The organism is Escherichia sp. TW09308 (assembly GCF_000208565.1).
Lineage (GTDB): Bacteria > Pseudomonadota > Gammaproteobacteria > Enterobacterales > Enterobacteriaceae > Escherichia > Escherichia marmotae.
Genome location: NZ_AEME01000001.1, coordinates 745,613 through 803,283 on the forward strand (window position 1 = coordinate 745,613; position 57,671 = coordinate 803,283).

At 45.9% G+C, this 57,671-nt stretch carries 55 protein-coding genes (2 of these 55 running past the window's edge); 32 read left to right on the plus strand and 23 right to left on the minus strand.

Going from position 1 to position 57,671, the window contains the following annotated elements:
* On the minus strand, positions 1-397 hold the 5' portion of the coding sequence (gene dut, locus ESM_RS0103735) for a dUTP diphosphatase (RefSeq protein WP_000976070.1). Its footprint begins 62 nt before the window's first position; the window shows 397 of its 459 coding nt (coding positions 1-397); the start codon lies at positions 395-397; its stop codon lies beyond the left edge, outside the window.
* Positions 375-1,595 (minus strand): bifunctional phosphopantothenoylcysteine decarboxylase/phosphopantothenate--cysteine ligase CoaBC, encoded by a 1,221-nt coding sequence (gene coaBC / locus ESM_RS0103740; RefSeq protein ID WP_000050132.1) that lies wholly within the window; start codon positions 1,593-1,595, stop codon positions 375-377. Before coaBC ends, dut begins: the two co-directional genes overlap by 23 nt.
* Positions 1,596-1,766: 171 nt before the next feature.
* Between coaBC and radC the strand changes: the two genes are divergently transcribed.
* The 4 genes from radC (at position 1,767) to mutM (ending at position 3,982) form a co-directional block, all read left to right on the plus strand.
* Positions 1,767-2,435, plus strand: a complete 669-nt coding sequence (gene radC / locus ESM_RS0103745) for a RadC family protein (RefSeq protein ID WP_001517452.1) — start codon at positions 1,767-1,769, stop codon at positions 2,433-2,435.
* 216 nt (positions 2,436-2,651) lie between these two features.
* The gene (gene rpmB, locus ESM_RS0103750) at positions 2,652-2,888 is read left to right on the plus strand and encodes a 50S ribosomal protein L28 (protein ID WP_000091955.1); all 237 of its coding nucleotides are present in this window, start codon (positions 2,652-2,654) and stop codon (positions 2,886-2,888) included.
* Between the two features lie 20 nt (positions 2,889-2,908).
* Positions 2,909-3,076, plus strand: a complete 168-nt coding sequence (gene rpmG, locus ESM_RS0103755; protein ID WP_001051798.1) for a 50S ribosomal protein L33 — start codon at positions 2,909-2,911, stop codon at positions 3,074-3,076.
* Between the two features lie 96 nt (positions 3,077-3,172).
* Entirely contained in the window at positions 3,173-3,982 is an 810-nt protein-coding gene (mutM, locus tag ESM_RS0103760; RefSeq protein ID WP_001114550.1) for a bifunctional DNA-formamidopyrimidine glycosylase/DNA-(apurinic or apyrimidinic site) lyase, read from the plus strand.
* A 38-nt stretch (positions 3,983-4,020) separates the two neighbouring features.
* On the opposite strand, the gene coaD is transcribed toward mutM, so the two are convergent.
* A complete protein-coding gene (gene coaD / locus ESM_RS0103765; RefSeq protein WP_001171877.1) occupies positions 4,021-4,500 on the minus strand; it encodes a pantetheine-phosphate adenylyltransferase in 480 nt (159 codons plus the stop codon).
* A 7-nt stretch (positions 4,501-4,507) separates the two neighbouring features.
* The gene (gene waaA, locus ESM_RS0103770; RefSeq protein WP_000891578.1) at positions 4,508-5,785 is read right to left on the minus strand and encodes a lipid IV(A) 3-deoxy-D-manno-octulosonic acid transferase; all 1,278 of its coding nucleotides are present in this window, start codon (positions 5,783-5,785) and stop codon (positions 4,508-4,510) included.
* Positions 5,786-6,191: 406 nt separating this feature from the next.
* Here waaA and rfaQ point away from each other — a divergent pair, with 406 nt between their 5' ends.
* From rfaQ to ESM_RS0103825, 10 genes are all read left to right on the plus strand, one after another.
* Positions 6,192-7,262: a lipopolysaccharide core heptosyltransferase RfaQ gene (gene rfaQ, locus ESM_RS0103780; RefSeq protein ID WP_001517455.1), complete on the plus strand. Its 1,071-nt coding sequence runs from the start codon at positions 6,192-6,194 to the stop codon at positions 7,260-7,262.
* Entirely contained in the window at positions 7,259-8,383 is a 1,125-nt protein-coding gene (gene rfaG, locus ESM_RS0103785; RefSeq protein ID WP_000634289.1) for a lipopolysaccharide glucosyltransferase I, read from the plus strand. Before rfaQ ends, rfaG begins: the two co-directional genes overlap by 4 nt.
* Entirely contained in the window at positions 8,376-9,173 is a 798-nt protein-coding gene (gene rfaP, locus ESM_RS0103790; RefSeq protein ID WP_000229841.1) for a lipopolysaccharide core heptose(I) kinase RfaP, read from the plus strand. The genes rfaG and rfaP overlap by 8 nt, the downstream gene beginning before the upstream one ends.
* Before the next feature lie 35 nt (positions 9,174-9,208).
* A complete protein-coding gene (gene rfaS / locus ESM_RS0103795) occupies positions 9,209-10,144 on the plus strand; it encodes an LPS core biosynthesis protein RfaS (RefSeq protein WP_000158230.1) in 936 nt (311 codons plus the stop codon).
* A 43-nt stretch (positions 10,145-10,187) separates the two neighbouring features.
* On the plus strand, positions 10,188-11,267 hold the full coding sequence (waaB, locus tag ESM_RS0103800) for a lipopolysaccharide 1,6-galactosyltransferase (protein WP_000683956.1): 1,080 nt from the start codon (positions 10,188-10,190) through the stop codon (positions 11,265-11,267).
* Complete coding sequence (gene waaO / locus ESM_RS0103805) at positions 11,267-12,286, plus strand: lipopolysaccharide 3-alpha-galactosyltransferase (RefSeq protein ID WP_001188021.1); 1,020 nt, start codon at positions 11,267-11,269, stop codon at positions 12,284-12,286. The genes waaB and waaO overlap by 1 nt, the downstream gene beginning before the upstream one ends.
* 39 nt (positions 12,287-12,325) lie before the next feature.
* Entirely contained in the window at positions 12,326-13,342 is a 1,017-nt protein-coding gene (rfaJ, locus tag ESM_RS0103810; RefSeq protein ID WP_000376837.1) for a lipopolysaccharide 1,2-glucosyltransferase RfaJ, read from the plus strand.
* Between the two features lie 17 nt (positions 13,343-13,359).
* Entirely contained in the window at positions 13,360-14,058 is a 699-nt protein-coding gene (rfaY, locus tag ESM_RS0103815) for a lipopolysaccharide core heptose(II) kinase RfaY (protein ID WP_000615163.1), read from the plus strand.
* Positions 14,059-14,132: 74 nt separating this feature from the next.
* Entirely contained in the window at positions 14,133-14,984 is an 852-nt protein-coding gene (gene waaZ, locus ESM_RS0103820) for a 3-deoxy-D-manno-oct-2-ulosonate III transferase WaaZ (RefSeq protein WP_000790282.1), read from the plus strand.
* Positions 14,985-15,016: 32 nt separating this feature from the next.
* Positions 15,017-16,090, plus strand: coding sequence for a glycosyltransferase family 9 protein (locus tag ESM_RS0103825; RefSeq protein WP_001236429.1), 1,074 nt, complete (start codon positions 15,017-15,019; stop codon positions 16,088-16,090).
* 25 nt (positions 16,091-16,115) lie between these two features.
* On the opposite strand, the gene ESM_RS0103830 is transcribed toward ESM_RS0103825, so the two are convergent.
* From ESM_RS0103830 to rfaD, 4 genes are read right to left on the minus strand one after another with little or no spacing between them, the layout of a single operon-like run.
* Positions 16,116-17,381 carry an O-antigen ligase family protein gene (locus tag ESM_RS0103830; protein WP_001141924.1) on the minus strand — a complete coding sequence of 422 codons (1,266 nt, stop codon included), beginning with the start codon at positions 17,379-17,381 and terminating at the stop codon, positions 16,116-16,118.
* Positions 17,382-17,390: 9 nt separating this feature from the next.
* The gene (gene rfaC, locus ESM_RS0103835) at positions 17,391-18,350 is read right to left on the minus strand and encodes a lipopolysaccharide heptosyltransferase RfaC (RefSeq protein ID WP_001264628.1); all 960 of its coding nucleotides are present in this window, start codon (positions 18,348-18,350) and stop codon (positions 17,391-17,393) included.
* A gap of 3 nt (positions 18,351-18,353) precedes the next feature.
* Positions 18,354-19,400 (minus strand): ADP-heptose--LPS heptosyltransferase RfaF, encoded by a 1,047-nt coding sequence (rfaF, locus tag ESM_RS0103840; RefSeq protein WP_000699256.1) that lies wholly within the window; start codon positions 19,398-19,400, stop codon positions 18,354-18,356.
* A 9-nt stretch (positions 19,401-19,409) separates the two neighbouring features.
* A complete protein-coding gene (gene rfaD / locus ESM_RS0103845) occupies positions 19,410-20,342 on the minus strand; it encodes an ADP-glyceromanno-heptose 6-epimerase (RefSeq protein ID WP_000587764.1) in 933 nt (310 codons plus the stop codon).
* Positions 20,343-20,555: 213 nt separating this feature from the next.
* Between rfaD and kbl the strand changes: the two genes are divergently transcribed.
* From kbl to waaH, 3 genes are all read left to right on the plus strand, one after another.
* Entirely contained in the window at positions 20,556-21,752 is a 1,197-nt protein-coding gene (gene kbl, locus ESM_RS0103850; RefSeq protein ID WP_001213851.1) for a glycine C-acetyltransferase, read from the plus strand.
* Positions 21,753-21,761: 9 nt separating this feature from the next.
* Positions 21,762-22,787: an L-threonine 3-dehydrogenase gene (gene tdh, locus ESM_RS0103855; protein WP_000645981.1), complete on the plus strand. Its 1,026-nt coding sequence runs from the start codon at positions 21,762-21,764 to the stop codon at positions 22,785-22,787.
* 236 nt (positions 22,788-23,023) lie between these two features.
* On the plus strand, positions 23,024-24,058 hold the full coding sequence (gene waaH, locus ESM_RS0103860; protein ID WP_000982071.1) for a UDP-glucuronate:LPS(HepIII) glycosyltransferase: 1,035 nt from the start codon (positions 23,024-23,026) through the stop codon (positions 24,056-24,058).
* On the opposite strand, the gene ESM_RS0103865 is transcribed toward waaH, so the two are convergent.
* The 3 genes from ESM_RS0103865 to gpmM are packed head-to-tail and all read right to left on the minus strand — an operon-like array spanning position 24,045 to position 27,845.
* The gene (locus tag ESM_RS0103865) at positions 24,045-25,004 is read right to left on the minus strand and encodes a divergent polysaccharide deacetylase family protein (protein WP_000483843.1); all 960 of its coding nucleotides are present in this window, start codon (positions 25,002-25,004) and stop codon (positions 24,045-24,047) included. The genes waaH and ESM_RS0103865 overlap by 14 nt on opposite strands.
* Before the next feature lie 3 nt (positions 25,005-25,007).
* Positions 25,008-26,267 carry a murein hydrolase activator EnvC gene (envC, locus tag ESM_RS0103870; protein ID WP_001517464.1) on the minus strand — a complete coding sequence of 420 codons (1,260 nt, stop codon included), beginning with the start codon at positions 26,265-26,267 and terminating at the stop codon, positions 25,008-25,010.
* 33 nt (positions 26,268-26,300) lie between these two features.
* Entirely contained in the window at positions 26,301-27,845 is a 1,545-nt protein-coding gene (gene gpmM, locus ESM_RS0103875) for a 2,3-bisphosphoglycerate-independent phosphoglycerate mutase (RefSeq protein WP_000116564.1), read from the minus strand.
* A gap of 244 nt (positions 27,846-28,089) precedes the next feature.
* Between gpmM and ESM_RS0103880 the strand changes: the two genes are divergently transcribed.
* The 5 genes from ESM_RS0103880 to cysE all read left to right on the plus strand — a co-directional run bounded on the left by ESM_RS0103880 (position 28,090) and on the right by cysE (position 31,362).
* Positions 28,090-28,521: a rhodanese-like domain-containing protein gene (locus ESM_RS0103880; RefSeq protein ID WP_010376431.1), complete on the plus strand. Its 432-nt coding sequence runs from the start codon at positions 28,090-28,092 to the stop codon at positions 28,519-28,521.
* A 139-nt stretch (positions 28,522-28,660) separates the two neighbouring features.
* Positions 28,661-28,912 carry a glutaredoxin 3 gene (grxC, locus tag ESM_RS0103885; protein ID WP_000024387.1) on the plus strand — a complete coding sequence of 84 codons (252 nt, stop codon included), beginning with the start codon at positions 28,661-28,663 and terminating at the stop codon, positions 28,910-28,912.
* Between the two features lie 62 nt (positions 28,913-28,974).
* Positions 28,975-29,442: a protein-export chaperone SecB gene (secB, locus tag ESM_RS0103890; protein WP_000003377.1), complete on the plus strand. Its 468-nt coding sequence runs from the start codon at positions 28,975-28,977 to the stop codon at positions 29,440-29,442.
* The gene (gpsA, locus tag ESM_RS0103895; RefSeq protein ID WP_001076204.1) at positions 29,442-30,461 is read left to right on the plus strand and encodes an NAD(P)H-dependent glycerol-3-phosphate dehydrogenase; all 1,020 of its coding nucleotides are present in this window, start codon (positions 29,442-29,444) and stop codon (positions 30,459-30,461) included. Before secB ends, gpsA begins: the two co-directional genes overlap by 1 nt.
* 79 nt (positions 30,462-30,540) lie before the next feature.
* Positions 30,541-31,362, plus strand: coding sequence for a serine O-acetyltransferase (gene cysE / locus ESM_RS0103900; RefSeq protein ID WP_001277564.1), 822 nt, complete (start codon positions 30,541-30,543; stop codon positions 31,360-31,362).
* A 55-nt stretch (positions 31,363-31,417) separates the two neighbouring features.
* On the opposite strand, the gene trmL is transcribed toward cysE, so the two are convergent.
* From trmL to ESM_RS0103935, 7 genes are all read right to left on the minus strand, one after another.
* Positions 31,418-31,891: a tRNA (uridine(34)/cytosine(34)/5-carboxymethylaminomethyluridine(34)-2'-O)-methyltransferase TrmL gene (gene trmL, locus ESM_RS0103905; protein ID WP_000932355.1), complete on the minus strand. Its 474-nt coding sequence runs from the start codon at positions 31,889-31,891 to the stop codon at positions 31,418-31,420.
* A gap of 47 nt (positions 31,892-31,938) precedes the next feature.
* The gene (lldD, locus tag ESM_RS0103910; RefSeq protein WP_000586943.1) at positions 31,939-33,129 is read right to left on the minus strand and encodes a quinone-dependent L-lactate dehydrogenase; all 1,191 of its coding nucleotides are present in this window, start codon (positions 33,127-33,129) and stop codon (positions 31,939-31,941) included.
* Positions 33,126-33,902 (minus strand): transcriptional regulator LldR, encoded by a 777-nt coding sequence (gene lldR, locus ESM_RS0103915; RefSeq protein ID WP_001517469.1) that lies wholly within the window; start codon positions 33,900-33,902, stop codon positions 33,126-33,128. The genes lldD and lldR overlap by 4 nt, the downstream gene beginning before the upstream one ends.
* Positions 33,902-35,557 (minus strand): L-lactate permease, encoded by a 1,656-nt coding sequence (lldP, locus tag ESM_RS0103920; protein ID WP_001055313.1) that lies wholly within the window; start codon positions 35,555-35,557, stop codon positions 33,902-33,904. Before lldP ends, lldR begins: the two co-directional genes overlap by 1 nt.
* A gap of 408 nt (positions 35,558-35,965) precedes the next feature.
* The gene (locus ESM_RS0103925; protein WP_001033284.1) at positions 35,966-40,315 is read right to left on the minus strand and encodes a YadA-like family protein; all 4,350 of its coding nucleotides are present in this window, start codon (positions 40,313-40,315) and stop codon (positions 35,966-35,968) included.
* A 43-nt stretch (positions 40,316-40,358) separates the two neighbouring features.
* Positions 40,359-41,042 (minus strand): DUF3251 domain-containing protein, encoded by a 684-nt coding sequence (locus ESM_RS0103930; RefSeq protein WP_001022263.1) that lies wholly within the window; start codon positions 41,040-41,042, stop codon positions 40,359-40,361.
* 543 nt (positions 41,043-41,585) lie between these two features.
* Positions 41,586-41,948, minus strand: coding sequence for a YibL family ribosome-associated protein (locus ESM_RS0103935; RefSeq protein ID WP_000665670.1), 363 nt, complete (start codon positions 41,946-41,948; stop codon positions 41,586-41,588).
* A 267-nt stretch (positions 41,949-42,215) separates the two neighbouring features.
* Here ESM_RS0103935 and yibT point away from each other — a divergent pair, with 267 nt between their 5' ends.
* On the plus strand, positions 42,216-42,428 hold the full coding sequence (gene yibT, locus ESM_RS0103940; protein WP_010376448.1) for a protein YibT: 213 nt from the start codon (positions 42,216-42,218) through the stop codon (positions 42,426-42,428).
* A gap of 11 nt (positions 42,429-42,439) precedes the next feature.
* Here the strand turns inward: yibT and mtlR are convergent, their stop codons facing one another.
* The 3 genes from mtlR to mtlA all read right to left on the minus strand — a co-directional run bounded on the left by mtlR (position 42,440) and on the right by mtlA (position 46,324).
* Positions 42,440-43,027, minus strand: a complete 588-nt coding sequence (mtlR, locus tag ESM_RS0103945; RefSeq protein ID WP_000228285.1) for a mannitol operon repressor MtlR — start codon at positions 43,025-43,027, stop codon at positions 42,440-42,442.
* Positions 43,027-44,175, minus strand: coding sequence for a mannitol-1-phosphate 5-dehydrogenase (gene mtlD / locus ESM_RS0103950; protein ID WP_000645402.1), 1,149 nt, complete (start codon positions 44,173-44,175; stop codon positions 43,027-43,029). The genes mtlR and mtlD overlap by 1 nt, the downstream gene beginning before the upstream one ends.
* Positions 44,176-44,410: 235 nt before the next feature.
* Positions 44,411-46,324 (minus strand): PTS mannitol transporter subunit IICBA, encoded by a 1,914-nt coding sequence (gene mtlA / locus ESM_RS0103955; protein ID WP_000093278.1) that lies wholly within the window; start codon positions 46,322-46,324, stop codon positions 44,411-44,413.
* 535 nt (positions 46,325-46,859) lie between these two features.
* Between mtlA and ESM_RS0103960 the strand changes: the two genes are divergently transcribed.
* Together ESM_RS0103960 and ESM_RS0103965 are read left to right on the plus strand one after the other, a co-directional pair.
* A complete protein-coding gene (locus ESM_RS0103960) occupies positions 46,860-47,222 on the plus strand; it encodes a DUF3302 domain-containing protein (protein ID WP_000479615.1) in 363 nt (120 codons plus the stop codon).
* Positions 47,223-47,224: 2 nt separating this feature from the next.
* A complete protein-coding gene (locus ESM_RS0103965) occupies positions 47,225-48,361 on the plus strand; it encodes an HlyD family secretion protein (RefSeq protein WP_000364961.1) in 1,137 nt (378 codons plus the stop codon).
* A 153-nt stretch (positions 48,362-48,514) separates the two neighbouring features.
* On the opposite strand, the gene ESM_RS0103970 is transcribed toward ESM_RS0103965, so the two are convergent.
* Both ESM_RS0103970 and ESM_RS1000000129360 read right to left on the minus strand, forming a co-directional pair.
* Positions 48,515-49,345 carry a helix-turn-helix domain-containing protein gene (locus ESM_RS0103970; protein ID WP_001088753.1) on the minus strand — a complete coding sequence of 277 codons (831 nt, stop codon included), beginning with the start codon at positions 49,343-49,345 and terminating at the stop codon, positions 48,515-48,517.
* Between the two features lie 197 nt (positions 49,346-49,542).
* Positions 49,543-50,049, minus strand: a complete 507-nt coding sequence (locus ESM_RS1000000129360) for a sigma factor-like helix-turn-helix DNA-binding protein (RefSeq protein WP_000335896.1) — start codon at positions 50,047-50,049, stop codon at positions 49,543-49,545.
* Between the two features lie 726 nt (positions 50,050-50,775).
* Here ESM_RS1000000129360 and ESM_RS0103980 point away from each other — a divergent pair.
* The 7 genes from ESM_RS0103980 to ESM_RS0104005 all read left to right on the plus strand — a co-directional run.
* The gene (locus ESM_RS0103980) at positions 50,776-51,309 is read left to right on the plus strand and encodes a fimbrial protein (protein WP_000737576.1); all 534 of its coding nucleotides are present in this window, start codon (positions 50,776-50,778) and stop codon (positions 51,307-51,309) included.
* Between the two features lie 71 nt (positions 51,310-51,380).
* Entirely contained in the window at positions 51,381-53,738 is a 2,358-nt protein-coding gene (pefC, locus tag ESM_RS0103985; RefSeq protein WP_000711476.1) for a PefC/AfrB family outer membrane usher protein, read from the plus strand.
* Positions 53,739-53,763: 25 nt separating this feature from the next.
* Entirely contained in the window at positions 53,764-54,426 is a 663-nt protein-coding gene (locus ESM_RS0103990) for a fimbrial chaperone (protein WP_085947957.1), read from the plus strand.
* A gap of 29 nt (positions 54,427-54,455) precedes the next feature.
* A complete protein-coding gene (locus tag ESM_RS0103995; RefSeq protein ID WP_001189352.1) occupies positions 54,456-55,427 on the plus strand; it encodes a fimbrial protein in 972 nt (323 codons plus the stop codon).
* A gap of 12 nt (positions 55,428-55,439) precedes the next feature.
* Complete coding sequence (locus ESM_RS0104000; protein WP_001233593.1) at positions 55,440-55,961, plus strand: fimbrial protein; 522 nt, start codon at positions 55,440-55,442, stop codon at positions 55,959-55,961.
* Positions 55,954-56,472 carry a fimbrial protein gene (locus tag ESM_RS1000000126240; protein WP_071985536.1) on the plus strand — a complete coding sequence of 173 codons (519 nt, stop codon included), beginning with the start codon at positions 55,954-55,956 and terminating at the stop codon, positions 56,470-56,472. The genes ESM_RS0104000 and ESM_RS1000000126240 overlap by 8 nt, the downstream gene beginning before the upstream one ends.
* A 201-nt stretch (positions 56,473-56,673) precedes the next feature.
* Positions 56,674-57,671: the beginning of a S6 family peptidase gene (locus tag ESM_RS0104005; protein WP_001009466.1), read on the plus strand. 2,536 nt of this gene lie beyond the right edge of the window; only the first 998 of its 3,534 coding nucleotides appear in the window; it begins with the start codon at positions 56,674-56,676; its stop codon lies off the right edge, out of view.

Below are 57,671 nucleotides of genomic sequence, written 5' to 3' on the forward strand. Positions count from 1 at the left end.
CCAGATTAAATTCAGCCTGTACCACCGGAACAAAAATCATCTGTGCGATACGTTCACCAGGTTGAATGGTGAAGCTGTCCTGACCACGGTTCCATACAGAGATCATCAATTGGCCCTGATAGTCGGAATCGATCAATCCCACCAGGTTGCCGAGCACGATACCGTGCTTATGGCCCAGCCCGGAGCGCGGCAGCATCATCGCCGCCAGTGAAGGATCGGCAATATGAATCGCCAGTCCGGTCGGCACAAGTGTCGTGTCGCCCGGTGCCAATTCTACGGCGTCGTCGAGACAAGCGCGCAGGTCAAGTCCGGCAGAACCAGAAGTGGCATAAGTCGGGAGTGGAAATTCCTTCCCAACGCGCGGGTCCAGAATCTTAACGTCGATTTTCTTCATCATAACGGGTCACAATCTCGTCGAGTAATAATTGGCCAAGGAGCTCTTTTCGCTCAAGCGGTAAGATTTTATCGCCATCTTGCCAGAAAAGGTGTAATGCGTTTTTGTCGCTATTAAAGCCTTGAGTTGGCTGGGAAACATCGTTCGCGCAGATCAGATCAAGGTTTTTACGGATACGTTTTTGTCGGGCGTATTCTTCCACATTATTTGTTTCGGCCGCAAATCCAACAACATAAGGCCGATGGTCTTTTAATGCGGCAACACCGGCGACGATATCGGGGTTTTTAACCATTTTTATTGTTAATTCATCGCCCGGCGTGGCCTGCTTTTTGATTTTTTCGCGGGCAACGGTAGCTGCGCGATAATCCGCAACGGCAGCGCAACCGATAAATATATTTTGCTGCTGTACAGAAGCCTTCACGGCCGCTTCCATCTCCAGTGCGGTTATCACGTCAATACGTTTCACAAACGGTGGCGTCGGTAGCGAAACCGGGCCAGAAACCAGCGTGACGTTTGCTCCTCTACGTGCTGCTGCTGCGGCAATGGCGAATCCCATCTTGCCGGAGCTGTGATTAGAGATGTAACGCACCGGATCGAGTGGTTCACGTGTCGGACCCGCGGTAATCATAATATTCAGATGTTTCAGGTCGTTGACGGGGGAGAAATGGGCCACCGCCATATCAACAATGGTTAACGGATCGAGCATTCGCCCTGGGCCGATATCACCACAGGCCTGGCTGCCGCTATCTGGCCCCCAGATCAACAAACCTCGCGAGGCAAGTACCTCTAAATTATGCTGAGTGGCTGCAGCCCGATACATCTGCTGGTTCATTGCTGGCAGCACAGCAACAGGCGCAGGCGTCGCAAGGCAAATCGTTGATACCAGATCATTCGCCATACCGGCAGCAACGCGGGCAATCAAATCCGCTGTCGCTGGAGCAAGAATCACTAAGTCAGCCCATTTTCCCAGCTCAATATGGCCCATTGCCGCTTCGGCAGCCGGGTCCAGTAGACTGTCGGAAACGGGATAACCAGAGACTGCCTGCAAGCTAAGTGGAGTGATAAAGGCTTTTGCCGCTTCGGTCATGGCTACACGGACGTCGGCTCCGCGATCGCGCAAACGACGCACCAGTTCAGGGGTTTTATAGGCAGCAATACCGCCGCTGACGCCGAGAACGATTTTTTTACCGGCCAGGCTCATGATGATTTTTCCTGTTGGGTGACACCAGAAGTTGGCGATTTTATCACAATACTTTTGTTGTCGTGCTTTCACCTGAGAATCACTTTGCGAGGCGCTTTCCAGGATTGAAAACTGACCGTCGATTTAACCAAACGACTATGACAGGATGCGCCCTCCACAAAGGAGGTGAAGGTGAAAAGCAATGCTGACTTGTTGATGCCACGTGAAAAAATGCTGAAGTTGGGTATTAGCGCGTTAACGGATATTGAACTGCTGGCGCTGTTTCTGCGTACAGGAACGCACGGAAAAGATGTGCTAACCCTGGCAAAAGAGATGCTGGAGAATTTCGGCTCTCTTTACGGCTTGTTATCCTCTGAATATGAACAAGTTAGAGGCGTTCATGGAATAGGTGTGGCGAAATTCGCCCAGTTAAAGGGGATTGCCGAACTGGCCCGGCGTTACTACAACGTGCGGATACGCGAAGAAAGCCCGTTACTTAGCCCGGAGATGACGCGCGAGTTTTTACAAAGCCAGCTTACGGGCGAAGAGCGCGAGATCTTTATGGTGATCTTTCTCGACACTCAACACCGGGTACTTACTCACAGCCGATTGTTTTCCGGCACACTAAACCATGTGGAAGTCCATCCGCGTGAGATTGTTCGGGAAGCGATAAAAATAAACGCGGCGGCACTGATCCTTGCCCATAATCACCCTTCGGGTTGTGCTGAACCCAGTAAAGCGGATAAACTCATCACCGAACGGATAATAAAAAGTTGTCAGTTCATGGATTTACGCGTGCTCGACCATATCGTGATTGGGCGTGGAGAGTATGTTTCTTTTGCCGAACGCGGCTGGATTTAACCCGCTATGCGCGATCCTTCGGGATCTTTGTCTGTTCGGGACTTGAGCACATCGCTGAGTCAGCGTATACTACGCCACCTTTGAGAATCTCGGGTTTGGCATTTGGGCCTGGCAATCGAGAGTTCACATAGAACTGCGATGACCGGGCTGTAAAGCCTGACGAGGCGCCAATACCCCATACGAAGCTCGAGCTAATTTGATTTTTGGAGAATAGACATGTCCCGAGTCTGCCAAGTTACTGGCAAGCGTCCGGTGACCGGTAACAACCGTTCCCACGCACTGAACGCGACTAAACGCCGTTTCCTGCCTAACCTGCACTCTCACCGTTTCTGGGTTGAGAGCGAGAAGCGTTTTGTCACCCTGCGCGTATCTGCTAAAGGTATGCGTGTAATCGATAAAAAAGGCATCGATACAGTTCTGGCTGAACTGCGTGCCCGTGGCGAAAAGTACTAAGTACTTAGAGGAAATAAATCATGGCTAAAGGTATTCGTGAGAAAATCAAGCTGGTTTCTTCTGCTGGTACTGGTCACTTCTATACCACTACGAAGAACAAACGTACTAAGCCGGAAAAACTGGAACTGAAAAAATTCGATCCAGTTGTACGCCAGCACGTGATCTACAAAGAAGCGAAAATCAAATAATTCTCGCTTTGATGTAATAAAAACCTCGCTCCGGCGGGGTTTTTTGTTATCTGCTTGCCCCCATATTGACTGCATCTGTTCATTCCAGGAGATGCTATGCCTGAATTACCAGAAGTTGAAACCAGCCGCCGCGGCATTGAACCGCATCTCGTTGGCGCGACCATTCTTCATGCGGTGGTCCGCAACGGGCGTTTGCGCTGGCCAGTCTCGGAAGAAATCTACCGTCTAAGTGACCAGCCGGTGCTTAGTGTGCAGCGCCGCGCTAAATATCTGCTGCTGGAATTGCCGGAAGGCTGGATCATCATTCATCTGGGTATGTCTGGCAGTCTGCGCATACTTACGGAAGAACGTCCTCCTGAAAAGCATGATCATGTTGATTTGGTGATGAGCAACGGCAAAGTGCTGCGATATACCGATCCTCGTCGCTTTGGTGCCTGGTTGTGGACCAAAGAGCTGGAAGGACACAATGTGTTGGCACATCTTGGACCGGAGCCGCTTAGCGATGATTTCAACGGCGAATACCTGCATCAGAAATGCGCGAAGAAAAAGACAGCGATTAAACCCTGGCTGATGGATAACAAGCTGGTGGTGGGCGTGGGGAATATCTATGCCAGCGAGTCACTGTTTGCTGCGGGGATCCATCCGGATCGGCTGGCGTCATCGCTGTCGCTGGCGGAGTGCGAACTGCTGGCACGGGTGATTAAAGCAGTGTTACTGCGTTCTATTGAGCAGGGCGGCACGACGCTGAAAGATTTTCTGCAAAGCGACGGAAAACCAGGTTATTTCGCGCAGGAATTACAGGTTTACGGGCGTAAAGGCGAACCGTGTCGGGTTTGTGGTACGCCGATTGTGGCGACTAAACATGCGCAGCGGGCGACGTTTTATTGCCGGCAGTGCCAGAAGTAATTCATGCGAGCCGGATGGCATTCCATCCGGCATAAAAGCTACGCTAACTTCGCCATCAGCGCCTGATGGACATTCTTCGGCAGGAAATGGGTGACATCACCCTGATGGCGCGCAACTTCTTTCACCAACGATGAAGAAATAAACGACCACTCTTTCGAAGGCATCAAGAAGACGCTTTCCAGCTCCGGCATTAAGTGGCGATTCATATGCGCCAGTTGCATTTCATATTCAAAATCTGCTACCGCACGCAGGCCACGAATCAGTACCGTGGCTTGTTGATTACGGGCGAAGTTCGCCATCAAATCACTAAAACCGACCACTTCAACGTTATCCAGATGTGCGGTTGCCTGCTGAGCCAGCGCCACACGCTCTCCCAGGGTAAACATTGGTTTTTTACTGGGGCTGGCGGCAATCGCCAGAATAACGTGATCGAACATCTGAGTAGCGCGCGTCACGATATCGATATGACCATTGGTAATGGGATCGAAAGTCCCCGGATAAATCGCCCGTTTTTGCATAACAACCTCAATGCGTTTTCGGTGGCAGGTAAGGTTCCAGCAGTTGAAGCAGACGCTGCAGCGCGCCCTGGTTTTGATACAGCACTTCAACGGCATGACGGCCATAGAAACTACGGTAATCGGCGTCAGTGAGCAAAGAGGAAACCTCTTTTGCCAGTGACGCGGCATCGGTGACGGTAATCAGCCCGCTTGCCTGCTCCAGCCGTGCGCAAATGTCTTTAAAGTTAAAAGTATGCGGCCCCATCAGTACCGGAATAGCGTGTGCGGCGGCTTCCAGCGGATTATGCCCACCGCGTTCGACCAATGAACCGCCAACAAAAGCGAGATCGGCAATGCCATACAGCAGCATCAGCTCGCCCATCGTATCGCCAATTACCACTTGTGTACTGGCGGAAGGGATTTCTCCGGAAGAGCGTGTGATATAGCTTAGCCCAGCCTGGCGGACAAGGTTAATCGCATCCGGGAAGCGTTCCGGATGACGTGGAACAAGAATAAGCAATAGATTAGGGAACTGCTGCAACAGCGCCTGATGTGCGGCAATCACCACACTCTCTTCGCCATCGTGAGTGCTGGTGGCAATCCATACCGGACGATGAGGTGCCCACTGGCGGCGCAGTGTTACTGCTTTAGCGGCTAGCTGCGGAGTTACCGAGATATCGAATTTCAGGCTACCAGTAACAGTCACCTGATTATTTTTTGCGCCCAGCGCCACAAAACGCGCGCCATCTTCTTCGTTTTGCGCGGCGATTAGTGTAATACGACGCAACAAGCGACGAACAAATTTGCCCAGTTTGGCGTACCCCGCCGCAGAGCGTGCAGAAAGTCGCGCGTTGGCGATAACCAGCGGGATCTTGCGCTTATGTAGTGCCGCAATCAGGTTAGGCCACAGCTCCGTTTCCATAATCAACACCAGTTTAGGATCGACTTTATTAAGAAAACGGTTGAGCGCATCGGGTAGATCGTAAGGCAGATAGACGTGCTGAACATCTTTACCGAAAGCAGATTGCACGCGTTCCGAGCCGGTCGGCGTCATAGTCGTGACGGTAATTGGCAAATCAGGATAGCGATGACGCAGTGCGCGAACCAACGGGATCGCCGCCAGGGTTTCACCGACGGAGACGGAGTGCAGCATGATGCCGCCTTGTTTCAGCGGATGGCGGTAAAAACCGTAACGTTCACCCCAGCGTTTTCGATAGGCCGGAGCCTTACGTCCGCGCACCCAAAGCCGTATCCAGATCAACGGCTGAATAAGGTAGAGAAGGGCGGTGTAAAGCAATTCAAGCATAATAAATAGCTGACTTATGGATGTGCTGGGGATTCTATGTATTTAGCTGGGGCTTTACCATTACTTTTCCCGTTTTTGACTTAAATAGCTTCTGTTTGGCCTGAACTGCCGCTACATCTCCAGTTTTTTTGTATTTTTATGCGATTTATTGAAACTCGACCCTATTTTCAACTCTACATCGGCTATACCGGTATTATCTGCGCGCTTTTTCTTATCTATATGATTTTTATGATTAAAACATATTTTGTGTATAAAAATCATTCGGGTCGGATTGCTGCGAAAGAAATGCTACACTAGCACGTCAAAGTAAGTGCGTTATCAGTATTCAGGTAGCTGTTGAGCCTGGGGCGGTAGCGTGCTTTTTTTCTGCTTAACTTAACCAGACAATCATACAAAAGAGTCGCTAGTGGAAAAGCCATTTCGAAAAATCCTGGTCATAAAGATGCGATATCATGGAGATATGTTATTAACTACTCCTGTCATCAGTACGCTCAAGCAGAATTATCCTGATGCAAAAATCGATATGCTGCTTTATCAGGACACCATCCCTATTTTGTCTGAAAACCCGGAAATTAATGCGCTCTACGGTATAAGCAATAAAAGTGCAGGAACATTCGATAAAATTAAAAATGTGCTTTCATTGATAAAAACTCTGCGTGCGAATAATTACGACCTGGTCATTAATCTTACGGATCAGTGGATGGTGGCACTGTTGGTACGTTGTTTACCCGCACAGGTGAAAATATCGCAACTTTATGGTCATCGGCAGCATAGCATCTGGAAAAAAAGCTTTACACACTTAGCGCCAATACACGGCACACATATTGTTGAGCGTAATTTATCGGTCCTTGAGCCATTAGGTATTACCGATTTCTACACTGATACAACAATGAGTTACGCCGAAGATTGCTGGAAGAAGATGCGCCAGGAATTAGATGCTCTGGGCGTGAAAGAGCATTATGTTGTTATCCAGCCGACTGCTCGTCAGATATTTAAGTGCTGGGATAACGATAAATTTTCTAAGGTTATCGATGCGTTGCAACAGCGAGGGTATCAGGTTGTGCTGACCTGCGGGCCTTCGGCAGATGATCTCGCCTGTATCGATGAAATAGTGCAAGGCTGCCAAACAAAACCTGTCGCTGGCCTTGCGGGTAAAACACGGTTTACTGAACTGGGTGCTTTAATTGATCATGCCGTACTCTTTATTGGTGTGGATTCTGCACCAGGACATATTGCAGCGGCAGTGAAAACGCCAATAATTAGTTTATTTGGTGCAACTGATCACATATTCTGGCGTCCCTGGACTGAGAATATTATTCAATTCTGGGCGGGGAATTATCAGCAAATGCCGAGCCGACATGAACTTGACCGCAATAAAAAATATCTTTCTGTTATCCCCGCGGAAGATGTTATCGCCGCTACGGAAAAGCTGCTGCCAGAAGATGCCCCTTCAGTTGACAGGAATGCACAATTATGATCGTGGCGTTTTGTTTATATAAATATTTTCCTTTTGGTGGGCTTCAACGTGATTTTATGCGTATTGCATCAACCGTTGCCGCACGAGGCCACCATGTTCGGGTCTATACGCAGTCGTGGGAAGGCGAGTGCCCAAAAACATTTGAGCTTATTCATGTGCCAGTTAAGTCCCATACCAACCATGGACGCAATGCAGAATATTATGCCTGGGTACAAAATCATCTCAAAGCGCATCCCGCTGATCGCGTTGTTGGGTTTAATAAGATGCCTGGGTTGGATGTTTATTTTGCCGCTGATGTTTGTTACGCCGAGAAAGTTGCGCAAGAAAAAGGTTTTTTATATCGTCTAACATCACGTTATCGTCATTATGCCGCATTTGAGCGAGCGACTTTCGAGCATGGTAAATCGACGAAACTCATGATGCTGACTGATAAGCAAATCACCGATTTCCAGAAGCATTATCAAACTGAACCTGAACGTTTTAAAATTCTTCCCCCCGGCATCTATCCGGACAGAAAATACAGCGAGCAAATCCCAAATAGCCGTGAAATTTATCGCCAGAAAAATGGCATAAAAGAGCAACAAAACTTATTGCTACAAGTTGGATCAGATTTTGTTCGTAAAGGTGTGGATCGCTCAATTGAAGCTTTGGCAGCGTTACCGGAATCATTACGCCACAATACGCTTTTGTTTGTTGTTGGCCAGGATAAACCGCGAAAATTCGAAGTGCTGGCAGAAAAACTCGGCGTGCGGAGCAACGTGCATTTCTTTTCCGGTCGCAATGATGTGTCAGAATTAATGGCTGCAGCCGATTTATTATTGCATCCCGCTTATCAGGAAGCTGCTGGTATCGTTCTCCTTGAAGCGATCACTGCTGGATTACCTGTTTTGACAACAGCGGTATGCGGTTACGCGCATTATATTGCCGATGCCAATTGTGGAACGGTTATCGCTGAACCTTTCTCCCAGGAACAATTAAATGAAGTTTTACGTAAATCATTAACACAATCTTCATTGCGAATGGCCTGGGCGGAGAATGCTCGCCATTATGCCGATACTCAGGATTTGTATAGCTTGCCAGAGAAAGCCGCGGATATCATTACAGGTGGTTTAGATGGTTGAATTAAAAGAGCCGCTTGCCACACTTTGGCGTGGTAAAGATGCTTTTGCCGAAGTTAATGAACTGAATGGCGAGGTCTTCCGCGAACTGGAGACACGTCGCACATTACGCTTTGAACTGTCCGGGAAAAGCTATTTTCTTAAATGGCACAAGGGGACAACATTAAAAGAGATTATAAAAAATCTGCTCTCATTGCGGATGCCCGTTTTGGGCGCAGACAGAGAGTGGCATGCTATTCATCGCCTGAGTGATGTCGGTGTTGATACGATGAATGGCATTGGGTTTGGTGAAAAAGGTTTAAATCCATTAACCCGTACATCATTTATTATTACCGAAGATCTCACTCCCACGATTAGCCTTGAAGATTATTGTGCAGATTGGGCAGTCAACCCACCTGATGTGCGTATTAAACGTATGTTGATCACGCGAGTGGCAACCATGGTGCGTAAAATGCACGCAGCAGGGATAAATCACCGTGACTGTTACATTTGCCACTTTTTGCTTCATTTGCCATTTACTGGCCGGGAAGATGAATTAAAAATTTCGGTTATCGATCTACATCGGGCGCAGATACGCTCAAAAGTACCGCGCCGTTGGCGCGATAAAGACTTGATTGGCTTATATTTCTCATCAATGAATATTGGTCTGACGCAGAGAGATATATGGCGATTTATGAAGGTTTATTTTGGAATGCCTTTACGTACAATATTCTCTCTTGAACGAAATTTATTAAACATGGCAAGCATTAAGGCCGAACGTATTAAAGAGCGAACACAACGAAAAGGTTTATAAAATATTTATCAGTATGTACTGGAACTAACTTTATTATGACTATTTATTTTATAAACTGGGTTGCAGATTATGAATTAAAAATGATCCAGTACCTGAAAAGAAAGCACAAGATAAAAAATATAACAACACCAAAGAAATATAACTGGATTAACAAGAAGATCTTGAAAATAGGGATGGATAATGCATGGCTGGGACGATTATTCATAAAACATTACCTCAGTGATGTTAAAAAAGATGATATCATTATCTTTAATGACAGTGTGATTAATAAAGGTATCAACAAACAAATCTTAAAAAATATCAACTGTCATAAAGTTCTACTTCTAAGAAATACTGTTAGTGACGATTTTATTTCTGATAATGCTAATTATTTCGATGTTATATATGATTTTGAGCATAGATTTATAGGGAATAAAAAGATCAAAGCAATAGATCAGTTTTTTCCTGTAGGGATGGAAGATATTTCAAAATATAGTTTATCTGAAAATAATAACAGCCAGCCTATATGTTTTTTTCTTGGTCGTGATAAAGGGCGTCTTCAAATAATTAATGAATTAGCCGACAGACTAACAACATTAGGATGTAAGGTGGATTTTAATGTTGTTAAAGATAAAACATCGTCTCTGAATTCAAAGTATTTGCTTGAAAAGCAAATACCGTATGAAGAGAATATTAGAAAAACATTAAACGCTAATATAATTGTTGATATAACTAAAGAAAACCAATCTGGTTGGACACTTCGTATACTTGAAGCACTATTTTTTAATAAAAAATTAATTACTAATAATACAAATATACTGGGTTCAGAAATTTATAGTGAGTCTCGTTTTTTTATAATAGGTCATGATGATTGGGATAAATTAGAGTATTTTATTAACTCATCTGTTAAACCAATGGATTATGATAATTTATATAAATTCAGTCCTGATAAAATGATGTCAACAATTGTTGCTGATTTTATAGGCAAATAAAACTATTAAAACAGTGAGTTTTACTCAATTAATGAGAGTTTCTATGAAAATAGCATTTATCGGAGAAGCGGTTTCTGGATTTGGTGGCATGGAAACGGTTATCCGCGATGTCATTAATACCTTCAGGCAACAACACATCCAAAGTGAAATGTTTTTCTTTTGTCGCAATGACAAAATGGATAAGGGATGGTTGGAAGGTATTGAATACTCGTGTTCATTTTCCAATATTCGGTTAGGTTTTTTGCGTCGAACGAAACATATTCATGCTTTAAGCAAATGGCTTCAGGATTATCAGCCAGATGTTGTTATTTGTATTGACGTTATCTCGTGTTTGTATGCGGCCAAAGCACGTAAAAAATCAGGAATTGATGTGCCAGTATTTTCATGGCCACATTTTTCTTTAGATCACAAAAAACATGCTGAATATGTCACCTGTGCCGACTATCATTTAGCAATCAGCTCTGGCATTAAACAGCAAATGATTAATCGGGGTGTACCAGAATCGACGATAAATGTTATTTTTAATCCAGTCGAAGCTAAAGACACAGTCATTCCTGCGCCTGAGGAAGGCGAAACGGCAACGTTCATTTATGTTGGGCGTATGAAATTCGAGGGACAGAAGCGGGTTAAAGACCTCCTTAATGGCTTATCACAAGCTCAAGGTAACTGGAAACTCCATGTATTGGGTGATGGCTCCGATTTTGAAAAATGCCAGGCTTATAGTAGAGAATTAAATATTGATGATCGAATTGTCTGGTATGGTTGGCAACAACATCCTTGGGAATTAGTCCAGCAAGATATTAAAAAAGTGAGTGCGTTATTACTCACGTCATCTTTTGAAGGTTTCCCAATGACTTTACTTGAAGCTTTATCATGGGGAATTCCTTGTATCAGTGCCGATTGTGTCTCCGGACCTGCTGACATTATTCAATCTGATGTTAATGGTCATCTGTATCAACCGGGAGATATTACTAGTTTTGTAACTCTTCTGAATAAATATATAGCAGGTGAAATTCATATCGAACATGGAAAAATTCCTTCATCGATAGATAAGTTTTATAAACCGAAGTATTACGACAGATTACATAAGATAATTATTTCTGCTATTTCCCGGAGGAAATAATGCAGCAGGTGTTTTTCCAGGAAACTGAGTTTCTTAATTCAGTTATTGATTATAATCATAAAGTAGAAACAGAAAATCTTTGTCTGGACATCACTTATGGAACTGACAAAAATTTTCTTTTTGGTTGCGGAATATCGATTGCTTCTATATTAAAATATAATGAAGGAAGTCGATTGTGTTTCCATATTTTTACTGATTATTTTGGTGATGATGATCGTAAGTATTTTGATGCCCTGGCGTTACAGTATAAAACCAGAATTAAAATATATCTGATTAATGGTGATCGACTTCGATCATTGCCAAGTACCAAGAACTGGACTTATGCAATATATTTTCGATTTATTATTGCGGATTACTTTATTAATAAGGTGCCTAAAGTCCTTTATCTGGATGCAGATATCATTTGCCAGGGGGCTATTGAGCCACTAATCAATTTCTCGTTTCCAGACTATAAAGTCGCAATGGTTGTTACGGAAGGCCAGGCTGACTGGTGGGAAAAACGCGCACATTCGTTAGGTGTTGCGGGGATTGCTAAAGGTTACTTTAACTCCGGTTTTTTATTTATCAATACAGAACAATGGGCAGTCGAGCAGGTTTCTGCGCGAGCCATTGCAATGTTAAATGAACCAGAAATAATCAAAAAAATAACACATCCTGATCAGGATGTATTAAATATGCTGCTGGCAGACAAACTTATTTTTGCTGATATTAAATATAACACCCAGTTTAGCCTAAATTATCAACTCAAAGAAAGTTTTAAAAACCCAGTAAACGAAAATACTATTTTTATCCATTATATCGGTCCAACCAAGCCCTGGCATGACTGGGCCTGGGATTATCCTGTATCACAAGCCTTTATGGAGGCAAAAAATGCTTCGCCATGGAAGAATACGGCGTTGCTGAAACCTAACAATAGCAATCAATTAAGGTATAGCGCAAAACATATGCTTAAAAAGCATAGATATCTAAAAGGATTTAGCAATTATCTTTTGTATTTTATTAAAAAGATAATGCATTAAAACTGGGAAACTATAAAATAATGATATAAGGGTAGCATTGTGGACTCATTTCCTGCCATAGAGATAGATAAAGTTAAAGCCTGGGATTTTCGGCTAGCTGATATAAATACTTCTGAATGTTTAAATGTTGCCTATGGTGTCGATGCTAATTATCTTGATGGTGTAGGTGTTTCTATCACATCAATTGTTCTAAATAATCGACATATTAATCTTGATTTTTATATTATTGCTGATATCTACAATGATGACTTTTTTCAAAAAGTCGCAAAACTTGCAGAACAATACCAATTAAGAATCACGTTATATAGAATTAATACTGATAAGCTTCAGTGCTTGCCTTGTACACAGGTCTGGTCAAGAGCAATGTACTTTCGTTTATTTGCATTTCAATTGTTGGGTTTAACGCTTGATCGTTTGCTTTATCTTGATGCGGATGTTGTTTGTAAAGGTGATATTAGCCCGCTATTGCATCTGGATTTAAACGGAGCGGTGGCTGCTGTTGTTAAAGATGTTGAGCCAATGCAGGAAAAGGCAGTATCAAGGTTGTCTGATCCTGAACTACTGGGGCAGTACTTTAATTCTGGTGTCGTTTATTTAGACTTAAAAAAATGGGTTGACGCAAAACTAACAGAAAAAGCGTTGTCTATTCTTATGAGCAAAGATAATATTTATAAATATCCTGACCAGGATGTTATGAATGTCTTACTGAAGGGAATGACAATATTTTTACCTCGTGAGTACAATACAATTTATACAATTAAAAGTGAATTAAAAGATAAAACACATCAAAACTATAAAAAGTTGATTACAGAAAGTACTCTTCTTATTCATTATACAGGTGCTACTAAACCGTGGCACAAATGGGCAATATATCCATCGGTGAAATACTATAAAATAGCGTTAGAAAATTCCCCCTGGAAAGATGACTCTCCGCGAGATGCAAAATCAATTATTGAATTTAAAAAAAGATATAAACATCTGTTAGTGCAACATCATTATATCTCAGGAATCATAGCAGGAGTCTGTTATCTTTGCCGAAAATATTACCGTAAATAACATTTAACTGGTTTATCATGATTCAGAAGAACAAGATCAAAGACTTAGTTGTTTTTACCGATGAAAGCAATTCAAAGTATCTCAATGTATTAAATGACTTCTTGTCTTATAATATAAATATCATCAAAGTTTTTCGTTCTATTGATGATACGAAAGTCATGCTTATTGATACCGATTACGGTAAATTAATACTTAAGGTCTTTTCTCCGAAAGTTAAGCGTAACGAACGTTTCTTTAAGTCGCTGTTAAAAGGTGATTATTACGAACGTCTTTTTGAGCAAACTCAAAAAGTACGAAATGAAGGGTTAAATACCCTCAATGATTTTTATTTGTTGGCTGAGCGAAAAACCTTACGATTCGTCCATACTTATATCATGATTATCGAGTACATTGATGGTGTAGAGTTGTGTGATATACCCGATATTGATGATGTGCTAAAAAATAAAATTCAGCAATCAATTAATTCATTGCATCAACATGGTATGGTTTCTGGTGATCCTCATCGTGGTAACTTCATTATAAAAAATGGTGAGGTTAGAATTATTGATCTTTCAGGAAAACGCGCTTCAGCACAGCGTAAAGCGAAAGATCGTATTGATTTAGAGCGTCATTACGGTATTAAAAATGAGATTAAAGATCTAGGTTATTATCTTTTAGTATATCGTAAAAAAATGCGCAATTTTATGCGGCGTTTGAAAGGGAAACCAGCACGCTAAAATAGAAATATCCAACAATTACGTGTCTTCACCAGGACAGTTTTAAGCGGAGTTATTTATTTCACAGGTTTATCATGAAGAATATTAGATACATTGACAAAAAAGATGTTGAAAACCTGATAGAAAATAAGACATCTGATGATGTTATTATTTTTCTGTCTGGTCCCACATCGCAAAAGACGCCTTTGTCGATATTACGGGCAAAGGATATTATTGCTGTCAATGGTTCAGCGCAATATCTGTTAAGTCATAATATTGTTCCCTTTATATATGTACTTACAGATGTTCGCTTTTTACATCAGCGTCGTGATGATTTTTATAAATTTAGCCAGAGAAGTCGTTATACCATAGTAAACATTGACGTTTATGAACACGCTTCCGAAGAAGATAAACTTTATATCCTCCAGAACTGCCTTGTATTACGGTCTTTTTACCGCCGGGAAAAAGGTGGTTTTATAAAGAAGATCAAATTTAATATTTTGAGTCAGATTCACAAAGAACTGCTGATCTCTGTACCTTGGTCTAAAAGAGGTCGTCTGGTCGGATTTTGCAAGGACATCAGTCTTGGTTATTGCTCATGTCATACTATTGCCTTTGCTGCAATTCAAATAGCATATTCACTGAAGTATGCACGGATTATTTGTTCTGGTCTGGATTTAACTGGTAGCTGCTCGAGATTCTATGATGAAAATAATAATCCCATGCCCTCGGAATTGAGTAGGGATTTATTCAAAATATTACCATTCTTCCGTTTTATGCGTGATAATGTAGAAGATATTAATATTTATAATTTATCTGATGATACAGCTATTTCTTACGATGTAATTCCATTCATTAAACTTCAAGAAATCAGTACCGAAGAATCAAAAGATGAGACAAGAATAAAAATACAATATGAAGTCTCAACTGATTCTTATGCTAATTAAACATCATGAAACTAAAATAATATGGTATAAAAATGCGCCTAGGAACTTTTCATAAAAAGAAAAGATTTTATATAAACAAAATCAAGATTAATTTCCTTTCTTTTATATTTCGTAGGGAAATTAATAATCAAGTTACAGAACCTGCGCAAGTTAAATCATGTCTTATAATTCATGATAATAATAAACTCGGTGATCTAATTGTATTAAGTTCGATTTATCGTGAACTTTACAGTAAAGGGGTTAAAATAACCATTCTCACAAATAGAAAGGGTGGGGAGTTTCTCTCTAATAATAAAAATATATTTGATTTCTGTATTAAAGAATCAACTGGCTTCCTTAAAATGCTTAGTCTATGTAAGCATCTGCGGGATTTACAGTTCGATATTGTATTAGACCCCTTTGAAACTATGCCTTCATTTAAGCATAGTTTAATATTATCAAGTTTAAAAGATTCTTACATTTTGGGTTTTGATCAATGGTATAAGCGTTACTATTCATTTTACCATCCCCACGATGAATGTTTAAAAGAACACATGAGTACACGAGCAACAGAAATACTGAAGCATATTTATGGTGAGGGTGAATTTTCCACCGACTACGACTTGCATTTACCTGTAGATGTTGAAAATAAAATAAAAGATTTTATTGGGAATACAAAAATAGTCATCATTAACCCATTAGGTGCAAAAAAAATATGCCGACTTACTCCTGAACAAATAAAATTTATATATCAAGAAGTGAAGATATGGTTTAAAAATTATCGAGTGATATTTACCGGGTTACCGCAAGATTTATTGACAATACCAATATCTGAAATTGAAACACTACCTTTCAACGAATTTATTTATACTGTTGCGTTGACCAGGTATAGTGATTTTGTCATTTCTGTTGATACAGCTCTTGTTCATATCGCTGCGGCTTATCATAAACCAACGCTTGCATTTTATCCTAATTCACGTGCTCCGGAATATCCCTCACATTTAATTTGGGCTCCGAATAATCATCAATCTATACAAATAGTATCCCCAACATTTACGGTAAAAGATATCGATACTGAAACTTTAACTGATTCAGTAAAGAGATTAAGTTGTATAGATAAGAAGTGAGTTTTAACTCACTTCTTAAACTTGTCTATTCTTGATTAATAGTATTGTTGCGATTATTAATAACGAGTAAGAGAACTATGGCGGATATAACGATAATTGGAATGCTGCGTGCCCATATGATCACATCACTGAGTCCAACCCCCATAATACCAAGCGTTAATATCAACAAACCCAATGCGCGTTTTTTATATGCTGTATAAAATAGTGAGAAATAGAAGAATATAGTGGAAAAAATTCCCATCATACCTTTCAGTGAAGCAGCTTCAATTATCTCATTATGCAGATGTACGTTAGAAAAATCCAATGCCCCTCTCAGTCTGCTGTGTTCTGCGACTAACAAATTCATACTTTCAGCGCGCGACTCTGCAGATCTAAATGAAAAAGGTGATTCTTTGAATATATCTAAACCAATTTCATACATTGCTAGTCTTGCACCTAAGGAAGTCACGCTATTAGCATTGGTGTAACTGTTTAAATCATTTAACGCTTCATTATAACGATATTGAATTGGTTTATTAAATATAATTACAACACTAGCCAATATGGTAATTAGTAGAATGATAGCGGTGCTGAATTTTTTTGGTGATTTGTTATAATAAGCTATTAATGCAACAGTACAAATCACAGGGAAGAGCAGTAGGGTTGCTCTGGTTTGTGTTAGTGCCAGAACATAAAGCACCGCGCAACTATTTAATAAAAATAAAAAAGGATGATTTTTTTTAGTATAAAGAATTGCAACACCACTAACTATGCCTATTAACATAGTTGAATATGCCGCTCCTGTTGCCGTTCCTATACCAAAAGAAATGCGATCATGTTCATAAATGCTATTAATATAAAATGCATATGCGGCAATTATAAATGACAGAGAATACATAACATATAATGCAATTTCTTTTTTTTGTTTTAGTTTGCTGGTAAGGGCTAAAAAAACAATAAAAGAACCAAATAAAAATATTTTGGCAGTATTTAAGTAATTATGGTAAGTAGCACGAAATGGTGAGTTATCTACTTTAAATAAAGAATACCAAATTAAATCAAGCAATCCTATAAAAAATATAGAAAGGGGAAGAATAAGTTTTTTTATATTATAATTTCCTTGTCTACCACGTAAAATTAGTGATAATAAGCAAACTACAGCAGTGATATTATATATCTTTATGCTGAAAGTGTTATCGACGAATGCAATTATCAACGAAAAAAAACTTAATATATAAGTCATTATCTCTAAAATCGTAGATGATTTTAGAGCATAAGGTTTCCATGATTGGAGTTTAATGAAGGTTGGCATGTTTTACCTTTATAATGATGATAATTTTTCCAAAACTGCGTGACCGTTGAGATTAATTAAGCTTTTCCCCGGGGCCCTACAAACCACCTGATTCTTCCCATATCCGCCAATTAATCCCGGATCGGTCGGTCCATAAACAGTGATATTGGGTTTATCCAGAGCCGCAGTTAAATGGCTTAACCCCGTATCTACCGAAACCACGAATTTCGCCCCGGCCAGCACTCGGGCAACTCCTTCCAGACTCATCTTCGGCAATACGTCGACATAATCAAATCCCTCCGCCAGCCTTTTCGCCCGAGCTTCTTCATGCGGTGCGCCCCAAGGGAGTTTAATGCGGATCCCCGAATCTGCCAGCAAGCCGATTAATTCTCGCCAGTGCTCTTCCGGCCAGTGTTTATCATCACGGGTCGTGGCATGCAGAAATACAGCATATTCACCAGCATCCGGTAGTGGATTTGTCAGGAAATGCTGCGCAATAGCATAATCGCCCTGGGTTTGTGGTTTGCTATACCCCAGGCTTTTAGCGAACAACTCACGGGTTCGTTCTACGGCGTGCTGCTGTTTCGCAATATGGTGCTTGCGATTATAAAACAGGCTTGCCAGTGGTTCGCGAGCAGTTTGCCAGTCCATTCCATGCTTAACGCCATGCGCCAGACGTGTCACCAGCGCGGCACTTTTTACCAGTCCTTGCGCATCAATAATCGCGTCATAGTTTTCCGCCCGTAGCGCTTCACGAAACGCTTTCCGCTCTGCTTTAACAGGCGCTGAAAACCACGCTTTACGCCAGCGACGTATCGCTACCGGAATAACCCGCTCAACGGCGGCGTGCCAGGAAGGAATTTGTGCAAAACCTTCTTCCACCACCCAGTCAAACGTAATCCCCGGGATTGCCTGCTGTGCATCGGTGAGCGCGGGCAGCGTGTGGAGAACATCGCCCATCGACGATGTTTTGACGATCAGTACCCGCATCCGTCAGGCTTCCTCTTGTAACAACAGCGTGTTGAGTTCTTCCAGCACGAGTTGTGGCGTAATGTCGACCAGGCTCTGGTGATAACCCTCTGCGGCGTCGCCTTTACGCACTTTGTGATAACCCGTAATCAGGCGGATCACCCGCGCTTTATGGGAAAGCGGCGGTGTGAAGTCCGGGCTGCTCGGGCCATACAGTGCAACCAGTGGACGATTAAGCGCCGCTGCAACGTGCATCAGCCCTGAATCATTAGTGACAATGGCTTTACAAGCCGCAATCAGGATAACCGCTTGATCAAGCTGCGTTTCCCCTGCCAGATTACGACACCACGACTGCTGCTCGGTATTCAATGCCGCAAGGATCTCATTACCCGCTTCATGATCTTTAGCCGAGCCAAACAGAACCACCTGATAACCTTCATCAATGAGCTGTTTCGCCAGTTCCGCGTAGTGGTAGTGCGGCCAGCGTTTTGCCGGACCAAACTCTGCACCAGGGCAAAAGCCAATCATCGGGCGTTCCGATGAGAGGGAAAATTGATTACAGGTATACGATTTTTCACCTTCGCTCACCTGTAGCTGCGGCCATAGCAGTGGCTGCGGCAGATCTTGTGCTGTGCGCATAATGCCTTTGTCGTAGGCCAGCGCGACATAGCGTTCCACCATCAGTGGCCAGGCTTCTTTATCAAGTACGCGAACATCGTTGAGTAAACCATAGCGCATTTCACCACGCCAGCCGGTGCGATGAGGAATACCTGCGAAGAAAGGCACTAATGCTGATTTAAAGGAGTTGGGTAAGACGTAGGCGCGGTCGTAACGTTTTTCGCGCAGGCTATGCCCCAGCTTGCGGCGTTCGCTAATCTCCAGCGCCCCATGACCGAGGGGCATGGGAATGGCTTCGTTGACTTCCGGCATCCGCGACAATAACGGACGGCACCAGGCAGGTGCCATCACGTCGATTATCGCCTGGGGATAGCGCGCCTGGAGCGTACGATAGAGACTTTGCGACATCATCATGTCGCCAACCCAAGACGGGCCGATCACCAGTATTTTCATTCAAAGCTCTTATGCGTCGCGATTCAACCAGGCCATATATTCCGTTACGCCTTCGGCAACGGTTTTGAATGGTTTGTCATAACCCGCAGCACGCAGGTTAGTGAGATCTGCCTGGGTGAATGCCTGATAACGGCCTTTCAGTTTATCCGGGAACGGAATGTATTCGATCTGGCCTTTCTTGTGATAAGCCAGCGTCGCATCCGCCACGGCCTGGAAAGATTCTGCACGACCGGTGCCGAGGTTAAAGATGCCGGAAACGCCATTTTCCAGGAACCACAGGTTCACATCAGCCACGTCGCCCACGTAGACGAAGTCGCGTTTAAAGTTTTCGCTACCTTCGAACAGTTTCGGTGATTCACCGTTGTTAAGCTGAGTGTTGAGATGGAAAGCGACGCTCGCCATGCTGCCTTTATGGCCTTCACGCGGCCCGTAAACGTTGAAGTAACGGAAACCGACAATCTGCGAGTTCGCTTCTGGCAGGATTTGACGAACATATTCATCAAACAGGAATTTTGAGTAACCGTAGACGTTCAGTGGTTTTTCGTATTCGCGGGATTCGATAAAGTCGGAGGTGCGTCCGCCATAGGTGGCTGCGGAAGATGCATACAGGAATGGGATTTCGCGTTCCAGACAGTAGTGCAGCAGCTCTTTGGAGTATTGATAGTTGTTATCCATCATATACTTGCCATCCCACTCGGTGGTGGAAGAGCACGCGCCTTCATGGAAAATCGCTTCGACATCACCGAACTCTTCGCCAGCCATAATCTGGATCAGGAAGTCTTCCTTATCCATATAGTCTGCGATATTCAGATCCACCAGGTTCACAAACTTGGTGCCGTCTTTCAGGTTGTCCACCACCAGAATATCGGTGATGCCTTTATCATTCAGGGCCTTAACGATGTTGCTGCCGATAAAGCCCGCGCCGCCGGTAACGATGATCATAACTGTAACCTTCGAATTATGGAGTCAGAGACAATCTCAGACACGAATACTTCTATCATATCACTACACGGCGTTGGCTTCAGCCATTCACCGAAAGTGAGAATGATGGGCGTTATTTATTCTAAATTTTACAGAAGTGTTAACGCGTCATCTCGTCGCGACCTGTAAGTTTGGGTAATATGTGCGGGAATTTGTCCTGTCTGGAGAGTCGCAATGCGTGGAGAATTTTATCAGCAGTTAACTAACGACCTGGAAACCGCAAGGGCGGAAGGGTTGTTTAAAGAAGAGCGCATTATCACGTCTGCGCAACAAGCGGACATCACTGTGGCTGATGGAAGCCACGTCATTAACTTTTGTGCCAATAACTATCTCGGGTTGGCGAACCATCCTGAGCTGATTGCGGCGGCAAAGGCGGGAATGGATTCTCACGGTTTCGGGATGGCTTCAGTACGTTTTATTTGCGGTACTCAGGATAGCCATAAAGAGCTTGAGCAGAAACTGGCAGCATTCCTGGGTATGGAAGATGCGATTCTCTACTCATCCTGTTTTGACGCCAACGGTGGCCTGTTTGAAACGCTGCTGGGCGCAGAAGACGCCATTATCTCTGACGCGCTGAATCACGCTTCGATCATTGACGGTGTGCGTCTGTGCAAAGCCAAACGCTATCGCTACGCCAATAACGATATGCAGGAGCTGGAAGCGCGGCTGAAAGAAGCGCGTGAATCCGGGGCGCGCCATGTGTTAATCGCCACCGATGGTGTGTTCTCTATGGATGGCGTAATTGCCAACCTGAAAGGAGTTTGCGATCTCGCGGATAAATACGACGCTTTGGTGATGGTCGATGACTCTCATGCTGTCGGTTTTGTCGGTGAAAACGGCCGCGGTTCTCATGAATACTGCGACGTGATGGGCCGTGTCGATATCATCACCGGCACGCTGGGTAAAGCGCTGGGCGGTGCTTCCGGCGGTTACACCGCGGCGCGCAAAGAAGTGGTTGAGTGGCTGCGCCAGCGTTCTCGTCCGTACTTATTCTCCAACTCGCTGGCACCGGCCATTGTCGCCGCTTCCATTAAAGTGCTGGAGATGGTCGAAGCGGGCAGTGAACTGCGTGACCGCCTGTGGGCGAACGCGCGTCAGTTCCGTGAGCAGATGTCAGCCGCTGGCTTTACCCTGGCGGGTGCCGATCACGCCATTATTCCGGTCATGCTTGGTGATGCTGTAGTGGCACAGAAATTTGCTCGTGAGCTGCAAAAAGAGGGCATTTACGTTACCGGTTTCTTCTATCCGGTCGTACCGAAAGGTCAGGCACGTATTCGTACCCAGATGTCTGCGGCGCATACTCCTGAGCAAATTACGCGTGCGGTCGAAGCGTTCACGCGTATTGGTAAACAACTGGGCGTTATCGCCTGAGGATGTGAGATGAAAGCGTTATCCAAACTGAAAGCGGAAGAGGGCATCTGGATGACCGACGTTCCTGAACCGGAACTCGGACATAACGACCTGCTGATTAAAATCCGTAAAACAGCCATCTGCGGGACTGACGTTCACATCTACAACTGGGATGAGTGGTCGCAAAAAACCATTCCGGTGCCAATGGTCGTAGGCCATGAATATGTTGGTGAAGTGGTTGGTATTGGCCAGGAAGTGAAAGGCTTCAAAATTGGCGATCGCGTTTCCGGTGAAGGCCATATTACTTGCGGTCATTGCCGTAATTGCCGTGGTGGTCGTACTCATCTGTGCCGCAACACGATCGGCGTCGGCGTTAATCGTCCGGGTTGCTTCGCTGAATATCTGGTGATCCCGGCATTCAACGCCTTCAAAATTCCCGACAATATCTCCGACGACTTAGCTGCGATTTTCGATCCGTTCGGTAATGCGGTACACACGGCGCTGTCGTTCGATCTGGTTGGCGAGGATGTGCTGGTTTCTGGTGCGGGGCCAATTGGTATTATGGCGGCGGCGGTAGCAAAACACGTCGGCGCACGCAACGTGGTGATCACCGACGTTAACGAATACCGTCTGGAGTTGGCGCGCAAAATGGGCATCACTCGCGCGGTTAACGTTGCCAAAGAAAACCTCAATGATGTAATGGCAGAACTCGGCATGACCGAAGGGTTTGATGTTGGTCTGGAGATGTCCGGTGCGCCAGCGGCGTTCCGCACCATGCTGGACACCATGAATCACGGCGGTCGTATTGCGATGCTGGGTATCCCGCCGTCTGACATGTCTATCGACTGGACAAAAGTGATCTTTAAGGGCTTGTTCATTAAAGGCATTTACGGCCGTGAGATGTTCGAAACCTGGTATAAAATGGCGGCGCTGATTCAGTCTGGTCTGGATCTCTCGCCAATCATTACCCATCGTTTCTCCATCGATGATTTCCAGAAAGGCTTTGACGCCATGCGTTCTGGCCAGTCCGGGAAAGTTATCCTGAGCTGGGATTAACACAAAAAAGGGCTGGCATTCCAGCCCTTTTTCCTGAGGATAATCCGTTAAATATGTAAAATCTTGTCAGTACAATAAAGAATAAGTAATTGCGCTGTTCTCTTATATAGTTGTTCTCATTATCTCTCTAACCTGAAGTTACTCTCTCCCGTAAAAATAATATCTCACAGGCTTAATAGTTTCTTAATGCAAAGCCTGTACAAAGGAACGGTAATTTCAGAGGTCGTCGGTAACTTATGATGAACAGCACCAATAAACTTAGTGTTATTATCCCGTTATATAATGCGGGCGATGATTTTCGCACGTGTATGGAATCTTTAATTGCGCAAACCTGGACTGCTCTGGAAATTATTATTATTAACGATGGTTCAACGGATAATTCTGTTGAAATAGCAAAGCATTACGCGGAAAACTATCCGCACGTTCGCTTGTTGCATCAGGCGAATGCTGGCGCATCGGTAGCGCGTAATCGTGGGATTGAGGCGGCGACGGGCAAATATGTCGCTTTTGTCGATGCAGATGATGAAGTCTATCCCTCTATGTACGAAACGCTGATGACAATGGCGTTAGAGGATGATCTCGACGTGGCGCAGTGCAATGCTGACTGGTGTTTTCGTGATACCGGGGAAACCTGGCAATCTATTCCCACCGATCGCCTTCGCTCAACCGGCGTGTTAACTGGCCCGGACTGGCTGCGGATGGGGCTTTCTTCCCGCCGCTGGACTCACGTTGTCTGGATGGGCGTTTATCGCCGCGATGTTATTGTAAAAAATAACATTAAATTTATTGCCGGATTACATCATCAGGATATTGTCTGGACAACAGAATTTATGTTTAACGCGCTGCGCGCGCGATATACCGAGCAACCATTATATAAATATTATCTGCATAATTCGTCAGTGAGTCGTCTGAATAGACAAGGGAATAAAAACCTTAATTATCAACGCCACTATATTAAAATCACGCGTCTGCTGGAAAAATTAAATCGCCAGTACGCCGACAAAATTACGATTTATCCGGAATTTCATCAGCAAATAACGTATGAAGCATTGCGCGTTTGCCATGCGGTACGTAAAGAGCCGGATATTATTACCCGCCAGCAGATGATTGCCGAGATATTTACTTCCGGCATGTATAAGCGCCTGATTACTAATGTGCGCAGCGTGAAGGTGGGTTATCAGGCGTTGCTGTGGTCTTTCCGCTTATGGCAATGGCGCGACAAAACACGGTCGCACCATCGCATTACGCGTAGCGCCTTTAATTTGCGCTAGCGTTAAGTTTTGCCGCTTCGGGCTGTTTGCCCCAGCCTTGCCACTGATGCTGGAAGTAAACGATCAGTGTGCTCTGGCTGATGCTTTCGCTTAATACTTCAAAGAAGCGATTAGCATAAACCGGTTCCAGCGGTTTCTTCGGTTTACACAGCTTCACACCACGGAACGGATTACGCGGCGCGTTGGGCACGGTGTTTTTCGGCGGAGTCGATGTATCGACCTGCGGTTCATTCAGCAAGCTGCTGGCTTTCACCAGCGTAATGTCTGGCGGCAGGTTATAAACCATCTGCTGCAGCACACGTACCGTTGAAGGGTGAGGATGACCAATGGCGATCGTCGAACCGTTGCGACGCGCCAGTTCAATTGCGCGATTAAACTGCACACGAATATCCGCTTCGTTTTGCGAATCGTCGAGGAATACCTTCCGTTTAATAACTTTCACGCCAGTACCTTGCGCAGCGCGCATCGCCTGGGTATTGCCGATGGTTACGCTGTCGAGGAAGTAAAGATTGTAACGTGCCAGCGCCTGCATCACTTTCTGCATACCAAACAGGTTCGAGGTCATCTTGCTGCCCATGTGGTTGTTGATCCCCACAGCATAGGGCACGTTATTGACGGCACTGCGAATGATGCGCTCAATTTCGTCGCTACTCATTTCCGGGCGTAACGTATTTTTTTCCAGCGGCTGTTTACTCAATGGTGCCATCGGCAGATGAATCAACACTTCGTGACCGCTGTTATGCGCTTTGGTCGCCATCTCTCTGGCGTGCGGCGAGTCGGGTAGCACGGCGACGGAGATAGCGGATGGCATCGCCAGCACCTGGTTTTCGTTGTGCGGGCGATAGCCAAAATCATCAATAACGATGGCAAGTTTGCCAGCAAGTACGGGGGAGGAAAGCGCCAACAGAGCGGCAAATGCAAGAACGTTACGACGAAATGGAAACAAAACTTATCTTCCCAACCACGGCTGTGGATTGACCGCCTGACCCTGGCGGCGAATTTCGAAATAGAGTGAAGGCCGACCCTGACCGCCACTGCTGCCCACTAGTGCAATTGGCTGACCCGCGCGAACCTGCGAGCCAACGCTCACCAGTGCGCTCTGATTATAGCCGTAAAGACTCATATCGCCTTTACCGTGCTCAACCACCACCACCAGACCGTAGCCTTGCAGCCAGTCAGCCAGAATTACTCGACCGTCGGCAATCGCTTTAACTTCAGTGCCTTCAGAAGCACCAATAACCATCCCTTTCCAGCGCAGCTCGCCCTGTAGCTGTTCGCCATAGCGATGCAGTGTTGGCCCACGAACAGGCCAGAATGCCTGACCACGCGGTGCACCTAAACCACCGGTACGGGACATCAGCGATTTTTCGCTTTCGGTTGGTTTGTAGGTGGTGCCTTTGCGCGTCGCTTCTTTCTGCCTGTCGCGCACTGCCTGGGCTTCGCGCGCTTCACGTTCAGCACGTGCTTTCGCTGCCGCTTCTGCACGAGCAATGCTATTGCGCAGACGAGATTCGTTGGCGCGCAGCTCGCTTAACTGTTGCTGACCTTGTTGAATGGAAGACTCCAGCCCTGCCAGCGTCTTCTTACGCTCATTCAGCGCCTGGGTCAGCTTCGCCTGTTGGGCGCGCTGTTCATATAACAGTGTTTGTTGTTCGCTCTGTTTCTCTTCCAGTTCAGCACGCTGCATGGCAACTTCTGCGCGCGTCTGCTTCAGCTCAGCGATGGTTTCTTGTCGCGCCTGGTTGAGGTAACCGAAGTAAGCCTGCAAACGCTGGCCGCGCTGGCTTTCTTCACCGCTAAGAATGAGCTGAATACCGGTATGCTCACCCTGACGAAACGCGGCATCCAGTTGCGCGGCGAGGCTGCGTTCCTGAGCGGCTTTTTGCTGCTCCAGCTTAGCAATTGACGCGTTCATCTCATCAATCTGTTTATTCAGTTGATTGAGCGTGTTTTGCGTTTCGCGCAGCTTACGGGTGGCTTCAGAGATCGCCTCTTCCTGCTTTTTCAATTGTGCGAGCAGGCTTGCGCGTTGTTGCTGTTGTTGGCGTACCGCGCGCTCTTTCGCGGCGATATCGGCCTGAATAGACTTGAGTTGGTCGCGGTCATCCGCCTGGGCGGAAAAAGTGCACAACAATACGCCAGCGCTAAGAACGCTGGCGTAAATGATGGGCCTGACTGCAAACCTGCGCGGTTTCGTGGCCCGTGTCATGGTATTAATCGCCTTTCCCCTCATGGGGAGGGATTATTCCACGATGAACAGCGGCTTACCAGTCATCTCTTGCGGGATTTCCATACCCATTAAAGAGAGCATGGTCGGCGCGATGTCAGAAAGTTTGCCACCTTCAACCGCTTTCACGTTCTTATCGCCAACGTAAATCAGCGGAACAGGCAGGTTGGTGTGCGCCGTGTGCGCCTGACCGGTAGCCGGATCGCGCATCTGTTCAGCGTTACCGTGGTCAGCGGTGATCAGCAGTTGACCGCCAACAGATTCAACGGCTTTCGCCACTTCATCCACGCAGTGATCCAGCGCTTCTACCGCTTTAACTGCCGCTTCCATCACCCCGGTGTGACCTACCATGTCGCCGTTCGGGTAGTTACAGATGATGGTGTCGTATTTGCCGCTCTTGATTGCCGCAACCAGTTTTTCGGTCAGTTCTGCGGAGCTCATTTCCGGTTGCAGGTCGTAGGTCGCGACTTTCGGTGAGTTGATCAGAATGCGATCTTCGCCTTTGAACGACTCTTCTACGCCGCCGTTAAAGAAGAAGGTGACGTGGGCATATTTTTCGGTTTCGGAAATACGCAACTGAGTTTTGTCATTTTTCGCCATCCACTCACCGAAGGTGTTAACCAGAGAGGCTGGTGGGTAAGCCACTGAGGTTTTGATGTCGGCGGCGTATTCGGTCAGCATCACGAAATCAACGTTAACCACTTTCTTACGGGCGAAACCGTCGAAATCAGCGTTAACGAACGCGCGGGTGATTTCACGGGCACGGTCAGCACGGAAGTTCATGAAAATCAGTGCGTCGCCGTCTTCCATTGCTGCATTTGGCTGGCCTTCGGCACGGATGACAGTCGCTTTCACGAATTCATCGTTTTCGTCACGAGCATAAGCGGCCTGCAAACCGGCAACGGCGGTATCAGCCTGGAATTCGCCCTGCGCCAGAGTCAGCAGGTCATAAGCTTTTTCAACGCGATCCCAACGGTTGTCGCGGTCCATCGCGTAGTAACGACCAATAATGGACGCTACACGGCCTTTACCCAGTGCGGCAAATTTCTCTTCGAATTTTTTCAGAGAAGCTTCAGCGCTGCGCGGTGGGGTGTCGCGACCGTCGAGGAATGCGTGCAGATAGATTTTTTCTGCGCCACGTTCAGCGGCCAGTTCTACCATTGCCATGATGTGATCTTCGTGGCTGTGTACGCCGCCTGCGGAGAGCAGACCCATAATGTGTACAGCTTTGCCCGCGTTTTTCGCTTTATCTACCGCGCCAGTTAGCACCGGGTTAGCGAAGAACGCGCGATCTTTGATTTCAACGTCCAGACGAGTCAGGTCCTGATACACGATGCGGCCGGCACCCAGGTTAACGTGACCTACTTCGGAGTTACCCATCTGACGGTCAGGCAGACCGACTTCCAGACCGGAAGCGTCGATCAGGGTATGCGGACGATTGGCCCACAGTGCATCCATTACCGGGGTTTTTGCACTAAAAATGGCGTTATCCTGCTGTTCTTCGCGATAGCCATAGCCATCCAGAATCACCAGTACCATAGGTTTTTTAGAAACCGACATTGCGACAACCTCATACTCAAGAGTCAAAATTTGCGTAATTTTACTACAGCTGAATCGATAAAATAGCCTCTGAAGATCAAATTATGACGCCGCACAGTGAAAGCCGGGGGCTGATTTGCGATTTTTTTTCGTAGCGCCCCGCAAAATTGCATTCCAGTGCACGCGCTGGCTGTATTTGCCGCAACGCGCAGGTATACTCCTTTCCTGGTTTTTTTAATCACTACGTCGGGAGTTGTTACCCCCCATGCAAGAAATTATGCAATTTGTCGGCCGCCATCCCATGCTGAGTATCGCCTGGATCGCGTTACTGGTGGCGGTCCTGGTTACTACGTTCAAAAGCCTGACCTCGAAAGTGAAGGTGATTACACGTGGTGAAGCGACGTGTCTGATCAACAAAGAAGACGCTGTGGTTGTGGATTTACGCCAACGTGATGACTTCCGTAAAGGCCATATCGCTGGCTCTATCAATTTGTTGCCGACCGAAATCAAAGCCAACAATGTTGGTGAGCTTGATAAGCACAAAGACAAACCGGTTATCGTGGTTGACGGTTCTGGCATGCAGTGCCAGGAGCCAGCAAACGCGCTGACGAAAGCTGGGTTTGCGCAAGTATTTGTGCTGAAAGAAGGCGTAGCTGGCTGGGCTGGCGAGAACTTGCCTCTGGTGCGCGGCAAATAATTTACCTGTCGTTTTTTATGCCGCTGATAGTTAGCTGCAATTATGCCCCCAGTGACTTATTGATATAAGCTTCTGGGGATATTCTATTTTGTCGCTACCCTGCAACATAAAACAACAGGTAAAAAACAGGAGCTAAATTATGGCCAATGTTGAAATTTATACCAAAGAAACCTGCCCTTATTGCCATCGTGCGAAAGCATTGCTGAGCAGCAAGGGCGTGAATTTCCAGGAACTGCCGATTGATGGCAACGCCGCTAAGCGTGAAGAGATGATCAAACGCAGTGGCCGCACCACGGTTCCGCAGATTTTTATTGACGCACAGCACATTGGCGGCTGTGACGACTTGTATGCATTGGATGCACGTGGTGGACTGGATCCTCTGCTGAAATAACGTGTGAACGTTGGCATTACATTGCGCAGTATTTAAGGACAACACTTAAGGGTTTTCTACACATGTCAGAACAAAACAACACCGAAATGACTTTTCAGATCCAGCGTATTTATACCAAGGATATTTCTTTCGAAGCGCCGAACGCGCCGCACGTTTTCCAGAAAGATTGGCAGCCAGAAGTTAAACTTGATCTGGATACGGCATCTTCCCAACTGGCAGATGACGTTTACGAAGTGGTACTGCGTGTTACCGTAACGGCATCCCTGGGCGAAGAAACCGCGTTTCTGTGCGAAGTTCAGCAGGGCGGTATTTTCTCCATCGCGGGTATCGAAGGCACCCAGATGGCACATTGCTTGGGCGCATACTGCCCGAACATTCTGTTCCCGTATGCTCGTGAATGCATCACCAGCATGGTATCCCGCGGTACATTCCCGCAACTGAACCTTGCGCCGGTTAACTTCGATGCTCTGTTCATGAACTATTTACAGCAGCAGGCTGGCGAAGGTACTGAAGAACATCAGGATGCCTGATGAACCAACGTAATGCTTCAATGACTGTGATCGGTGCCGGCTCGTACGGCACCGCTCTTGCCATCACCCTGGCAAGAAATGGCCACGAGGTTGTCCTCTGGGGCCATGACCCTGAACATATCGCGACGCTTGAACGCGACCGTTGTAACGCCGCGTTTCTCCCCGATGTGCCTTTTCCCAATACGCTCCACCTTGAAAGTGATCTCGCCACTGCGCTGGCAGCCAGCCGTAATATTCTCGTCGTCGTACCCAGCCATGTCTTTGGTGAAGTACTGCGGCAGATTAAACCGTTGATGCGTCCTGACGCGCGCCTGGTATGGGCAACCAAAGGGCTGGAAGCGGAAACCGGGCGTCTGTTACAGGACGTGGCGCGCGAAGCGTTAGGCGATCAAATTCCGCTGGCGGTTATCTCTGGCCCCACTTTCGCGAAAGAGCTGGCAGCAGGTTTACCAACGGCTATTTCGCTGGCCTCTACCGACCAGGATTTTGCTGACGATCTCCAGCAACTGCTGCACTGCGGCAAAAGTTTCCGTGTCTACAGCAACCCGGATTTCATTGGCGTGCAACTTGGCGGCGCGGTGAAAAACGTCATTGCGATTGGTGCGGGGATGTCTGACGGTATCGGTTTTGGGGCGAATGCGCGAACGGCGCTGATCACCCGTGGCCTGGCTGAAATGTCGCGTCTGGGCACGGCGTTGGGTGCCGAGCCTGCCACCTTTATGGGCATGGCAGGCCTGGGTGATCTGGTGCTTACCTGTACCGACAACCAGTCGCGTAACCGCCGCTTTGGCATGATGCTCGGTCAGGGCATGGATGTACAAAGTGCGCAGGAGAAGATTGGTCAGGTGGTGGAAGGTTACCGCAATACGAAAGAGGTTCGCGAACTGGCGCATCGCTTCGGCGTTGAAATGCCAATAACCGAGGAAATTTATCAAGTATTATATTGCGGAAAAAACGCGCGCGAGGCAGCATTGACACTATTAGGTCGTGCACGCAAGGACGAGCGCAGCAGCCACTAAACCCAGGGAACTTTTGTTACCGCTATGACCCGGCTCGCGCAGAACAGGCCGGTCATTACCTCATCGTGTGGAGTAAGCAATGTCGTGTGAAGAACTGGAAATTGTCTGGAACAATATTAAAGCTGAAGCCAGAACGCTGGCGGACTGTGAGCCAATGCTGGCCAGTTTTTACCACGCAACGCTACTCAAGCACGAAAACCTGGGGAGTGCATTGAGCTATATGCTGGCGAACAAGCTGTCATCGCCCATTATGCCTGCCATTGCTATTCGCGAAGTGGTTGAAGAAGCTTATGCCGCCGACCCGGAAATGATCGCTTCTGCGGCCTGCGATATCCAGGCGGTGCGTACTCGCGACCCGGCAGTCGATAAATACTCAACGCCATTGTTATATCTGAAAGGTTTTCATGCCTTGCAGGCGTATCGCATTGGTCACTGGTTGTGGAATCAGGGCCGCCGTGCACTGGCAATTTTCTTGCAAAACCAGGTATCTGTGACGTTCCAGGTCGATATCCATCCGGCGGCAAAAATTGGTCGCGGTATCATGCTCGACCACGCGACGGGCATCGTCGTTGGTGAAACGGCGGTAATTGAAAATGACGTGTCGATTCTGCAATCCGTGACGCTCGGTGGTACAGGTAAAACCAGCGGCGATCGTCACCCGAAAATTCGTGAAGGCGTGATGATTGGCGCTGGTGCGAAAATTCTCGGCAACATTGAAGTTGGTCGTGGCGCGAAGATTGGCGCAGGTTCCGTGGTGCTGCAACCAGTGCCGCCGCATACCACTGCCGCTGGCGTTCCGGCGCGTATCGTCGGTAAACCAGACAGCGATAAACCGTCAATGGATATGGATCAGCATTTCAACGGCATTCACCATACGTTTGAGTATGGCGATGGGATCTGATGTCCTGTGATCGTGCCGGATGCGATGCTAACGCATCTTATCCGGCCTACGGTAACTAATCTCTCAACACCGCCCCCGGATACCCCAACTGCCGCCAGGCTTCATACACCACCACCGACACCGCATTGGACAGGTTCATGCTGCGGCTGTCCGGCACCATTGGAATACGAATTTTTTGTTCAGCGGGCAGGGCGTCAAGGATGGTTGCGGGTAAGCCACGTGTTTCCGGGCCGAACATCAGATAATCGCCATCCTGATAACTTACGGCGCTATGTGCGGGCGTACCTTTAGTGGTAAGGGCAAACAGACGCTGGGGATTTTCCGCCTCAAGAAACGCGCTATAGTCATGATGACGCGTAACGGCGGTAAATTCGTGGTAGTCCAGCCCCGCGCGGCGCAGGCGCTTGTCGTCCCAGGCAAATCCCATCGGTTCGATGATATGCAGACGAAAGCCGGTATTAGCGCAAAGACGAATGATGTTGCCAGTGTTTGGCGGAATTTCTGGTTCGTAAAGTACGATGTTTAGCATACTGCCCCCTTAGTGCGGGGGCAGGATAGCAGATATTAATCTAACCCTTAAGCTGCATTCCCTTTCGCCATCGGAGCCAGTGCCGCAGGCAACTCTTTACCCAGCCCCTGAACCAGCGAGTCTTCCGTGATTTCGCTAATTGATTTCGCGCCAGTCAGCGTCATCGCCACTTTCATCTCTTTCTCGATCAAATTCAGCAAGTTTGCTACGCCCGCCTGGCCCGCCGTGGCCAGTGCATACAGGAAAGCACGGCCCAGCAGTACGGTATCGGCACCGAGTGCGATCATACGCACAACGTCAAGCCCGTTACGAATGCCGCTATCCGCCAGAATCGCGATATCGCCTTTCACCGCATCTGCAATAGCAGGCAGTGCGCGGGCGGAAGAGAGCACGCCATCCAACTGACGACCGCCGTGGTTAGAAACTACAATGCCATCAGCGCCAAAACGGACTGCATCACGGGCATCTTCCGGATCGAGGATCCCTTTGATCACCATCGGGCCATCCCAGAAATCACGGATCCACTCAAGGTCTTTCCAGGAGATGGATGGATCGAAGTTATTCCCCAGCCAGCCGATGTAATCTTCCAGTCCGGTCGGTTTACCGAGATAAGCTGAGATATTACCTAAATCATGCGGACGACCGTTCAGACCCACATCCCAAGCCCATTGCGGATGAGTCACCGCCTGCAAGTAGCGGCGCATTGCAGCATTCGGACCGCTCATACCCGAGTGTGCGTCACGGTAGCGTGCGCCCGGCGTTGGCATGTCAACGGTGAAAACCAGCGTCGAACAACCCGCGGCTTTTGCCCGTTCCAGCGCGTTACGCATAAAGCCGCGATCGCGCAGCACATAAAGCTGGAACCACATTGGGCGCTTGATTGCTGGTGCAACTTCTTCAATCGGGCAAACGGAAACCGTCGAGAGAGTAAACGGAATGCCATGCGCATCTGCCGCTTTTGCTGCCTGGACTTCGCCGCGACGCGCATACATGCCGCACAAGCCCACCGGAGCCAGCGCTACTGGCATCGACAATTTCTCATTAAACAGCGTCGTTTCCAGGCTTAAGTCAGACATGTTTTTCAGAATGCGCTGGCGCAGCGCCACGTCGGACAAATCTTCTACATTGCGGCGCAGGGTGTATTCAGAATATGCGCCGCCATCCATATAGTGGAACAGGAACGGCGGCAGAATGCGTTGTGCGGCGGCGCGATAATCGCTGGCTGCGGAAATAATCATGCGTTTTTCTCCCTCGAATGCTCATGATGCTCACCGGGCAGGCGGGTAATGCGTGCGCGGCGTGCCTGATCTTCATCGAATCGTTTTATGGTGGTGTGGACAAAACTGAGATGCGCCATCATCGCTTTACGCGCACCGTCGGCATCACCAGCAAAAATGGCGTCAATGACTGCCTGATGCTGTTCAGTCAGTTGCGAAAAAACGGGCGGAACCAGATACATCCGCTGGCGACTTTGCATTACCGAGGACTGCAGGACATCAAAGAAACCGCGCATGGTCTGTAGCAGAACAATGTTATGTGAGGCTTCGGCAATCGCCAGATGAAAACGAACGTCTGCTTGTGAGGCGAGGTCCGGGTCTTCGCTGAGCGTTGCCTCAAAGCAAAGCTGAATTTTCTCTTTGTCGCCAGGCGTGGCGCGCATCGCCGCATGCCAGGCGGTGCTGGCTTCAATGGCGTAGCGGGCTTCCAGAATATCGAAGCTGTAATCCGGATCATCGGCCATCAGCGTTTTCAGTGGTTGGACGATGTTTTGCTCCGACCATGCATCATGACGCCAGCGAATAAACGTCCCGCCGCCGCGTCGGCTAAGCAGCACGCCTTCGCTTACCAGTTTTGCCAGCGCCTCGCGTAATGAATTACGCGACACGCCGAGCTGCATCGCCAGTTGACGTTCAGCGGGCAACTTCATGCCCGCCTCCAGATTTTTTTCATCAATCAGCGCCCGCACACGATCTGCTACCTCGTCTGACAGGCGTCTGGGTATAACCATCATTAAGGAATCATCCACGTTAAGACATAGGCCTGCAGCGTGGTGATCACGCCCACCATACAGGTGAAGATCAGGCTGTGTTTGACAGTAAAGCGGAACAAATCAGACTCTTTGCCAACCAGGCCTACTGCCGCACAGGCGATGGCGATAGATTGCGGAGAGATCATCTTGCCGGTGACGCCGCCGGTAGTGTTGGCTGCAACCAGCAACAGGTCAGAGACGCCAATTTGTTGTGCTGCTGTGGCTTGCAGAGCGGCAAACAGGGCGTTAGATGATGTATCCGAGCCGGTCAGGAATACACCCAGCCAACCAAGGAATGGCGAGAAGAAGGTGAATGCGTGGCCGGTGTGTGCCAGAGCCAGCGCCAGTGTTGACGACAACCCGGAATAGTTCGAAATAAAGGCGAACGCCAGCACCATACCAATGGAGTAGATGGGCAGCGCCAGCTCTTTCAGCGTGTTGCCGAAGGTGCTGATAGCGTCAGACGGTTTCATTTTCAGCCAGATAACAGAGAGCAGCGCAGCAAACAGAATGGCGGTGCCGGTGGCAGAGAACCAGTCGAACTTAAACACGGCTGCATAGGCGGTGGCTTCGCTGACCACCGGCGGCATACGAGCAACCAGTTTATCGAGGTACGGCACCGGAATGTTGATGACCCACTCATACAGCGCTCCGCCTGAAGCAAACAGGGCTTTAAACGGTGGAATACTCCACAGTGTTACGGTGGCGGTCAGGAACAGGAACGGTGTCCAGGCACGCAATACCTGACCTGCGGTGTAACCGGTGTGAGCCAGCGTCATATCAACCTGTGACGCCCCCAAATCACCGAAGCGGAAAACGCGCACCGGCTGCCAGCGTTTGAGGAACAGTGTCAGGCAGAGTAGCGATACCAGCGAAGAGATAATGTCCGGCAGTTCCGGCCCAATGAAGTTGGAACTGAGGTACTGTGCGATGGCAAACGAACCACCCGCAACCACGACCGCAGGCCAGGTTTCTTTGATACCGCGCCAGCCGTCCATAATTGCCATGATCCAGAACAGCACGATAATAGTCATAAATGGTAGCTGGCGGCCTACCATCTGGCCAATCTCAAAGCTGTCGATGCCTGTTACCTGCCCGGCAACCAGAATCGGAATACCCATTGCGCCAAATGCCACCGGTGCGGTGTTAACAATCAGGCACAGCCCGGCGGCGTACAGTGGTTTAAAGCCCAGGCCGACCAGTAAGGCTGCGGTAATCGCGACCGGTGCGCCGAAGCCTGCAGCCCCTTCGAGAAATGCGCCGAAACAGAAACCGACGATCAGCATTTGCAGGCGCTGGTCAGGGGTTATTGAAAGAATGGACGAGCGGATGATGTCAAACTGCCCGGTTTTCACCGAGATCTTATAGACGAATACCGCTGCAATAATAATCCACGCGATCGGCCACAGGCCGTAGAAGAAGCCATAAACCACGGAGGCCAGCGCGTTGGCGACCGGCATTTTATAGAACAGTAAAGCTACCGCCAGAGCGATAGTGACCGTCCAGGTGGCGGCGACGTATCCTTTCAGTTTGAGCTTAATCAGCGCAAAGAAGAAAAACAGGATGGGAAGCGATGCTATCAGGCTGGAAAGCCAGATATTCCCGGCGGGATCATAGTTTTGTTGCCAGAGATTCATTGCAGGTCTCCTGGAGGCCACGCACATCGTGTAATGAGTCTGTTGCTCATCTCCTTGTCACACGTTGTGTAAAAGTGGCACTGCCAATTTTGTTGTGTAGGGATAATGACAACGAATGGTTAACTAAATGTTATGCAATGGCAACGTTAATGTGAGTTTGAATTGATGAACTGTGAACCAGAGGCCAGATAAGGGAAGAATTGGTAGGGCCAATTTGGGGGGAGGAAGGTGTCTGGTAAAGAAAAGGGCAATCCTCATCAGAGAATTGCCCGCAGATTGTTGACCTGGTGCACCTTATTTTGCCGGATGCGGCGTGAACGCCTTATCCGGCCTACAGGAATTTGTGGAATCCTCCTGTAGGCCGGATAAGCGTAGCGCATCAGGGTTTACCCATTCGTTAATGGATAATTACCACTGAATACCGGCACCGAGTGCGGCGGAGTATTCGCCCTGGCTATTGGTACTACCTTGTAATTTGTAGACCCAACGACCGTTGGCACTCACCATCGATACACCTAAAGCAACAGCCGATTCACCGTTATAAGTACCGCCACCAATAGAAGCCATGCTGGCACCTGGCGTGTAGGCCTGAGGCAGACCAGTCATCGCCATTGCCGAAGCGATACCACCGCTCAGCTTGCTTTCAGTTTTAGACAGTTTGTGATCCATCTCAACCATGCGCTGATCGGTGTATTGCTTCGTTTCCTGCACGCTTTGCTTCAACTGCGCGTAGTTCACCGCATCGTTGTTTTCCACGCCAGCGGAAACGTTGCTAATACGTGTTGTGCCGCCATTGCCACCCCCGAGTGTAATGCTGCTGTAGTCAACAGAACCGTCAGATTTAGTGTCGTAGCGAACGCTGCCGGCTTCAGAAGATTTCAACTGCGCAACGTTAACGGCGTCGGTAGCATTTTTACCGGCGGCTACGTTGGTGATACGACGCTGATTAGTAGAAGAACCGACAGAGATCGTATTTTCTTCGTCTGCCACAGAGCCCGTACCCAGTGCAACGCTGTTGTCAGCGGCAGCAATAGAGCCGGAACCAATCGCGACGCTATCTGTACCCTGGGCATTGGCATCTGCGCCAGTGGTGTTGGCTTTGAAATATTTGGTACTACCGGTGGTTACGATATCACCAATACCATTTTCGATATTGGTGACGCGGGTATCCAGATTTGTTACCTGAGTGTTGAGGTTGGTAATGCTCTGGGTATTTTGCTCCACACGTGCATCCGTGACTTTCAACTGCCCAACGTTGACGGCATCGGTATCAGCCGAACCCGCCGCGACGTTAGTGATCTGACGCTGACCCTGTCCACTGCCAACAGAAAACTCACCCACAGAATTTTGTGGCGCGTTCATGTTGTAAGCGGTGTAGTTGCTTTGAGCACCACGGGTAGTCTGAGAACCATTACCTATCGCAATGCTATCCGCATGATTTACGCGTGCATTACTACCGATAGCAATACCGTTGATTGCATCGGTCAGTACTAGCGTATTCAGACCTATGCCAATACCAGCGTCAGCATTAACGGCTGTTTTCGCCCCTATTGCCAGGGAGTCAGTTCCTACGGCCAGCGAATCTTCTGCTGTTGAATTGGCGTGGAAATATTTGGTTGGTGTGGTCGCTACAGCGCCAATAGCGTTCTGCAATTGACGTACGGTAACGGCGTCATGTGCTTCTGAACCATCGGCAATGTTAATGATTTGACGATATTTACCATCGTCGCCAATCGACAAGGCACCCAGCAGTTCACCATCCGTGGTGTCATAACCAATCACCACACCATTTTTCGTCACGCTGGTAGAACGAGAACTCTTCACAATGACACGGTCAGAAACGGAGTTGCTACCTATTGCAATGCCGGTATCAATAGTGCTACTGCTGTCCTGGCCAATCGCGATGCTACTGGCACCAGAAGCAACGGAGTTATAACCGACAGCGGTAGATCCAATGCCTGTGGCGCTGGCATCGTGGAAGGTTAAACCGGTGTCATTTGTACGAATATAGTTAATACCTGTGCCGTTTTTTTCTGTATAGGTATTGCTGGTATCGCCGGCAAAGTTGTTGATCATCATATTTGTGGCGTACAACTGAGAACCGTTGACTGCATCGTTGCTGTTAGCATCAACCAGACCGTCTGCCACGTTAGTAATTACACTGGCACTGCCGTTGTGGCTGGCGTTGAATGCGCCATTGTTACCTGCGGTTGCATCCCAGAGCAGGGCATCATCGAGAGTTGAGTCGATCGCGTCCAGAGCGTCGCCCACATTATCGTAATCGGCATTCGCAATTGTGTATGATGGCGCGCTGATGCTGCCATCTGTATTCACCGTAGAACCGCCTCCCAGAGCATCAGCGACAGAGTTACTCATGGTGTAGAGTTGCGAGCCGTTTACGGCATCGCTGCTGGTTGCGTCAACCGCACCTGCCGCTACATTCGTTATTTGGCTGGCGCTGCCACTATGGCTGGCGCTAAATGCCCCGGTTTGACTGTCCCAAAGCAGGGCATCACCAAGTGAATTACCCATCGATGTATTAATCGCGTTCAGGGCATCGCCAACGTTACTGTAATCGGTTCCGTCAATATTATATGTTGGTCCGGTTAACGCACCGCTGGCATCAACTGCGGCATTGCCACCCAGGTACGTCGCGACGGAACTGCTTAAGCTGTAGAGTTGAGAGCCGTTAATCGCGTCGGTACTGTTGGCATTGATGTCACCTATTGCAACGTTGGTGATTTTGTTGGTGGTGCTGGTGCCGTGTTTGGCACTGAACGCCGTACCATTCCACTGCAGGGCATCATCTTCCAGGCCCGTGATTGTGGTATTGATATCCGCGACATCATTGGTCAGGTTGGTGATGTTGGTGGTGTTGGTGGCAACGTTATCGTTTGTCGTTTTCAGTTGCGAGCCGTTGACGGCATCGGTGCTGGTGTCTGACAGGTCACCGGCCATGACGTTGGTGATTTTGCTGGTGGTGTTAGTGCCGTGTTTGGCGCTGAATGCCGTGCCATTCCACTGCAGGGCATCATCTTCCAGGCCTGTGATTGTGGTGTTGATATCCGCGACATCATTGGTCAGGTTGGTGATGTTGGTGGTGTTGGTGGCAACGTTATCGTTTGTCGTTTTCAGTTGAGCGCCGTTGACGGCATCGGTGCTGGTGTCTGACAGGTCACCGGCCATGACGTTGGTGATTTTGCTGGTGGTGTTAGTGCCGTGTTTGGCACTGAACGCCGTACCATTCCACTGCAGGGCATCATCTTCCAGGCCCGTGATTGCGGTGTTGATATCCGCGACATCATCAGTCAGGTTGGTGATGTTGGTGGTGTTGGTGGTTACATTATCGTTGGTGGTTTTCAGTTGTGAACCGTTAATCGCATCTTTACTGGTGTCTGAAATCGTGCCATTTGCAACATCGGTAATTACACTGGTAGTTGAGCTACCATGAGCAGCGCTGTATTTGCTTCGGGTTTGGTCCCATTGCAGGGTGTTTTCATCAAGTACAGTAAGCGCATCGCCAACGTTATTTTTGTTACCATTTTTTAAATTGTAGGCGGGGGCTTTAACTGTACCGTCGTCAACATTTACCGATGCGCCTCCACCAAGTCTTTTAGCTACCGAATCGCTGATCGCATAAAGCTGTGAACCATTAATGGCATCGTGACTGTCAGATTTGATCGTGCCATTTTTCACATTTACGATCTTGCGTTTTAATGAGTCATTGCCGACAGAAACACTATCGTCCAGATCTGCAATCGAACCAGCCCCCAGCGCGACGGCGTTAATTCCGTTGACACTGGTATTACTACCAAGTGCAATACTATTATCGCCAGTTACAACACTGGCATTACCTAAGGCAATAGAGCTTAAGCCGCTCGACTGGCTACCATTACCCAGAACGATAGCATCAGTGCCATTAGTTTTGCTGCCTTGACCTATGGTGATTGTGCTATCAGCCAGAGACTGGCTGCCGTTACCCAGTGCTATAGAATTAGCATTGTTGGCAAGGCTTCCGGGGCCCATCGCGATGCTATTCTCCCCTTTTGCATGCGCTTTATTACCAATAGCGGTAGCATTTTCAGCGGCTTCGCTCTCAGCACCCATAGCAATCGCGTTTGCTGCGCTGGTGAGTGCTTTTCTGCCTAATGCGAGGCTGTCATTTCCGGTGGCTTGAGTCTCCATACCTATTGCAAGGCTATATAATCCATTTGCATTAGATTTGTAGCCAACCGCAGTAGCGTAGTCGTTTATTGCGGACGATTCTCTTCCCACTACAATGGAAGCTTGACCAGTTGATGTAGTTCCCCCGCCGAGAGCCAAAGAAAATTGGCCACTGGCTGTTGCAGAGTTACCCATTGCTGTCGATCTGTCGCCTGATGCATTCGTGGCTAGTCCTAGAGCCAGAGCCCAATTCCCTGCAAAACTGTTATAGCCGATAGCTGTTGCTCCTGAAGCTAGCGCATTAGCCTTAGGACCAATTGCAATAGAAGATTTTTGAACTGCATCTGTTGATGCTTGAGAACCTTCACCAATTGCAATCCAAATATTACCTATCGAACTAGGTAATGTATCAACACCTGTACCCGCCTGATTTCCTGCGCTGGTCTCAAACGACGACAACAACCCACCGACAACCAATGCAGAAACTAACAGCTTACTGCGCCCGCTCTTCTTCCCACGGCTTTTTGCCGTTTCGCTGGCAACGCTATAACTGCCCGTCGCCGGGTTCCAGATAACTTTAAAGATTTTGTTCATTATTGATGCTCTCTATTCCTTGATATAAGCGCAGAAGCCGCATTTATTTTTTGCTTTTTCGTTGCCGAGTTTCAGCAGGTTGAATGATGCCGAACTGAAGATTGGTCATATTGATGGACAACTTCAGATACTTCAGGTTATTAGGCGAAACGCCTTTTAATGTCAGATTAATGTCTTGCCATTGACCAGGTATTAATTGAAGAGTGGAATTCATAGTGGTGTTGAAAAGTAATTGCTGCCATTTCGCCAGGGCTTTGGCATCAGTGGGTTTTTCATTACCCCATGTAGCATGGAAGCCAATATTTGATACGGGAATGCTTAACAGGTTAACCAGCGAAATCCGAATAACGCTGCCATTCTCTACGGCATCAATAGACAGTATACGTCCTGCTAAACCGACTGAGCCGTTATTTAAAATGAAGTATTGTGTTTGTGCTGGGTTAAATTCAGTGAAGACAAATTCGTCCTGTTTGTTTTTGACAGCCCTTACGATGTTGGCAAGTGTTTTGGTGCTGTTTGTGATATTATTCTGTTGTTTTTCAAATAGTTCTATTTTGTGGTTGTATTGCTCTTGTTGTTTCTCAAGCGCCTCTATTTTACTTTTTTGCAACTCTTGCTGTTTGGTTAAATCATCGATCAGGTTCGCTTTTTCAATATAATCACAGCCTGTTAATGCACAGAATGACAATATTGTTAACACGTTTAAAAGTGTTTTTTTTATGTTCACAGGGTGAATTCCTTTTCATAATCCCAATATGTTGATAATTACACCACAAACATTTTTTTGATGAATGTTTGTGGTGTATGTATTCGCAATAAAAATTTATGGAAGAGTTTTGAAATAATTGGTATCGCGAACATGTCATTAAATGACGAATGATTTCATTTTGTAGCGAACAATATTAATCGCACGGATTTTAATGAGCGATATTAATCAATGTCAAATGTTCAGGATTTTAGGCTGACGGGAATAGGGAAGTTTTATATTCATATAAATGATGTTTTGTGATGAGGTTTGCTATGCTGATGGAAAAATATAAATAATTACGCGTCATTATACGACGATTTATTACTATGATTTATATATAGTACGTTATTGCGCAACGCATTTTCAGATTTTAGCCTGCAAAAATCACTCAAACTAGTGGGGAAACTGGGATATTTTATGTTAAGAAAGACATCGAATTCGATGAGAGGTACATGCTCCTGCATGTGCCAGCAGGAGCGAGTAAATCGTGAGAGGCTGTGATTACAGCGACCAGAAAGGAACTTAAAACGCGATCTTTGAGAACCCTGTCATCTCTTGCAGGCCCATTTCACGGCCCAGCTCGGTCATTGGGTGCACTACCACCAGCCCACGAACACTCTTCTTCAGTTTGCCCATGTCCGCTTGCTCTTTTTTAGTAATCGCACGCTGGAAAGGCATTTTCATCAGCTTTTGTGCTTCTTTGCTGAGTTTTTGGCTGTGAACGTCACGCAGACGAGCAATTTCAGCTTCCAGCGTGGCTTTCTCTTTTTCCAGTTCGGCATATTTGTCTGCGGCTTCAACCAGCGACAGGTCGGCCTGTTGGTGACGGATGGCGTCCAGGCGATCGCTAAGACGTTTAATTTCGTTTTTTTCGACTTCTTTCATGTGATGGCTTCTGATAAAGATAAATTTATAGTCCTAGTATGCGTGACGGGGTGCTTTGTTCACAACCGATGGTATTGTAATAGTTTTTCTGGGTAACCAATTTTGCGTTCAGAAAAGAATGTAATTTATTGATTAATAAAAAGTAATAAGCAAGCAAGGACAAACGTTGTAGATTTCGCACGTTTTCCTTAATGCCATTTTTACCGGGATCTAAACTAAAATTGGCGGCCGCGCATTCCCGGCGCGGGGTAATTCGGAGATATTATGATGGGCAAAATAGGTGAAAACGTTCCGCTTTTTATCGATAAAGCCGTAGATTTCATGGCATCAAGCCAGGCGTTCCGGGAGTATCTGAATAAACTTCCCCCTCGTAACGCGATCCCGTCCGATATACCTGAGGAAAGCGTGCCGTTATATCTCCAACGCCTGGAATATTATCGTCGGCTTTATCGACCGAAGCAGGTAGAGGGGCAGCAGTAAGCGAGCATTGCTTACTTTTGAAAGGCTTTTTTTAAGCTGATTTTGGAAATCAGCTCTGTCAGTGAAAGGACCATTGTTGATCGCACAGCTTGTTGATAGCGTTGAACTTGCATCGCGTACAAACTGGAGTCTGCTGGTTCAAACTGTGGCGGCGGTGGTAGCGCCGCCACGCAATGCAGTTCGCCAAATGGCCCAAGAATTTCATCATCGGTAAACGCGTACTCGTTGCCGTCGTGGTTCAGCTCTTCCCGCAGTGCCATCAACAGTTCCGCATCTTCGTATTCATGGCGACTGATTACGCCAAGCCCATAAATCAGCTTTAAGCGCACGGACAGATCGCCCAGCGGGCCATTGCCGTCGAGTAACGGTTCTACAGCATACTTCACCGCGTAATCGTCTTTGCGGAATACCTGAAGCACCAGAAGATTCACCGCCTCGGTCAGGAGATCGACGGCGGTAATCAGAAAGCTTCGCACGGTTTTGCCAGCATTCAGACGCTCAAGCACACGGTTTTCAAAGGCCTGGGTTTGTTCCATTGTTGCCTGCATATCTGACAATCTGTTATTCGGGCGCAGGGACCCCTGCGCCTGGTCCACCATTATTGCATTGCGTTATAAGCGGTTACCGCTTCTGTGACAACCTCGCTGTTGGCATCAAGCCCGGAAATCTGTGCCAGCGCAGCCTGCGGCCCTTTGTCGGCAATCAGCGCAGCCAGTTCCTGAGCCTGTGGATCTTCTTCACTGCGGAAGTGCATGGCGGCAGCAATACCCTGAATCAGGTTTTTGTGCGGTAAACCGTACTCCAGCGTACCCAGCAGCGGTTTTACCAGACGATCTCCGGCGCTCAGTTTACGCAGCGGCTGACGGCCTACACGCTCCACATCATCTTTCAGATACGGGTTTTCAAAACGGCCGAGGATTTTCTGGATATACGCAGCATGTTTATCAGCATCAAAACCGTAGCGCTTGATTAGCACCGCGCCGCTTTCTTCCATCGCACCTTTTACCACCGCACGGATTTTCTCATCGAGAATTGCGTCACGAATGGTCTGATGACCCGCCAGTTTTCCGAGGTACGCGGTTATAGCATGGCCCGTATTCAGGGTGAAGAGTTTACGCTCAACAAATGCCATCAGGTTGTCGGTTAGCTCCATACCTGGGATGTTTGGCAGCGCGCCTTTGAATTGAGTTTTATCGACAATCCATTCGCTGAAGGTTTCTACCGTCACTTCCAGCGGATCGTTGGTTGCAGAAGCAGAAGGCGGCACGATGCGGTCAACGGCGGAATCGACAAAGCCAACGTGTTCTTCAACCCACGCTTTTGCTTCTTCCGGCAGGGCATTCATTACATGGCCTTTCAACTGAGTGGTGCCGCGAACCATGTTTTCACACGCGATGATGTTCAGTGGGGATGCATTACCTTGTTCTTTGCGTTTCACCAGCCCTTTAGCAATCGCCGGAGCAATTCGTTCCAGCACGACCGGGCCAACGGCGGTAGTGACTAAATCGACCTGAGCGATTAAATCCACCACGTCATCACCAATACTGCTGACGGCATCAACGCCGGAAACGGTATCGACCTGCTCGGTTTCACCGACCACATGAACCTGGTAGCTATGACGGGCATTCAGGGCATCAAGTACCACCTGATTGACATCGGCAAATGTCAGTTGAATACCCGCATCAGCCAGCAGTTTACCGATAAAGCCACGACCGATGTTACCTGCGCCAAAATGTAATGCTTTCATAGTATTAACCTTCATCAATGTTTTTACCCGAGAGGGCTGGGGTGAGGCATTTCCCTCACCCAAACCCTCTCCATGAGGAGAGGGGCCGAGATATTGCCGGATGCGGCGTAAACGCTTTATCCGGCCTACAAGAACGAGCAAATTCAATAAATTGCACTTTGTTTTGTAGGCCTGATAAGCGTAGCGCATCAGGCAATTAGCCCCACCTTCTCCATGTGGAGAGGGTGGGAATGGGTTACTTACGACCAGCCAACAGTTCCAGCACTTCATCCACGCTGGTGGTGTGTGCCAGACGCTCAATGACGGACTCATCATCCAGCGCGTTGGTCAGGCTGGTGATAACCTGAATGTGCTCGTTGTTACGGGCAGCAATACCAATCACCAGACGGGCAATGTCATCTTCTTCTTCACCGAAGCGCACGCCTTCCGGATACTGACAGAACACGACGCCAGTTTTCAGCACGCGATCTTTCGCTTCAACCGTACCGTGCGGCACGGCGATAGACTCACCCAGATAGGTCGGGGTCAGTTTTTCACGATCCAGCATTGCCTGTACGTATTCCGGCTCAACGTAACCGCCTTTCACCAGTTGTTCGCCAGCAAAGCGAATAGCTTCTTCTTTAGTTGCCGCTTTACGACCGAGGAAGATGTTCTCCGCGCCCAGTTTGAACAGGTTGGCGTTAGAATCGTCAAAGCTGTCTTTCAGGCTGTCTTTCACTTTCTCTTCGTTTTCAGTATGGCGCTGGGCAGCAACCAGACGTTCGGTCAGGCTGGTGTACAGGCCACTGTCGAGGAAGTTAGTCAGCGAAATATGCTGAGCCTGCGGAACCTGACGCATAGCGCGCTCGGTCAGATCACGGTGAGTGATGACGAGGTCCACATCTGGCGGCAGGTTATTGATCGCGCTGTTAGTGACGGAAATCTGTGACAGACCGGCATCCTGAATTTTCTTACGCAGCACACCTGCGCCCATTGCACTGGAACCCATACCAGCGTCACAGGCAACGATGATTTTACGCACGTGGCTCAGGTCGTTAGTCACATCACCAGCAGACAGCGGAGACGCGCCTTTAGCCTCAGCTTTCATGTCCTGCATACGGCGAGTTGCCGCTTCAATATCGTCTTCCTCTTTCACTTTGCTGGTTTTCAGCAGAATGGCAGAGACAACGAAGGAAACCGCCATTGCCGCACATACACCCGCGATGTTAGCGAAGTAAGCACCTTTTGGCGTCATCGCCAGTACCGCGAGGATAGAACCCGGAGATGCCGGAGAAACCAGACCACCGCCCAGAATAGTCAGCGTAAACACGCCAGTCATACCGCCGAGGATAACGGCGAGGATCAGACGCGGATTCATCAGCACATACGGGAAGTAGATTTCGTGGATACCGCCCAGGAAGTGGATGATTGCCGCACCGCCCGCAGACTGTTTAGCGCTACCACGACCAAAGAACATGTACGCCAGCAGAACGCCCATACCCGGACCCGGGTTTGCTTCAATCAGGAAGAAGATGGATTTGCCCATCTCATGGGACTGCTGAATACCCAGCGGCGAGAAGATACCGTGGTTAATGGCGTTGTTAAGGAACAGGATTTTCGCCGGTTCAACAAAGATAGACGCCAGCGGCAGCATGTCATGGACAACCATGAAGTTAACGCCCGCAGCCAGCATTTTAGACAGGGCTTCAACCAGCGGACCAATCCCCATGAATGCCAGAATCGCGAGGATCATCCCCATGATACCGGCAGAGAAGTTGTTCACCAGCATCTCAAAACCGGATTTGATCTTACCATCTACCCAGCGGTCGAAATGCTTAATGCACCAGCCGCCCAGCGGGCCTGCAATCATAGAACCGAGGAACATCGGCATATCTGCGCCGACGATAACGCCCATGGTGGTGATAGCACCGACCACGCCGCCACGTTCACCACCTACCAACTTACCACCGGTATAACCGATCAGCAGCGGCAGGAGATAAGTGATCATCGGCCCGACCAGCTTCGCCAGCGTTTCGTTCGGTAACCACCCTGTTGGAATAAATAACGCGGTGATGATACCCCACGCGATAAACGCGCCGATATTTGGCATCACCATGTTGCTGAGGAAACGACCAAAGCTTTGCACTTTGATCTTAATATCGGATGACATAAAAACACCCCTTCTTATGTTTGCTGTCGCGCAGGCTGGAAGCCCGAGGTTTTTTGTTAATGTGGCGGCAGAGGTAGCCGGACCTTGTAGATACTGCGAAATCTGGCACTGAATCGGTTAACTGTCCAGTCGACGGTCTTTTGTGTGATATCAATCACATAAATATAGGGGGTAGAGAGGTAATTGACGTGATATTCATCACAAAATACTTGTGTAAAAAAACAACAAGGCGGTGATTTTCGCTAAAAATGGCATTTAAATGTGAGGTTTGTCACGTTTTTCCTTTGATGGTTTGTTGAATTTTTGTGATCTAAATCACAAGATATTTTCTTAAGTCGTTCACCCGGTGTGATCTACGGCATGTTCTGGCTCTGCCTTAAGGCCGTTATGTCACTGAGTAACTCATCACCGCTTAAAATTACTCTTCGGTGTGATGGCGAGAATCGCAAACCCGGATTATTGTCAAATAATCAGCCCGACGCCCATCTGGCTGCCAGCCCATAACAACTCTGATAAGCGTGAATCCGAGGCAGCTATGTTTCTAAACTATTTCGCGTTGGGAGTGCTGATTTTCGTCTTTCTGGTGATTTTTTATGGAATCATCGCGATACATGACATCCCCTATTTGATTGCCAAAAAACGCAACCATCCTCATGCCGACGCCATTCATACCGCAGGGTGGGTCAGCTTATTTACACTCCACATTATCTGGCCGTTCCTGTGGATCTGGGCCACGCTTTACCAACCGGAGCGCGGCTGGGGGATGCAGTCGCATATTACACCGCAAGAGAAAACGCCTGACCCAGAAATTGCCGCGCTTTCTGATCGCATCTCCCGGCTGGAGCAGCAACTCGCTACTGAGAAAAAACCTGACTACTCCACGTTTCCGGAGATCTAATCATGGATCTGTTGATTGTCTTAACTTACGTGGCGCTGGCGTGGGTGATATTTAAAATCTTCCGTATTCCGGTGAATCAGTGGACGCTGGCGACGGCGGCGCTCGGTGGCGTGTTTCTGGTGAGTGGTTTGATTTTATTGATGAACTATAACCATCCCTACACCTTTATGGCGCAAAAGGCGGTGATTGCCATCCCCATCACGCCCCAGGTCACAGGGATTGTTACTGAAGTCACGGACAAAAATAATCAGCTTATTCAAAAGGGCGAGGTGCTTTTTAAGCTCGACCCGGTGCGTTATCAGGCGCGGGTAGACCGACTTCAGGCCGACCTGATGACGGCGACACATAATATTAAGACGCTGCAAGCGCAGCTCACTGAAGCGCAGGCTAACACCACTCAGGTTTCAGCGGAGCGCGACCGGCTGTTTAAAAATTATCAACGTTACCTGAAAGGTAGCCAGGCGGCGGTGAATCCGTTTTCGGAACGTGACATCGACGACGCGCGGCAAAATTTTCTCGCCCAGGATGCGCTGGTGAAAGGTTCCGTGGCGGAGCAGGCGCAGATCCAGAGCCAACTCGACAGCATGGTCAACGGCGAGCAGTCGCAGATTGTCAGCTTAAGGGCGCAACTTACCGAAGCGAAATATAACCTTGAGCAGACCATTATTCGTGCACCGAGCAATGGCTATGTTACTCAGGTGCTAATCCGTCCAGGCACTTACGCGGCAGCTTTGCCGCTGCGTCCGGTGATGGTCTTTATCCCTGAGCAAAAACGGCAAATTGTCGCCCAGTTCCGGCAAAACTCGCTGTTGCGTCTGAAACCCGGCGATGATGCGGAAGTGGTATTTAACGCGCTGCCGGGGCAGGTATTCCACGGCAAACTGACCAGTATCTTGCCGGTGGTGCCTGGAGGTTCGTACCAGGCGCAGGGGGTACTGCAATCATTAACGGTCGTGCCTGGAACTGACGGTGTGCTGGGAACCATCGAACTGGACCCTAACGCTGATATCGATGCTTTACCTGATGGTATCTACGCCCAGGTGGCGGTTTACTCCGACCATTTCAGCCATGTTTCGGTGATGCGTAAGGTGCTGCTGAGAATGACCAGTTGGATGCATTATCTTTATTTGGATCATTGAATGTTGGGTATTGAGTCGCATAAATGTGGTTGAGAGCTAAAAAAGTTGCAAATACAGGACATGAGTATTCGCTGTTCGGCCTGCGAAACTCGTGTCCTTTTTGTCTAGTCCACTGAGCATATAAACGCTCCCCTGATACCAGAAAGTGGACATTTAATTTTTTCTTTTTACCTTGAGAGAAAACTGTTTCGGTGTAATACCAAAGTAACTTTTGAAGTTTCGAATGAAATAAGATGTGCTTGTATATCCAACATCATACGAAATCCTATTGATATGCTTTTCAGTGGATGTAATCATCTTCGCCGCATGCTGCATTCTGATATCTAACACCAACGCATTAAAGTTATTGTTTTCTCTTTCAAGTTTTTTCCGAATTGAAACTTCTGACATATGCAGGATATCCCTAAGATCAATCAACCTCCATGCTCTTGATAAATCTGACTCGATGATCTTTTTGATTTTTTCTGTAAAAGTGATATCTGTTGAAACTGATAATGAATAAGCAAGAGGTTCAATTTCATGGATTCTGGAAAGTAAATAGGTTATTTTATAAACTTGCCTGTGTGGTGGTGAATCATCATTCATTAGGCGTCTAAAAATCTCTTTATCTGTTTCTTCCAGTTTATAAAAAAATATTCTTTTTCTTACCTGGCTGACTAAATGTTGGCCTGACAAAATTGGTTCCATGACCTTACAGACGCTACTTAATATATCGCTATCAATCGTATAAATATCATAGGGTAAGCCACTTCCAAGCACTTTTAATGTTGCATCAATGACAAGGTTCTTTTCTATATAACACAAAGAGCCTGGAGAGATATTAATAATATCCCCATCTTTTGTTTTAATGATTAATTGTGCATTTCTGATAAAAATCATTGCACTGTTATAAAAGCGTATTTTTTTTAACACAAGTGTATGATTATTATCAATATTCCTATTGACGGAGATGTCAAGCTTTGTCCAAGTAACTCGACTATTCATAAAGCCACCTCATGCTTTGTATATATATAATTCCATGAGTTATTAAGTTATGTAAACTCGAAAATTTAACGTGAGTAAATTTTGAACAGGCTGGTAAATAATTAATACAAACAATGAATTACATGCAGAATGGATGTAATCACTATAAGGATAATAATATTATCGTGATGAAATTATGCGTAATTAACGAGTCAATATTAAGTCTCAATTGTTTGATTAAAAAAAGCTCTTAATAATGTTGGTAATTTCCTGGTTGTTTTCATCCCCAACTTGACTTTGATGCGATTAACTCGGTAATAGATTTTCTCTTTTGAGAGATTGGTTATTTTGGCAATCTCCCGCACATTCTTACCATGAAAATAGAAAAGGTATAAAATCTCCATTTCAATATTGTTTAAGGAATTTATTGTTTCAATCACCGATGTTTTCTTTTTATCCACATAGATAGAATTATTATGTATTCTAATGTTTCTAGTATTAATACACGTTATCGATTTTCTGGATAACAGAAGACTATATTCATAATAATTTTTGATGTCACAAACAAGATAAATCTCATCTGCATCAAAATCAGTTCTGATTATGTCATTGATCTCTGTAAAATCTATGCATCGAAATGTTCTGTTAATATTAGATATCAACCTCATTCCATAATTGAAAAAATTATTATCACTTGAAAGTATAAAGACAAGATCCATGCACATCCTAAAATATTATCTTTTATATTATGCGGCAACTATAAAATAAATAATTTTTAATATCCACATTAAAAATATCAAAATTTGATAAAAAACTAGAACTAATCAATCAGTAAAATAATAACAATCAGTTTTACTGGAATTGAGAACCCCAGGAGCGCTCATTATCGTAAGTATTTATATGATTGATCTATAACCATTTTGCAGTACATGGTTGTTTCATTTTGTTAATCTGGTTGAGGATATTCATTATTATAATGGAAATGTGTTCACAGCGAATGGAATATTTTTCATCAAATACTCTCTTTTCCAATAGAAGAAGACTTTCTGTCATCAAATGACAGAGACTCTTTTACTATAGGTGTGTCGCGACTGTTTTATTTACGTTGCTAAGCTATCCATATATTTTAAATTTCCATTATCAAAATATTCCATTTTTAGGTAAATAATAAGAATAAATCAATAATAAATAAAAATGTTCGTGTTTAAATGAAGGGGTTTTATCAATAACTTTAAAAATAAAAATATCCATAATGAAAGTTGAAATTGATTTTGAATGTAATAACTAAGTAGAACAAATCGATATAAAAACACGATGGTAGAGTTTTATTGTTGACCAACTTTTCTTGTGCAAGGTAATTTTGCGTCGTTCATGAACTTCTGGGCATGAGCAAATTTAGGACTAACCGAATTTGGGACTAACAATTCTTTAAAGGCTTTAAGGAGCATTAAATGAAAAAATTGGTTTTAGGTTCAGCTATTCTTGCTGTACTTGGGATGACTTCTACTGCAATGGCTGCAAACAGTGGTACTGTTAATTTTACGGGAGCAGTTTCTACTGCTACTTGTAATCTTGCTGTAAAGGATAGCGCTGGTGGTGATATCTCCAGTGTTGATTTGGGGGTTCTTTCTAGCACCGCAACAACTGATGGTACTGCAGCTACATTCAAATTAGTTCCCGCGGAGCAGACTTGTCTTTCTAAAACTAATGCAACTTTGACCTGGTCTTCTCCAACTTTAACTTCAACTGGTTTGTCTAATGCTGCCGTTAATGGTACTAACGCCACTATGGTTTTAACTGCTAGTAACTCAACAGCACAAAACCCTAACAATATTGTGAAACAAGGAAATACCTCTTTTGATTACAACGTAACAGGTGGTATTAAGTCATTCGACTATGCAGCAAAAATGATGCGACCAGCAACAGGGGCTCTGACAGCTGGTCCATTCAGTGCATCAGCAAGTTATATTGTTGCTTATAAATAATATATGAGTGAAGGAAGGGAGGATTAATCTTCTCCCTTCTTATTATCTGGTGTTTATGGCAAGGGAAAATAATGAAAAAAGAAATATTTATTGCCGCTATTATTTTTCATTTACTATCGAAAGGTGCTCTTGCCGAAGAGTTCAACTTCAGCTTTATTCGTGGGGGGAGTAAAGATATTCCTGGTGTTTTAAATAGCAATAAAGGAAACGTACCGGGTAAATACGTTGTTGATGTTATCTTCAATGGTTCTAAAATCGCGTCATCTACCGAGATGAGCATCACAAAAGAGGATGTCGAAGGGATATGTCTCTCTGATGAATGGCTAACTGAAAACGGTATTATTATTAATAAAGACTTTTATGAAAATGTTTATAATGCTGCACGTCAGTGCTATTTGCTGGGTAATGAGAAGAACAGTAAAGTCGCGTTTGATCAATCTTTGCAAGAAGTATCTATTGATTTGCCACAGGCAGGCTTCCAGGACGCGGCAAAAGATGGCGGTGTATGGGACTATGGTAGTAACGGTTTTAAAATCGCTTATGACGTTAATACCGCAAAAAATAGCAACCAGGAAAGAACCACCTATAGCAGTATTGATGGCCAGGTGAACTTGGGTGAATGGGTGCTGCTGGGTAGAGGGTACGCTTACCAGGGTGAAAATTTTGATACGAATAATCTGTTACTGACGCGGGCAATCAAATCACTGAAATCCGATCTGCAACTGGGCAAGACACAGCTTTATAACTCTTTGAACGATGGTTTTACCTTTTACGGCGCTCAGCTTAAATCGAATCAGGATATGTATCCGTGGAATTCGCGTGCTTATTCGCCGGTAATTAATGGTATTGCGCGAACCCACGCCAGGGTAACCATTGAGCAGAGTGGTTATACCTTAAAATCTATTGTCGTTCCTCCGGGGCCATTTGTGATCAACGATCTTAACGGCGTTTACTCTGGCGATTTGATCATGAAAATCTATGAAGAGGATGGCTCTGTTCGTGAACAGCGTTTCCCTGTCGCAGTGTTGCCTAATTTATTAAGGCCAGGAACGTATAACTACGCCCTCGCCATGGGTAGCAAAGTTAACCAGGATAATGGCGAATGGGATAAAGACAGCCTGTTTGCACAAATGAGTTATGACTATGGTTTCGAACCTTTTACGCTCAATAGTTCTTTATTGCTGGACAAAAATTATAACAATATTGGTTTAGGGTTAATTCGCTCTTTTGGCTGGTTTGGTGCCATGTCTTTTAGTGGCAACTTATCACAAGCGAAATACCATAATGGTAAGAATCTGAAAGGGTATAGCACGTCGTTAAAATATGCTAAAGCGCTTGGTGATAATGCAAATTTACAGCTTATTGGTTACCGTTTTAATTCAGAAAATTATATTGACTATGCTGATTTTACCTATAACTCATATAGTTTTATAAAAAACAGGCCTAAGCAACGCTATGAGTCAATCATTACCTACCAGCTACCAGAAAAAGGTATGTTTTTAAACCTCTCGGCGTGGAAGGAAGATTACTGGGATAATTATAATGAGGTTGGTGCTAACTTAAGTCTGACAAAAAGCTTTGACCAAATAACAATGACACTGAACGGCGGTTATTCCAGACTGCAAAATATGGATGCTGACTATAATGTTGGTTTGTCATTAAGCGTGCCATTGAGTCTGTTTGATAAAACACATTATAGTTTTTCGAATGTTAACTATGATCGACGTACTGGTATCAGTATGAATACTGGGGTATCAGGAATGATTAGCCAAAGGCTGAGTTATAATGCGTCAGTTAACCAGACTCGTGAAACTACCGGTGGCACACTTTCCGCCTCCTATTTATTTGACTGGATGCAGACATCAGCAACTTATTCACAAACAGGGAAAAATACCTCTACCTCACTCCAGTTGGGTGGTAGTGTTATTGGTGTGCCAGAAGGTGGGATAATTTTTACCCCAGTAAAAAATGATCAACTGGCCATCGTGCAGATGAAAGATGTACCAGGAGTTATGTTTAATGGCTCCTTGCCTGGAGATAAATACGGACGGGCGGTAATTCCTCTTACAGCTTATAACAATAATACAATTTCTGTTAATGCTGAAAAATTACCGAAAAATGTTGAGCTTACAGATAATGCGATTAATGTGACTCCAACGGAAAATGCTATCATTTATAAAAAAGTAAAATTTAAGAAAATCAATACTTATGTAGTTAAACTCTATGGGAAAAACGGTTATGTCGTCCCTATGGGGAGCATTGCAAAGAATACGCAGGGTAAAGAAGTGGGTTATGTAAATAACGGTGGGATTTTGTTGATGAACCTTGAAGAACGCGATGAAGGTGTTATTTCGCTTGATCAGTGTCAATTTAATACGCAATTACTGAAGAAAAACTATGACCAAACTCAGGAGATCCACTGTGAGTAACAATGTAATCAAAAAAATAAAACTCATGCCAGTATTGGCTTTGCTGCTGACCAGCTTTAATAGCCATGCTGCCTTTGTTCTCAACAGTACGCGTTATATTTTTGCGGGCGATAAAGACAACATTTCAGTCCAGGTAAATAATGAATCTTCTCAAGAGTATGGTGGACAAATCTGGATCGATAACGCAAATACAGGAGATCAGAACGTTTACTTTGCACCCAGCCCGACCTTTTTCAAGGTTTCCGGTGGACATAAACAAATTTTACGTGTCCTAAAAATTAATGACAGTTTACCCAAAGATAAAGAATCACTGTTTTGGGTCAACGTCCAGGAAATCCCTAAAGCACCGAAAGAGGGAACAAACTCTCTTGCCATAGCATTACATACTCAGGTTAAGATGATTTATCGACCTGAGTCATTAAAAGATGGTAGGGAAGGTGCAGAGAAAAATATCAAGCTCATCAATGAAGGAAATAACACGGTTTTATTTAATAACTCTCCATATTATTTTGCAGTGATAAACGTAAAGCAAAATGGTCGGGATGTGAAACTTAGCGAAGACGTCAAAAATAAAATTGCTGCTTTTGCACCTTTTGAGAAAGTATCCTTAGGTAGCAAGCTTTCTGGGAAAGATATTTCTATTATCGCTTTTGATGATTATGGTGTAGACCGAGAATATAAACTTTAGCCTAAAATGGCACCCAGGAGAATAATATTATGCAGCGATTGTTATTTCTTGTTTTTGCGTTATTTTTTATCTCGCCACATGTACTCGCTTCGGTGGATTGCTCTAGTGGTAGAATTACTCTTGAATATGATAGTGCAACTACAAATTACAAAACTTATAATTCTACGCAGAATGGGCCCGTTGCCGCATTAGTTGCAAATGTATCACAAAATTTCTCATGCGGTGGCGATTACATCGAAACAACCACTATGAATAGAAAAAGCTATTTGGTCTTACCTGTTACCAGTGGAGGAACCTGTAGTAATGGTATTTTAACTACGACTATCCCTGGCGTTGTCTGGCGTCTTGAAGGATTTACCTGTTTGGGGAATGGGTTAAAGACTACTAAAGAATTAAACGGCGGTGATACCTGGTCTGGCACAGTGGGGAAACTTGTTTTAACACTGACTGATGAGTATTGGCGGCGGAATAATTCCACACGAACATTTACTTTGCCGGCCCCTTCCCAAGGGAATGTCAAAGGAACGAATGTTAATGTGGTGGTAACAGCAAATCCTGCAACTTTAACACATAAAATTATGCACTTAGGTAGTTGTTCGATGGCAACAACACCAGTTAATTTAGATTTTGGTACTATATCACCTATTGAGATTAATAAAGGAAATCTCTATCAATCGGTTACTGTGTCCTGGAACTGCGTTAACAAAGCGCTCGCAGTGAATGGTTTTAATTTACGTTTTGATCCTGAAAATGTTATTAATGCCAACCAAGCCACATTTAGTGCCACAGCTACTGATGGTAAGAAACTAAATTTTCAGTTAGTGCAATATAATCAAGGGAAGGAAACTCCTCCTCAGCTTAATAAAAGTATCCAAGTGTATGCTCCCGTAACTAATGATGTTTACAATACAATTAGCTTAAGAATAAAAGTATTACCAGCATCAACTTATCCCACAGGGAAAATTTCAACGTATTTAACAATTACTGCGACATATATGTAAAGGATGATATTTATGAGGAAATGGAAAGTGTTAATTTATTCTATGTCATTAATTTGCTGTAGTAGTTATGGGTCATACACCATTTCAAATAGAGTAAACATCACAGCGACGATGGCATTAAACACCTGTGCATTAACGTTAACACCTGCAAATGTGAATTTTGGCGGAGTACGTATTGATGAGATTGAAGCGGGGAGTATTTCTCCACAGATAGTGTCACTGGCAATGCAATGTAGTTGGCCTGCCAGCGGTGTATCGGTAAAATTTGTACCAAAGGATGGTGTTTCTACCAGCGACTCAAACATCATGAAAACCGGACTATCTGGTGTTGGGCTGGCTTTATCGTGGAAAAAGAATGCAGCTTCTGACTTTACCAATCTTAATTACAATACATCGTTGCAACTTAATGCTCAGGAACAATCAAGTAATGTGACATTGGGACAGTTTAGACTTTTACCGAAGAAAGTACCTGAGCAAATAATACAAAGTGGCAATATAGCAACCAGTTTGACTGTCGAGGTTAGCTATGATTAATTATTTCTGCAAATACATCCTTATTGCATTGAGTACCCTGGTTCACCTTTGGGGTAATAATGTCATTGCCGCACAAACGGCAAGTGCAAGCTTGCCGATTGCAATGACGGTAACAAATCCACAATGCACTATTAATAATGGGCAAGGATTACCCACCACAGTTCAACTTCCTGTTGTCACAACTGCGGGAGTATTTTCTGATAACAATACTGTTGAAGTTCCCATTGTCGTTAGTTGTGCAGGAAGTGTTTCAAAATTTGAAATTACATTAACAGGAGGGAGTTCATCGAAAATTACGACCAGCAATAGTATGATTGATATTACACTTAATTGGAAAAAAGGTGGGGCGGAAGTTCAATTTGGAACACCTGTATCATTGACTAAAGCACCATATCTTGTAAGTAACAAAGAATTTGATGCCTCGCTAATAGCTAAAGTTACGCCTCATTCTGGAAGTATTCCTGCAGGGCTCTATACAGCGAGTTTGCCGGTAACGTTAACGTACTATTAAAATATCTGATAAGTATAGTAGTAATAGATATTAATATCCGGATCTGTGACCCGGTATTAATGTTTTATAAACACGTCATAATCAGTTTATTGTTAACCATGGCGTAGGCCTAATTAAGTCACTTTCAGTAATTGGTATATACCTAAAACTTTAGTGTAAATATACCGTCGCAATCATTATGTAACCAGAGTGATATTATAAATGAATTTTATCTATTCACTTAAATTTAATAAAAAAAGAGAGTTGGTTGTTGCATCTGAAATCTCAGGAGGAATAAAAAAATCAACCCACAGTAAAGTATCAAAATCTGTAATTATTCTGATTAACATTTTAGCCGCTCAACTCTACTCTCCGTTAGTTCACGCTTCGGTTGTCGGGATGGACATACCATATCAAACGTACCGTGATTTTGCAGAGAATAAAGGAGCCTTTTCTACTGGCGCACTGAATATTCCTTTATATGATAAACAAGGAAACTTATATTCAACCCTCAGTCAGGCACCAATGATAGATTTTAGTTCTGTTGATAGGGGACTTTCAGTAGCAACCTTAGTTGCGCCACAATATATTGTCAGCGTAAAACATAACGGTGGGTACAAAAGTGTTAAGTTTGGCTATAACGACGATAATAATTATATTCTTGTCGATCGCAATAACGGTGCACGAGACTTCCATACACCACGTCTGAATAAAATTGTTACCGAGGTTGCACCTTCAGAAGTGACTGATGCGGGTACTGCTACAGGAACCTATAAGAATCAAGAGCGTTTTCCGGTGTTTTACCGGGTCGGTACAGGCACGCAATATGTTAAGGGTATAACTGGGAAGTTAACGTCAATCGCTGGCGGATATACATATAAAACGGGTGGAACTGTTGGAGTACCTGCAATATCGGACTGGAGCATTGTGAGCAATCCGGGCAATACCTATGCCGTAGCTAATGGTCCTATGGCCTCTTATGGCACACCCGGCGATAGTGGCTCTCCCCTTTTTGCCTGGGATACGCAACGTAATAAATGGGTGTTGGTTGCAGTACTCAATTCCTATGCGGGTAATGCAGGAAAAACTAACTGGTTTACCGTTATTCCGGTGAATGAAGTGAATGCCAATATTGAGGCTGATACTGACGCGCCAGTAACGCCAATGAGTACAACCGAAAATATTAACTGGACTTACGATATTTCCACGGGGACCGGTAA

Excerpts from the sequence above, each read along its gene's own strand:
- cysE (WP_001277564.1), top strand. The coding sequence starts at position 30,541 with ATGTCGTGTGAAGAACTGGAAATTGTCTGGAACAATATTAAAGCTGAA.
- pefC (WP_000711476.1), top strand. The coding sequence starts at position 51,381 with ATGAAAAAAGAAATATTTATTGCCGCTATTATTTTTCATTTACTATCG.
- rfaG (WP_000634289.1), top strand. The coding sequence starts at position 7,259 with ATGATCGTGGCGTTTTGTTTATATAAATATTTTCCTTTTGGTGGGCTT.
- ESM_RS0103880 (WP_010376431.1), top strand. The coding sequence starts at position 28,090 with ATGCAAGAAATTATGCAATTTGTCGGCCGCCATCCCATGCTGAGTATC.
- ESM_RS0104000 (WP_001233593.1), top strand. The coding sequence starts at position 55,440 with ATGAGGAAATGGAAAGTGTTAATTTATTCTATGTCATTAATTTGCTGT.
- ESM_RS0103830 (WP_001141924.1), bottom strand. The coding sequence starts at position 17,381 with ATGCCAACCTTCATTAAACTCCAATCATGGAAACCTTATGCTCTAAAA.
- ESM_RS0103970 (WP_001088753.1), bottom strand. The coding sequence starts at position 49,345 with ATGAATAGTCGAGTTACTTGGACAAAGCTTGACATCTCCGTCAATAGG.
- ESM_RS0103925 (WP_001033284.1), bottom strand. The coding sequence starts at position 40,315 with ATGAACAAAATCTTTAAAGTTATCTGGAACCCGGCGACGGGCAGTTAT.
- rpmB (WP_000091955.1), top strand. The coding sequence starts at position 2,652 with ATGTCCCGAGTCTGCCAAGTTACTGGCAAGCGTCCGGTGACCGGTAAC.
- envC (WP_001517464.1), bottom strand. The coding sequence starts at position 26,267 with ATGACACGGGCCACGAAACCGCGCAGGTTTGCAGTCAGGCCCATCATT.
- waaH (WP_000982071.1), top strand. The coding sequence starts at position 23,024 with ATGATGAACAGCACCAATAAACTTAGTGTTATTATCCCGTTATATAAT.
- gpsA (WP_001076204.1), top strand. The coding sequence starts at position 29,442 with ATGAACCAACGTAATGCTTCAATGACTGTGATCGGTGCCGGCTCGTAC.
- coaBC (WP_000050132.1), bottom strand. The coding sequence starts at position 1,595 with ATGAGCCTGGCCGGTAAAAAAATCGTTCTCGGCGTCAGCGGCGGTATT.
- mtlA (WP_000093278.1), bottom strand. The coding sequence starts at position 46,324 with ATGTCATCCGATATTAAGATCAAAGTGCAAAGCTTTGGTCGTTTCCTC.
- kbl (WP_001213851.1), top strand. The coding sequence starts at position 20,556 with ATGCGTGGAGAATTTTATCAGCAGTTAACTAACGACCTGGAAACCGCA.
- yibT (WP_010376448.1), top strand. The coding sequence starts at position 42,216 with ATGGGCAAAATAGGTGAAAACGTTCCGCTTTTTATCGATAAAGCCGTA.
- mtlR (WP_000228285.1), bottom strand. The coding sequence starts at position 43,027 with ATGGTGGACCAGGCGCAGGGGTCCCTGCGCCCGAATAACAGATTGTCA.
- rfaD (WP_000587764.1), bottom strand. The coding sequence starts at position 20,342 with ATGATCATCGTTACCGGCGGCGCGGGCTTTATCGGCAGCAACATCGTT.
- rfaP (WP_000229841.1), top strand. The coding sequence starts at position 8,376 with ATGGTTGAATTAAAAGAGCCGCTTGCCACACTTTGGCGTGGTAAAGAT.
- ESM_RS0103995 (WP_001189352.1), top strand. The coding sequence starts at position 54,456 with ATGCAGCGATTGTTATTTCTTGTTTTTGCGTTATTTTTTATCTCGCCA.
- mtlD (WP_000645402.1), bottom strand. The coding sequence starts at position 44,175 with ATGAAAGCATTACATTTTGGCGCAGGTAACATCGGTCGTGGCTTTATC.
- rfaY (WP_000615163.1), top strand. The coding sequence starts at position 13,360 with ATGATTCAGAAGAACAAGATCAAAGACTTAGTTGTTTTTACCGATGAA.
- waaZ (WP_000790282.1), top strand. The coding sequence starts at position 14,133 with ATGAAGAATATTAGATACATTGACAAAAAAGATGTTGAAAACCTGATA.
- lldP (WP_001055313.1), bottom strand. The coding sequence starts at position 35,557 with ATGAATCTCTGGCAACAAAACTATGATCCCGCCGGGAATATCTGGCTT.
- ESM_RS1000000129360 (WP_000335896.1), bottom strand. The coding sequence starts at position 50,049 with ATGTGCATGGATCTTGTCTTTATACTTTCAAGTGATAATAATTTTTTC.
- waaB (WP_000683956.1), top strand. The coding sequence starts at position 10,188 with ATGAAAATAGCATTTATCGGAGAAGCGGTTTCTGGATTTGGTGGCATG.
- ESM_RS0103825 (WP_001236429.1), top strand. The coding sequence starts at position 15,017 with ATGCGCCTAGGAACTTTTCATAAAAAGAAAAGATTTTATATAAACAAA.
- ESM_RS0103980 (WP_000737576.1), top strand. The coding sequence starts at position 50,776 with ATGAAAAAATTGGTTTTAGGTTCAGCTATTCTTGCTGTACTTGGGATG.
- trmL (WP_000932355.1), bottom strand. The coding sequence starts at position 31,891 with ATGCTAAACATCGTACTTTACGAACCAGAAATTCCGCCAAACACTGGC.
- ESM_RS0103990 (WP_085947957.1), top strand. The coding sequence starts at position 53,764 with ATGCCAGTATTGGCTTTGCTGCTGACCAGCTTTAATAGCCATGCTGCC.
- rfaS (WP_000158230.1), top strand. The coding sequence starts at position 9,209 with ATGACTATTTATTTTATAAACTGGGTTGCAGATTATGAATTAAAAATG.
- ESM_RS1000000126240 (WP_071985536.1), top strand. The coding sequence starts at position 55,954 with ATGATTAATTATTTCTGCAAATACATCCTTATTGCATTGAGTACCCTG.
- rfaC (WP_001264628.1), bottom strand. The coding sequence starts at position 18,350 with ATGCGGGTACTGATCGTCAAAACATCGTCGATGGGCGATGTTCTCCAC.
- lldR (WP_001517469.1), bottom strand. The coding sequence starts at position 33,902 with ATGATGGTTATACCCAGACGCCTGTCAGACGAGGTAGCAGATCGTGTG.
- secB (WP_000003377.1), top strand. The coding sequence starts at position 28,975 with ATGTCAGAACAAAACAACACCGAAATGACTTTTCAGATCCAGCGTATT.
- waaA (WP_000891578.1), bottom strand. The coding sequence starts at position 5,785 with ATGCTTGAATTGCTTTACACCGCCCTTCTCTACCTTATTCAGCCGTTG.
- ESM_RS0103935 (WP_000665670.1), bottom strand. The coding sequence starts at position 41,948 with ATGAAAGAAGTCGAAAAAAACGAAATTAAACGTCTTAGCGATCGCCTG.
- coaD (WP_001171877.1), bottom strand. The coding sequence starts at position 4,500 with ATGCAAAAACGGGCGATTTATCCGGGGACTTTCGATCCCATTACCAAT.
- tdh (WP_000645981.1), top strand. The coding sequence starts at position 21,762 with ATGAAAGCGTTATCCAAACTGAAAGCGGAAGAGGGCATCTGGATGACC.
- ESM_RS0103965 (WP_000364961.1), top strand. The coding sequence starts at position 47,225 with ATGGATCTGTTGATTGTCTTAACTTACGTGGCGCTGGCGTGGGTGATA.
- lldD (WP_000586943.1), bottom strand. The coding sequence starts at position 33,129 with ATGATTATTTCCGCAGCCAGCGATTATCGCGCCGCCGCACAACGCATT.
- ESM_RS0103960 (WP_000479615.1), top strand. The coding sequence starts at position 46,860 with ATGTTTCTAAACTATTTCGCGTTGGGAGTGCTGATTTTCGTCTTTCTG.
- waaO (WP_001188021.1), top strand. The coding sequence starts at position 11,267 with ATGCAGCAGGTGTTTTTCCAGGAAACTGAGTTTCTTAATTCAGTTATT.
- gpmM (WP_000116564.1), bottom strand. The coding sequence starts at position 27,845 with ATGTCGGTTTCTAAAAAACCTATGGTACTGGTGATTCTGGATGGCTAT.
- rpmG (WP_001051798.1), top strand. The coding sequence starts at position 2,909 with ATGGCTAAAGGTATTCGTGAGAAAATCAAGCTGGTTTCTTCTGCTGGT.
- mutM (WP_001114550.1), top strand. The coding sequence starts at position 3,173 with ATGCCTGAATTACCAGAAGTTGAAACCAGCCGCCGCGGCATTGAACCG.
- rfaF (WP_000699256.1), bottom strand. The coding sequence starts at position 19,400 with ATGAAAATACTGGTGATCGGCCCGTCTTGGGTTGGCGACATGATGATG.
- grxC (WP_000024387.1), top strand. The coding sequence starts at position 28,661 with ATGGCCAATGTTGAAATTTATACCAAAGAAACCTGCCCTTATTGCCAT.